Origin of the sequence: Paraburkholderia sp. UCT70, from assembly GCF_050434085.1 — a bacterium.
Taxonomy (GTDB): Bacteria; Pseudomonadota; Gammaproteobacteria; order Burkholderiales; family Burkholderiaceae; genus Paraburkholderia; species Paraburkholderia tuberum.
The window spans coordinates 1,032,693-1,090,363 of the sequence record NZ_JBNPVZ010000003.1 but is presented as its reverse complement, the minus strand read 5'-3'; the positions used below and the strand labels follow the sequence as shown (position 1 = coordinate 1,090,363).

48 protein-coding genes, 10 pseudogenes and 1 other annotated feature (2 of these 59 cut by a window edge) are annotated in these 57,671 nt (G+C 59.5%); of the genes and pseudogenes, 29 read left to right on the top strand and 29 right to left on the bottom strand.

Annotation, left to right across the window (positions count from 1 at the left end; translation table 11 throughout):
- From OKW41_RS22980 to OKW41_RS22970, 3 pseudogenes are all read right to left on the bottom strand, one after another.
- Positions 1-69, bottom strand: a pseudogene (locus OKW41_RS22980) (IS6 family transposase) (its annotated part extends 160 nt beyond the left edge of the window); the annotation flags it as partial.
- Between the two features lie 446 nt (positions 70-515).
- Positions 516-1,665, bottom strand: a pseudogene (locus tag OKW41_RS22975) (IS110 family transposase).
- Between the two features lie 79 nt (positions 1,666-1,744).
- A pseudogene (locus OKW41_RS22970) lies at positions 1,745-2,067 on the bottom strand (DDE-type integrase/transposase/recombinase); the annotation flags it as partial.
- A gap of 173 nt (positions 2,068-2,240) precedes the next feature.
- Between OKW41_RS22970 and OKW41_RS22965 the strand changes: the two are divergent.
- A pseudogene (locus OKW41_RS22965) lies at positions 2,241-2,519 on the top strand (DDE-type integrase/transposase/recombinase); the annotation flags it as partial.
- A 71-nt stretch (positions 2,520-2,590) separates the two neighbouring features.
- Here OKW41_RS22965 and OKW41_RS22960 read toward each other — a convergent pair.
- A complete protein-coding gene (locus tag OKW41_RS22960; RefSeq protein ID WP_429574059.1) occupies positions 2,591-2,737 on the bottom strand; it encodes an H-NS family nucleoid-associated regulatory protein in 147 nt (48 codons plus the stop codon).
- A 289-nt stretch (positions 2,738-3,026) separates the two neighbouring features.
- Between OKW41_RS22960 and OKW41_RS22955 the strand changes: the two genes are divergently transcribed.
- On the top strand, positions 3,027-3,506 hold the full coding sequence (locus OKW41_RS22955; protein ID WP_429574058.1) for an SET domain-containing protein: 480 nt from the start codon (positions 3,027-3,029) through the stop codon (positions 3,504-3,506).
- Here OKW41_RS22955 and OKW41_RS22950 read toward each other — a convergent pair.
- A complete protein-coding gene (locus OKW41_RS22950) occupies positions 3,480-3,821 on the bottom strand; it encodes a hypothetical protein (protein ID WP_429574057.1) in 342 nt (113 codons plus the stop codon). The genes OKW41_RS22955 and OKW41_RS22950 overlap by 27 nt on opposite strands.
- 94 nt (positions 3,822-3,915) lie before the next feature.
- Here OKW41_RS22950 and OKW41_RS22945 point away from each other — a divergent pair, with 94 nt between their 5' ends.
- On the top strand, positions 3,916-4,533 hold the full coding sequence (locus OKW41_RS22945) for an intradiol ring-cleavage dioxygenase (protein WP_429574056.1): 618 nt from the start codon (positions 3,916-3,918) through the stop codon (positions 4,531-4,533).
- A 415-nt stretch (positions 4,534-4,948) separates the two neighbouring features.
- Here OKW41_RS22945 and OKW41_RS22940 read toward each other — a convergent pair whose 3' ends face one another.
- Together OKW41_RS22940 and OKW41_RS22935 are read right to left on the bottom strand one after the other, a co-directional pair.
- Positions 4,949-6,937, bottom strand: coding sequence for a thioredoxin domain-containing protein (locus OKW41_RS22940; RefSeq protein WP_429574055.1), 1,989 nt, complete (start codon positions 6,935-6,937; stop codon positions 4,949-4,951).
- A 794-nt stretch (positions 6,938-7,731) separates the two neighbouring features.
- Positions 7,732-8,745, bottom strand: a complete 1,014-nt coding sequence (locus OKW41_RS22935; RefSeq protein WP_429574054.1) for an IS110 family transposase — start codon at positions 8,743-8,745, stop codon at positions 7,732-7,734.
- 231 nt (positions 8,746-8,976) lie between these two features.
- Here OKW41_RS22935 and OKW41_RS22930 point away from each other — a divergent pair.
- From OKW41_RS22930 to OKW41_RS22920, 3 genes and pseudogenes are all read left to right on the top strand, one after another.
- Positions 8,977-9,465, top strand: a pseudogene (locus OKW41_RS22930) (NUDIX domain-containing protein).
- 105 nt (positions 9,466-9,570) lie between these two features.
- Entirely contained in the window at positions 9,571-10,755 is a 1,185-nt protein-coding gene (locus OKW41_RS22925) for an FIST signal transduction protein (RefSeq protein WP_429574053.1), read from the top strand.
- Between the two features lie 320 nt (positions 10,756-11,075).
- Positions 11,076-12,113 (top strand): ribonuclease Z, encoded by a 1,038-nt coding sequence (locus OKW41_RS22920; RefSeq protein ID WP_429574052.1) that lies wholly within the window; start codon positions 11,076-11,078, stop codon positions 12,111-12,113.
- Between the two features lie 169 nt (positions 12,114-12,282).
- On the opposite strand, the gene istB (OKW41_RS22915) is transcribed toward OKW41_RS22920, so the two are convergent.
- Positions 12,283-13,041 (bottom strand): IS21-like element helper ATPase IstB, encoded by a 759-nt coding sequence (istB, locus tag OKW41_RS22915; RefSeq protein WP_342960893.1) that lies wholly within the window; start codon positions 13,039-13,041, stop codon positions 12,283-12,285.
- Between the two features lie 12 nt (positions 13,042-13,053).
- Positions 13,054-14,601, bottom strand: a complete 1,548-nt coding sequence (istA, locus tag OKW41_RS22910; RefSeq protein WP_429574051.1) for an IS21 family transposase — start codon at positions 14,599-14,601, stop codon at positions 13,054-13,056.
- Positions 14,602-14,749: 148 nt separating this feature from the next.
- Here istA (OKW41_RS22910) and OKW41_RS22905 point away from each other — a divergent pair, with 148 nt between their 5' ends.
- Positions 14,750-14,962 carry a hypothetical protein gene (locus OKW41_RS22905; RefSeq protein WP_429574394.1) on the top strand — a complete coding sequence of 71 codons (213 nt, stop codon included), beginning with the start codon at positions 14,750-14,752 and terminating at the stop codon, positions 14,960-14,962.
- On the opposite strand, the pseudogene OKW41_RS22900 reads toward OKW41_RS22905, so the two are convergent.
- Positions 14,940-15,077 (bottom strand): annotated as a pseudogene (locus OKW41_RS22900) (alpha/beta hydrolase); the annotation flags it as partial. The gene OKW41_RS22905 and the pseudogene OKW41_RS22900 sit on opposite strands and share 23 nt — an antisense overlap.
- A 134-nt stretch (positions 15,078-15,211) precedes the next feature.
- Between OKW41_RS22900 and OKW41_RS22895 the strand changes: the two are divergent.
- A complete protein-coding gene (locus OKW41_RS22895) occupies positions 15,212-15,559 on the top strand; it encodes an MTH938/NDUFAF3 family protein (protein WP_035470809.1) in 348 nt (115 codons plus the stop codon).
- Between the two features lie 332 nt (positions 15,560-15,891).
- Here the strand turns inward: OKW41_RS22895 and OKW41_RS22890 are convergent, their stop codons facing one another.
- Both OKW41_RS22890 and OKW41_RS22885 read right to left on the bottom strand, forming a co-directional pair.
- Positions 15,892-16,179 carry a GYD domain-containing protein gene (locus tag OKW41_RS22890; RefSeq protein WP_187639666.1) on the bottom strand — a complete coding sequence of 96 codons (288 nt, stop codon included), beginning with the start codon at positions 16,177-16,179 and terminating at the stop codon, positions 15,892-15,894.
- Positions 16,180-16,561: 382 nt separating this feature from the next.
- A complete protein-coding gene (locus OKW41_RS22885; protein ID WP_429363490.1) occupies positions 16,562-16,945 on the bottom strand; it encodes a YybH family protein in 384 nt (127 codons plus the stop codon).
- A gap of 776 nt (positions 16,946-17,721) precedes the next feature.
- Here OKW41_RS22885 and ltrA point away from each other — a divergent pair.
- The gene (gene ltrA, locus OKW41_RS22880; protein WP_429574050.1) at positions 17,722-19,200 is read left to right on the top strand and encodes a group II intron reverse transcriptase/maturase; all 1,479 of its coding nucleotides are present in this window, start codon (positions 17,722-17,724) and stop codon (positions 19,198-19,200) included.
- 190 nt (positions 19,201-19,390) lie between these two features.
- Here ltrA and OKW41_RS22875 read toward each other — a convergent pair whose 3' ends face one another.
- Complete coding sequence (locus tag OKW41_RS22875; RefSeq protein WP_429443705.1) at positions 19,391-20,770, bottom strand: IS4 family transposase; 1,380 nt, start codon at positions 20,768-20,770, stop codon at positions 19,391-19,393.
- A 139-nt stretch (positions 20,771-20,909) separates the two neighbouring features.
- Positions 20,910-22,147, bottom strand: a protein-coding gene (locus OKW41_RS22870) for an IS3 family transposase (protein WP_429574049.1) whose coding sequence is annotated in 2 segments (ribosomal slippage) — positions 20,910-21,844 and positions 21,844-22,147 — 1,239 coding nt in all. Because the reading frame shifts where the segments join, the coding sequence is not laid out codon by codon here.
- Positions 21,741-21,857 (bottom strand) — a sequence feature (AL1L pseudoknot). (Overlaps the previous gene by 117 nt.)
- A gap of 74 nt (positions 22,148-22,221) precedes the next feature.
- Here OKW41_RS22870 and OKW41_RS22865 point away from each other — a divergent pair.
- Positions 22,222-23,409, top strand: coding sequence for an IS4 family transposase (locus tag OKW41_RS22865; protein ID WP_429574048.1), 1,188 nt, complete (start codon positions 22,222-22,224; stop codon positions 23,407-23,409).
- 54 nt (positions 23,410-23,463) lie between these two features.
- Here OKW41_RS22865 and OKW41_RS22860 read toward each other — a convergent pair.
- The 4 genes and pseudogenes from OKW41_RS22860 to OKW41_RS22845 all read right to left on the bottom strand — a co-directional run.
- Positions 23,464-24,123, bottom strand: a pseudogene (locus OKW41_RS22860) (IS5 family transposase); the annotation flags it as partial.
- Positions 24,124-24,594: 471 nt separating this feature from the next.
- Positions 24,595-26,136, bottom strand: coding sequence for a DHA2 family efflux MFS transporter permease subunit (locus tag OKW41_RS22855; RefSeq protein WP_429574047.1), 1,542 nt, complete (start codon positions 26,134-26,136; stop codon positions 24,595-24,597).
- A 13-nt stretch (positions 26,137-26,149) separates the two neighbouring features.
- Positions 26,150-27,358, bottom strand: coding sequence for an HlyD family efflux transporter periplasmic adaptor subunit (locus OKW41_RS22850; protein ID WP_429574046.1), 1,209 nt, complete (start codon positions 27,356-27,358; stop codon positions 26,150-26,152).
- A gap of 15 nt (positions 27,359-27,373) precedes the next feature.
- A complete protein-coding gene (locus tag OKW41_RS22845) occupies positions 27,374-27,769 on the bottom strand; it encodes a TolC family protein (RefSeq protein ID WP_429574045.1) in 396 nt (131 codons plus the stop codon).
- A 67-nt stretch (positions 27,770-27,836) separates the two neighbouring features.
- On the opposite strand from OKW41_RS22845, the gene OKW41_RS22840 reads away from it, so the two are divergent.
- The gene (locus OKW41_RS22840) at positions 27,837-28,535 is read left to right on the top strand and encodes an IS6 family transposase (RefSeq protein ID WP_429574044.1); all 699 of its coding nucleotides are present in this window, start codon (positions 27,837-27,839) and stop codon (positions 28,533-28,535) included.
- Between the two features lie 45 nt (positions 28,536-28,580).
- Here the strand turns inward: OKW41_RS22840 and OKW41_RS22835 are convergent.
- From OKW41_RS22835 to OKW41_RS22815, 5 genes and pseudogenes are all read right to left on the bottom strand, one after another.
- Positions 28,581-28,940: pseudogene (locus OKW41_RS22835) on the bottom strand (aldo/keto reductase); the annotation flags it as partial.
- Between the two features lie 240 nt (positions 28,941-29,180).
- A complete protein-coding gene (locus tag OKW41_RS22830) occupies positions 29,181-30,506 on the bottom strand; it encodes an MFS transporter (RefSeq protein ID WP_018420619.1) in 1,326 nt (441 codons plus the stop codon).
- 27 nt (positions 30,507-30,533) lie between these two features.
- A complete protein-coding gene (locus OKW41_RS22825) occupies positions 30,534-31,286 on the bottom strand; it encodes a cytochrome b561 domain-containing protein (protein ID WP_429574043.1) in 753 nt (250 codons plus the stop codon).
- Between the two features lie 307 nt (positions 31,287-31,593).
- On the bottom strand, positions 31,594-32,541 hold the full coding sequence (locus OKW41_RS22820) for a 2-hydroxyacid dehydrogenase (protein WP_429574042.1): 948 nt from the start codon (positions 32,539-32,541) through the stop codon (positions 31,594-31,596).
- 11 nt (positions 32,542-32,552) lie between these two features.
- On the bottom strand, positions 32,553-33,320 hold the full coding sequence (locus tag OKW41_RS22815) for a glucose 1-dehydrogenase (RefSeq protein ID WP_429574041.1): 768 nt from the start codon (positions 33,318-33,320) through the stop codon (positions 32,553-32,555).
- Positions 33,321-33,595: 275 nt separating this feature from the next.
- On the opposite strand from OKW41_RS22815, the gene OKW41_RS22810 reads away from it, so the two are divergent.
- From OKW41_RS22810 to OKW41_RS22735, 16 genes and pseudogenes are all read left to right on the top strand, one after another.
- Positions 33,596-34,519, top strand: a complete 924-nt coding sequence (locus OKW41_RS22810) for a cyclase family protein (RefSeq protein WP_429574040.1) — start codon at positions 33,596-33,598, stop codon at positions 34,517-34,519.
- Between the two features lie 58 nt (positions 34,520-34,577).
- On the top strand, positions 34,578-35,621 hold the full coding sequence (locus OKW41_RS22805) for an L-idonate 5-dehydrogenase (protein ID WP_429574039.1): 1,044 nt from the start codon (positions 34,578-34,580) through the stop codon (positions 35,619-35,621).
- An 11-nt stretch (positions 35,622-35,632) separates the two neighbouring features.
- On the top strand, positions 35,633-35,974 hold the full coding sequence (locus OKW41_RS22800) for a hypothetical protein (protein ID WP_429574038.1): 342 nt from the start codon (positions 35,633-35,635) through the stop codon (positions 35,972-35,974).
- Positions 35,975-35,976: 2 nt separating this feature from the next.
- Positions 35,977-36,882: an SMP-30/gluconolactonase/LRE family protein gene (locus OKW41_RS22795; RefSeq protein ID WP_429574037.1), complete on the top strand. Its 906-nt coding sequence runs from the start codon at positions 35,977-35,979 to the stop codon at positions 36,880-36,882.
- Positions 36,879-37,976: a LacI family DNA-binding transcriptional regulator gene (locus OKW41_RS22790; RefSeq protein ID WP_113061921.1), complete on the top strand. Its 1,098-nt coding sequence runs from the start codon at positions 36,879-36,881 to the stop codon at positions 37,974-37,976. Before OKW41_RS22795 ends, OKW41_RS22790 begins: the two co-directional genes overlap by 4 nt.
- Positions 37,973-38,851: an NAD(P)-dependent oxidoreductase gene (locus OKW41_RS22785; RefSeq protein ID WP_018420628.1), complete on the top strand. Its 879-nt coding sequence runs from the start codon at positions 37,973-37,975 to the stop codon at positions 38,849-38,851. The genes OKW41_RS22790 and OKW41_RS22785 overlap by 4 nt, the downstream gene beginning before the upstream one ends.
- Positions 38,848-39,405, top strand: coding sequence for a gluconokinase (locus OKW41_RS22780; protein WP_429574036.1), 558 nt, complete (start codon positions 38,848-38,850; stop codon positions 39,403-39,405). Before OKW41_RS22785 ends, OKW41_RS22780 begins: the two co-directional genes overlap by 4 nt.
- A 297-nt stretch (positions 39,406-39,702) precedes the next feature.
- Entirely contained in the window at positions 39,703-40,473 is a 771-nt protein-coding gene (locus OKW41_RS22775) for an SDR family NAD(P)-dependent oxidoreductase (protein WP_429574035.1), read from the top strand.
- A gap of 102 nt (positions 40,474-40,575) precedes the next feature.
- Positions 40,576-41,262, top strand: coding sequence for a nuclear transport factor 2 family protein (locus tag OKW41_RS22770; RefSeq protein ID WP_429574034.1), 687 nt, complete (start codon positions 40,576-40,578; stop codon positions 41,260-41,262).
- A 310-nt stretch (positions 41,263-41,572) separates the two neighbouring features.
- Positions 41,573-42,400, top strand: a complete 828-nt coding sequence (locus OKW41_RS22765) for a p-hydroxycinnamoyl CoA hydratase/lyase (RefSeq protein ID WP_026225831.1) — start codon at positions 41,573-41,575, stop codon at positions 42,398-42,400.
- A gap of 35 nt (positions 42,401-42,435) precedes the next feature.
- Positions 42,436-43,887 carry an aldehyde dehydrogenase gene (locus OKW41_RS22760; RefSeq protein WP_429574033.1) on the top strand — a complete coding sequence of 484 codons (1,452 nt, stop codon included), beginning with the start codon at positions 42,436-42,438 and terminating at the stop codon, positions 43,885-43,887.
- 117 nt (positions 43,888-44,004) lie between these two features.
- The gene (locus OKW41_RS22755) at positions 44,005-45,882 is read left to right on the top strand and encodes a feruloyl-CoA synthase (protein ID WP_429574032.1); all 1,878 of its coding nucleotides are present in this window, start codon (positions 44,005-44,007) and stop codon (positions 45,880-45,882) included.
- Positions 45,883-46,054: 172 nt separating this feature from the next.
- Positions 46,055-47,074, top strand: coding sequence for a LacI family DNA-binding transcriptional regulator (locus tag OKW41_RS22750; protein ID WP_429574031.1), 1,020 nt, complete (start codon positions 46,055-46,057; stop codon positions 47,072-47,074).
- A 426-nt stretch (positions 47,075-47,500) separates the two neighbouring features.
- Positions 47,501-48,574 carry a porin gene (locus tag OKW41_RS22745; RefSeq protein ID WP_429574030.1) on the top strand — a complete coding sequence of 358 codons (1,074 nt, stop codon included), beginning with the start codon at positions 47,501-47,503 and terminating at the stop codon, positions 48,572-48,574.
- Positions 48,575-49,260: 686 nt separating this feature from the next.
- Positions 49,261-49,530: pseudogene (locus tag OKW41_RS22740) on the top strand (FAD-dependent monooxygenase); the annotation flags it as partial.
- Between the two features lie 208 nt (positions 49,531-49,738).
- A complete protein-coding gene (locus OKW41_RS22735; RefSeq protein ID WP_429574029.1) occupies positions 49,739-50,092 on the top strand; it encodes a BON domain-containing protein in 354 nt (117 codons plus the stop codon).
- A 238-nt stretch (positions 50,093-50,330) separates the two neighbouring features.
- Here OKW41_RS22735 and istB (OKW41_RS22730) read toward each other — a convergent pair whose 3' ends face one another.
- The 3 genes from istB (OKW41_RS22730) to OKW41_RS22720 all read right to left on the bottom strand — a co-directional run bounded on the left by istB (OKW41_RS22730) (position 50,331) and on the right by OKW41_RS22720 (position 53,605).
- Positions 50,331-51,119: an IS21-like element helper ATPase IstB gene (gene istB, locus OKW41_RS22730; RefSeq protein ID WP_429571136.1), complete on the bottom strand. Its 789-nt coding sequence runs from the start codon at positions 51,117-51,119 to the stop codon at positions 50,331-50,333.
- Between the two features lie 5 nt (positions 51,120-51,124).
- Positions 51,125-52,648 carry an IS21 family transposase gene (istA, locus tag OKW41_RS22725; protein ID WP_429571429.1) on the bottom strand — a complete coding sequence of 508 codons (1,524 nt, stop codon included), beginning with the start codon at positions 52,646-52,648 and terminating at the stop codon, positions 51,125-51,127.
- Between the two features lie 720 nt (positions 52,649-53,368).
- On the bottom strand, positions 53,369-53,605 hold the full coding sequence (locus OKW41_RS22720; protein ID WP_429574028.1) for an NUDIX domain-containing protein: 237 nt from the start codon (positions 53,603-53,605) through the stop codon (positions 53,369-53,371).
- Between the two features lie 75 nt (positions 53,606-53,680).
- Between OKW41_RS22720 and OKW41_RS22715 the strand changes: the two are divergent.
- Positions 53,681-53,953: pseudogene (locus OKW41_RS22715) on the top strand (IS6 family transposase); the annotation flags it as partial.
- 836 nt (positions 53,954-54,789) lie between these two features.
- On the opposite strand, the gene OKW41_RS22710 reads toward OKW41_RS22715, so the two are convergent.
- The gene (locus OKW41_RS22710; RefSeq protein WP_429574027.1) at positions 54,790-55,764 is read right to left on the bottom strand and encodes an NAD(P)H-dependent flavin oxidoreductase; all 975 of its coding nucleotides are present in this window, start codon (positions 55,762-55,764) and stop codon (positions 54,790-54,792) included.
- Between the two features lie 300 nt (positions 55,765-56,064).
- Positions 56,065-56,247, bottom strand: a complete 183-nt coding sequence (locus OKW41_RS22705; protein WP_429574026.1) for a BON domain-containing protein — start codon at positions 56,245-56,247, stop codon at positions 56,065-56,067.
- Here OKW41_RS22705 and OKW41_RS22700 point away from each other — a divergent pair.
- On the top strand, positions 56,237-56,554 hold the full coding sequence (locus tag OKW41_RS22700; RefSeq protein ID WP_429574025.1) for a hypothetical protein: 318 nt from the start codon (positions 56,237-56,239) through the stop codon (positions 56,552-56,554). The genes OKW41_RS22705 and OKW41_RS22700 overlap by 11 nt on opposite strands.
- Before the next feature lie 9 nt (positions 56,555-56,563).
- Here OKW41_RS22700 and OKW41_RS22695 read toward each other — a convergent pair whose 3' ends face one another.
- A protein-coding gene (locus tag OKW41_RS22695; protein ID WP_429574024.1) for a porin crosses the window boundary here: on the bottom strand, positions 56,564-57,671 show its 3' portion. Its footprint extends 17 nt past the window's final position; only the last 1,108 of its 1,125 coding nucleotides appear in the window; the start codon falls outside the window, past its right edge; it ends in the stop codon at positions 56,564-56,566.

Sequence of the window (57,671 nt, the reverse complement as noted above, 5' to 3'; positions counted from 1 at the left end):
GCGTTCGGGCAAGCGAAACCCTCGCATCCGGCGCTCGCGTTCACGCGTGGGTTGATGGCTTCTATGAGCAGAAAGTTGTCAAGGCCATTTGCGAACTGGCTTACAAAGGATAGGTCAAGTCTCCTTCTCCTCGCTGCAAAGTGGTGACATGCTGGCGTATGGCGGCAAGCGCGAGTGATGGCGCTCGCCGCCATACAAGCCGCATTTTCGCGGCATAGTCCGGCGGATTCCCACCGCCCTCAACTTCAACCATGGCTGCAGTCCGGTCAACGTCGTTAGCCTGAAGCCGCTTATCGCGCGCGTAAGACAGCAACGTCTCACCAACTTCTATCCGCTGGCGTATGGCCAGCCTCATCCTTTATGCGCGTTACGCCGGAACCTGTTCCGGGAGCATGCCCCATCTGTTTAATCGGTCGCGTTAGCAACCCGCCATCAACACGGGCATGTTCACTGCAAACTCTCTATCGACAGGTATCGTACCTCCCTTGATTGCGTTGTCGCGATATCTTTCGGGCTCAGACTGACTTCAGTTGTGCGCCTTCGGGTATCACGCCGTCCTGCAAGTAGCGCCACAGCGCGATCGCGAGGCGTCGTGCTACTGCGACGATCGCAATGCGCCGCACGCGGCGATTCGGTCCCGTGCCTTGCGTGCGCTGGTTGAACCACTGCGTCAGTGCACTGCCAGGCTGGTAACGGATCCAGCACCACGCCATCTCAATCAGCAGTGCGCGCACGCGACGGTTGCCCTGCCTGCTGATCCCCTGGTCCACCTGGCTCTCGCCACTGTCGTAGGGTTGTGGAACCAGCCCTACGCAGGCCCCAACTTCGCGCCGGTTATGGAAGTCCCGCCAGAACAGCTCGAGCGCCAGACGCGAGCCACCCACCGGGCCAATGCCATTTAGCTGCGTCAGAAGATCGATCCTTTCGCGTGCGGGTGCGGGCAGGCCAGCGTGTTGCGTTTTCTCGAGTGCCGCGAGTTGCTGCACGGCCAGCGCCAGCCGTTCGCACTCGCGCAGCAGCCGCTCCCGCAGCTCGCGCGGCAGTGGCGCACCGTCGTGACACCGCACCTGGTCACGGGCGAGGCGGGCGGCGAAGGCCTTGTGGTCAACCTCATCCCAGCAGCCGAGCGTGACAAGCAGTTTGCGCATCCGGTCACGATGCTGTAGCACCTCCTTCTGCAGTTCCCCTCGGTCGCGCATCAGATGGCGGGACGCTTCGTCCTGCGGTGACGGCACGTGCACCACGTGCATGCGGTCGCGCTCGCCGCAGCCACGCGCGCAGGCTGATCACCAGCCTGATTGCATCAAGCCGGTCAGTCTTGGCACGCCGCTTGTGGCGCTCGACCGGAATGCTCGCTGGATCGACCACATGACACTCGATACCGCGTGCCCGTAGCGCCCGATAGATCCAGAACGCGTCCTGGCCGGCTTCATAACTCACGACAAGGTGCACGCCCGCGGGCAGCGACCACTTCAGCTTCTGTCGTTCGATCACTTCCAGCACGGCCTGTAGGCGCGCGGGGGCTTGCGGTTGCGCTACGGTATACACCGCCGGCTGCTCCCGCTGCCCGTCGTGCAACGCTACCTTCCACTTCGCCGCGGCGAGTTCGAGTGACACCGCTAGCGCCGGTTCCTCAGTACGCGTGTATCCCTGATCTGTACGCATGATGCTCTCCCGTGAGCAAACCTCGGTACGCCGATTTTAGGCGTTAGCCAGTCGACGACTTGGACGCTTCATAGGATCTGTTTTCAGCGCGGTTGTTCACGCGCGCGCAGGCCTTCACGAACACGTGCTTCACATTCGCCAGCTCAGGGATCTCTGTTTTCGCGGCCGGGTAGCTGCGCAACTGGTCGGTGACGATTTTCTTCGGCGCCGCAGGACAGGCCGCCAACACCCGTTTGAAGAAGCGTTTGGCAGCGCCTTGTCGCGGCGCTTCTGAAGCAGGATGTCGAGTTCAATGCCGTGCTCATCGACTGCGCGCCACAGCAGCCAGGGCTCGTCGCGCAGCGTCACGAACATCTCGTCGAGGTGCCATGTGCTGCCCGGCTTGCGCCGGACAGTCCTGACCTGATGTGCGTATTTCGGCGAAGCCGAACAGAGATTTCGGTTGATGTCGAACAGGGTTTTCGCTGGAAGATGAACACGCGTTTCGGTTGAAGTCGAACAAAGACGCTGGTGTTCCGAAACGGTTGTTCGATTTGCCGAAACACCTGTTTGGATTCCAGGAATGAGTGTTCGGCAAAAGCGGCTCTAATCTGGCTGCGTTGCACGCGGTGAACGCCGAGCGAGAGAGGCCCATCACGATTCGTCAAGTCAAGTACCTGAATAACGTGGTCGAGCAGGACCATCGGGCCATCAAACGCATCACCCGACCGATGCTGGGCTTCAAGGATTTCCACTGCGCGCGCGTCATTCTGAGTGGCGTCGAATTAATGCACATGATCAAGAAAGGGCAGATGAAATGTCGGGGCGAGACTCCGCTGTCTCCCGCACAGCAGTTCTACTCGCTCGTTTCATAAGCAATCCTCCGCATATCACCGCTGCTTGACCCGTTGACCTTACTGCGACAGAGCCCCGTCATCTGCCACAGTCATTCGGTGATGCGGAAGCGTTCGACGTTCTGATCCTTGAGCCATCGTGGCGCGCGCCCGCGCCCGCTCCACGTTTCACCAGTCTCGGGGTTGCGGAACTTCGCGGCCACCGCGCGGCCCACGTTCTTGCGGCGCTTGCCAAACACGTCCTCAGGCGTAAATCCGAATCCCCGACAGTCTCACGCACCTTCTCAAGCGCGGAAGCCGCCTCCTGCTGCCGCGCCTCCGCGATCAGCCTTTCAAGCTTCTCATTTTCCGCAAGCAGTTCTTTATATCGTGCCATCGTCTTGAATTTCCGTTGTGGATGATGGACGATTCTACCAGGCGCGAATCCCTGTCAAGTGCCTAACCGGGGCTGGCAGGCGCGAGGCGCTATGTTCGTTCCAGTCCTCGCCAGCGGTAGCTCAACTTCGACATTCGCAGTATCAGTCATCGATGAAAAGAATTTCTGTCCGCCGCTCCAGCGTTCACGGTCGCGGCGTCTTTGCGCTGCGCCCGCTGTTCGCCGGCGAGTTCATCCTCGAGTACACCGGTACGGTTATGAGCTGGAAGCGCGCGATAAGTCGCCATCGCCGGTTCGGGGAGGAGGGCCATACGTTCCTCTTTGGGCTTTCTGATGGGCGCGTCCTTGACGGTTCGCTCGGCGGCAACAGCGCGCGCTGGCTTAACCATGCCTGCGTCGCCAACTGTGAGGCCGTCGAGGATAATGGAAGGGTCTACATTCAGGCGGTGTCGGATATTCAGCCCGGCGAGGAGCTGTTCATTGCATACGGTCTCACGACAGAGGGGCACGCCTCGGCAGCAGTGCGAGCGCAGTATGCGTGCCGCTGCGGCCACCGGCGATGTCGCGGAACGATGCTCGCTGGTAGTTCATTGCGCTTTTCCGACTCATTCAAGGTTGAGCAGGCCAATTAACGAATCGACGCCAGAAAACCATGCGTCAACCGTTGTATGGTCCATCGAATCCACGATGAACAACTTGCCATCGCGTGCCCGCATCAAAATATGGCTGACATCATCGGAAGCACCAATGATGCACACGCCCTTGCTGGCCAAATCGCGTTCATCGGTTTCGCCTTGAATTGCTTCAGTGTTCCAGAGCCTCGGACCATATCCGTTTTCGACGCCTTTCGGATGCGCAGCCAGATAGGCTTCAAACTCAGCCGGAACGCCTACGCCGAAGGTCTTGGTGAACCCTGCGCGAAGCTCTCGCCGGTCGTTTGCGCACACGCCGTCTCACCGGAGATTTCTGGCTTACACTGATCGAGTGAAGGGTCCGTCATCTACACGGCGGCGGATCTGACGTGTGGATACGAGGGGACGTATGATGCGGATCGCACGTTCGAGAAAAGGGCGTCGAGACTTTCTTCGCAAGTCGGGCGTGGTGGCGTCTTCAGTTCTGCTGGCGGTTTGGCGTGAGCCCGAGCACGCACTGGCCGACGAGCTTTCGCCGACGCCCGCATGCAAAGACCATCCGGAACAGACACCGCCGCAAACGGAAGGGCCGTTCTTTTTGCCGCGCTCGCCGCAGCGCGCCTCGCTGCTCGAGCCGGGGATGCATGGCACGAAGATTGTTCTGACTGGCCGCGTGCTGTCCACGCAATGCACGCCGGCAGTGAGCGCGCTGCTTGATTTCTGGCACGCGGACGACAGCGGCGAATACGATGTCGACGGCTTCCGGCTGCGCGGCCATCAGTTCACTGACAGCCAAGGACGCTACCGCCTCGAGACCATTGTCCCCGGCCTGTATCCGGGGCGCACGCGACACTTCCATGTGAAGGTGCAGGCGCCGAACCGGCAGGTCCTGACGACACAACTCTATTTCCCCGGCGAGCAGCGCAATTCGCGCGATTTCCTGTTCGATCGAAGGCTGCTGATGACGATCGACGACCGCAGTGATCGCAAGGCAGCCCAGTTCGATTTCGTGCTGAAGCTCGGGTAGCTCCAGTTGACGGCTCTGATGTGATGGACGACTCCCCCAGCGAGGCCGGAAGGCCTATGCCAAAGTAGAGATGTCGTTACTCGCCTTTAGGGGAAAGGAGCGTCCCTCACATCAGAGCCTTCCGGTCCAGCCCCAGGGGTTCACTCCAAACTACGGCCTGAAGTGGGTCAATTCTCGGTGAACGTCAGAAGCTGGTGCAACTCGCCATGACGCCGACCCAGCCCCGTCGTCTAGTGTCGCATTTGGACCGTCATTCACACGCGCTCAACCCCGAGAGTCAGGATTTAGGTGCCAGCGTGGAGCGGCAGCGGGATAGTACGTACCTGCTGCGTCGGGGCGCTTAGGGTCTTGGAAACAATTCCAATCGAACGGCACCTCGTCGATGCCTGTCAGGTGGTGATAGCGCAGGGTTGCATCACGGTGCACAACACTCAAGGAGCGCCTTGACGTCGGTCACCGGTGCGGCGCACGTGCGATTTCGGCACACGTAGGCGGCAGGCCGGCCCTTGACCGGGTGGCGCCCCCGGCCGATTGGTACGTCTTCGGCAAAGGCCAGCACGCGCGCGGGGAGGTATGCGCGGTGAACGCTTGTTACGAGCGCGGCGGCGCCCGATTTGTCGCCCGCAAAGACGATCTCGAGCGGGCCGCGTTGCGCGAAGTCCCGGGCGGCAAGGAGGTGCGCGAAGCCGGCTGGCGCCCTGGCGGCTGCGACCTCGTATCTCCGGAATTCGTGTTCGGCGCGGTCACGGTAGAGATCGTGGCCGGTGAGTTCATGCAGGCGCAAGAAGGCAAACACGCTCGTAGAGATGCCCGACGGCCAGGCGTTGTCGTAAGGCGCGCGCGGCCTGTGCACCAATGGCTCGCCGTCGCACGGGGTGAAATACAGCCCGTCCTGCCAGAACTTATCGAGAATGAGTGCCGCGAGTTCGATCGCACGATCGAGATAGCGCTTGTCGAAGCAGGACTCGTAGAGGTCGAGCAGCGCGTTGCAGAGGAAGGCGTAGTCCTCGAGAAACCCCGGCACCTTGGCTGTCCCGTCGTTCCAGGCCCGATATACGCCACCGTCGGGCAGGGTCAGCTTGCCCTGGATGAAATTCGCGGCGCGCTTTGCCGCGCTGAGATACTCGGGGATGCCCGTCGCCTGGAAAGCGGCACAGAGCCCCTCGATCATCAGGCCGTTCCAGCCGGTGAGAATGTTGTCGTCCCGAGCCGGGCGCACGCGCCGGCCGCGCGCCGCCAGCAACCGCTCGCGCCAGCCTGCCAGATGCGCTGCTTGCAGCCCATCCATCTCGACCGCGAAGTGGAGCACCGTAGCACCGTGTTCGAAGTTGCCGTGTTCTGTCACACCGTAGGCCCGGCATGCCAGTGCACCGTCGGACTCGCCGAGGACTGCCTTAACCTCGGCGGGTGTCCAGACATAGAATTTGCCTTCCATTCCTTCGCTGTCGGCATCTTCGCCGGCATGAAAGCCGCCGTCGGGGTGCGTCATATCGCGCAGAACGTAGGCGATGGTTTCCTCGAAGATGCGGCGCCACGCCTGCTTGCCGGTCAGGCGGTAGGCGTCCGCGTACAGCTTAACGAGCTGGCCGTTGTCATAGAGCATTTTCTCGAAGTGCGGCACGGCCCAACGTGCGTCGACACTATAGCGGGCAAACCCGCCGCCGAGTTGGTCATAGATACCGCCCGCTGCCATCTGGTCAAGCGTGCGTCCCAGTGCGTCAAGAAGCGTGGCCTCGCCAGTTCGATGATAGACGCGCAGCATGAGATCGAAGCAGCCTGGGTTGGGGAACTTGGGCGCGCCGCCCAGCCCGCCATGGACCGGGTCAGTGTCCCGTGCCAAGGCGCGGCCTGTCTCTGCCGGCAGATCCGCGACTCCGGTGGCTTCACCGCCCAGGTTCGCTTGATCGAGCTGTCGGAAACCCTGCCGAAACTGCGCAATGGTGTCGCGCAGCTCTTCTCGCTGATGCCGCCAGGCTTCGCTCAGACTCGTCAGCACGCGCACGAGCCCGGGGCGGCCATAACGGTCGTCTGGCGGGAAGTAGGTGCCGCCGAAGAACGGCTCTCCTTGCGGCGTGAGGAACACGGTGAGCGGCCAACCGCCTCCCTGTCCCATCATCTGGCTGACTTGTTGGTAGATGTCATCGATGTCGGGACGCTCCTGCCGATCGACCTTGATGCTGATGTAGCGCTCGTTCATCAGGCTGGCAATACGCGGATTCTCGAAGGATTCGTGCGCCATGACGTGGCACCAGTGGCACGCGGAATAGCCCACGGAGAGCAGCACCGGCTTGTTTTCCTCGCGGGCGCGGCGAAATGCATCTTCGCTCCACGGATACCAGTCCACCGGGTTCTCCGCGTGTTGGCGGAGGTAAGGGGAGGTTTCGGTGGCGAGTCGGTTCGTCATGGCAGTCTCCAGCCGGACTTACGCGCCGGTCGTGATGACAAATGTCGCGCAGACTCGTGCGCCCTGCAAGCGCGGCTGGCGGACTTGATACGAGCGTCATCAAACTGAATTGGACGGCTTTTGCGCTTCTTCTCAGATGTCCGAAGGGTCCTTGGGAGGAGGGTGTCTGCTATTTCTGACGCAGGTTATCGTAGAAGATGCCCTTGAGATGGCGGAGCAGACCGACGTTTGAAGCGGGCGACGCGTCATGTGGCGACCCGGTGCCGGCCGCCGCGTGCTAATGGCCGTTTCCGGAAGCTGGTCAATCGGCGCGTTTGAACACCATGAGACGGACGCGTCCGCCAGCAGGCGGCCATGAACGGCCGGTCGACATACATCCCTGGATTGTTGACACCCATTAGCGGGCCGGTGTCAAGTGAGCAATCCACATCCCCGGCTGCACCAGCAGCCGTTTCCCAGTTCTCCGAATGCAGCAGCCGACCGCGCCCGTTTCTTCATTTGCTGGCTGCGACGGAACGCGCCAGACACCCATCTGGATCAAGCGAAGGGCCATACTGCTGGTGCCTTTCGCCCTGGCGGCCATGCCGCCCCGGAAGAACTTTGGTGCCGTAATGCGTCCATGGGGTTCGCACAATTGCGTGGGCTGCCGGGTTGTCGGCGCCAATCCACAGCTGGCTCGCATTCCGGGCGATCCGCTTTTACTGCATATCGGGGACGGCGGCACGGCATCCCATTCAATCTCGGTGGCTGTTCGCCAGTCAACAATCAGGGCTTGCCGGTCGCCGTCGAAACTCTTATGCGAAGCAGCGCGTCATATCGAATGGTTTGTGCTCCTTCAGCATATGGAAGCATGCGCGGGCGAGCTTGTGCGCCAAGGCCTTGCGCGCCAGGATGGTATTGGTCTTGCCTTTCTTTCGCTCGTAGAAACGCTTGGCCTCGGCGCAATAGCGCAGTGCAAAATTGGCCGCCTCGATGAACGCCCAGGACAGATACGGGTTGCCATTCTTTGTGTTGCCTTCGCCTTTCTTTTTGCCGTTGCTTATACGCTGGCTGTCCACGCACCGCGCATAGGAAGCGAAGTTACCGGCGCTGGCGAAGCGCTCGATGGTGCCCACCTCCAGCAGAATGACAGTTGCAAGGGTTTGGCCGATGCCCGGCACCGTGGTCAGCAGGGTGTAGTCCGCGTCTGGCGCGACCTTTTGTTGAAGACGCTTTTCCACGATAGCGATCTGCGCGGAAAGCGTCGTGATGACCGCGACGTTGGCCCGAAGCGCGAGTGCGACGTCCTCTGGCAGGCGCATTTGTTTGATGGTTTCTTCGTCGAGTCGGATGACCTGATTGCTCGTGATTCGCTTGCCAAACTGGCGTGCCGTTATGTTCACCACCGCTAGAATGTGGCTCGTGCGGCTTCGCACGAGCTGCATGCGTTTCCTCGCAAGATCACGGACGGCACGCTGTTGTGGTGGCAGGATGGTGCCTGTCGGGAGTATCCCCAGGCGCAACAGGTGAGCCAGGTAGCGCGCGTCGGTCTCATCGCCACTGTGCTTGAGCCCATCGTATTTCCTGATCGCGGTGGTGTTGGCCAGATGCACCACAAAGCCGGCGGCCTGCAGGCCGTCGACAAGCCAGTACCAGTTATACGTCGATTCGATTACGACGCCAGCCAGCTCGGCTTGCCACGGGGCAAGGAACGTCAGGATCCTGGCCAGCTCGTTCGGCAGCCGCTTCTCGGCGACCACGCGGTCCGTTTCGTCGATCACGCTCACCACGCTGTTGTTCGAATGCAGGTCAATGCCGCTATAGTTCATGACGGGCCTCCTTCCGGTTAAAGCGCTGTTGGCAAACTCACTTTAACCCGGCCACCCGTCAGGGCGGCCGCGGAGGCCCGCTAGATGATTTTCAATCGCTATCTCGAGCGGGAGCAGCCACCGGGTAGACTAAGGCCTCCAAAACAGTGGTGTGACAGACGCTGAAGGACTTAAGCCGCACGAACGCGGCGACCCGGAAGATCCTCTGACCATGGAAGGAAAGGAGACCTCATGCCAAGCCTCGAGCGAGCGCGACCGGCCATGCTGATCGACTCTGTCTGGCGTATGGTGCTTCGCCTCGGCTTTCGGCTCGCCCGCACCTGGTGGTACCTTCGACGGCCTCACCATGAGGGCGCGCTTGTAGCAATCTACGTCGGGCGGGCGCTGTTGCTGGTGAAGTCATCGTACCGGGCCGAGTAGAATTTTCCGGGCGGTAGTGTCCGGCCCGGGGAGACGCCTGAGGCAGCAGCGCAGCGCGAAATGGAGGAGGAGATCGGTCTCCCGTCGTACCCGTTACTCCCTGCGGGCAGTGCCTGCGGCATCTGGGACGGGCGAAGAGATCGGGTGCATTTCTTTGAACTGCACCTCGATTCACTACCCGAGCTGCGGCTTGATAATCGTGAGATTATCGCCGCGCAGCTGGCATCGCGGGACGAATTGCGCGGCATGGCGCTGACGGAAGCGGTCGCTGCTTATCTTGGCGGAAATCTCCGCTGGTAGTAGCCAGCCTCGGCGGCCGGCTTGACCGCGGGTTTCTCATCGGCAGGGTGAACATGCCCTGCCAGCGGAGGTCCAATTTATTGTTGTCTTCGACAGGTTTCCGCCATGTTTCCCGCTTCGTTTGTCCACGCTCACGCTGCCCACGCCGATTGGCGGGTGGCCTTGGCCGAGTGCCAGCGGCAGGTTCAAACCCAGATTGCGGCCCGTGCGGCACAGCAAGACGAATCCGCACCGTTCACGCTCGGTTGGTGTTACCTGAGCGACTATTACGCACCCGCGTCCGAGGCGATCCTCGATGAACTGCAACGGGGTCAGCCCGGCGTCGCCTGGGTCGGTACGGTAGGCGTCGGCGTGGCCGCCAGCGGCATCGAATATATCGACGAACCGGCCTTGGTGCTGATGGTCGCGCCGCTGCCACGGGAATCGTTCCGGCTGTTTTCCGGTCTGCAACCACTGCCTCCGACATCCTCCGGGTTTGTGGCACATACCGCGCTGGTGCATGCCGAGGGCAGCACGCCGGACGTGCAGGAATTGCTGCACGAACTGAGCGCCCGCACGACCACGGGTTATCTCTTCGGCGGGCTATCCTCGGCGCGAAACCGTCCGTTACACATGGCGGATCGCGTGTTCACCGGGGGTTTGTCCGGCGTGCTCTTCGGCCCTGAGGTCGGTCTGATCTCGCGCGTAACGCAGGGCTGTCAGCCCATCGGGCCGGTGCGCAACATCACTCAGGCCGAACGCAATCTGGTGGTCACGCTGGACGGCATGCCCGCACTCGATTGCGTGCTGCAAGATCTTGGACTCGACCGGGATCTGCCAATCGATGCGTTGTCGCAGGCGCTGTCCACCACCCTGGCGGGTTTGAGCATCGGCGCCGAAGACGTGCCTAAAGGGCCTGGAAAGTTCGGCGCGGATACGCTCGTGCGACACCTGGTGGGCGTGGATCTCCAGCACCGGGTCGTGGCGATTGCCGATCTGGTCGAGCCCGGCATGCATCTGGCCTTTTGCACGCGTAACCCCGAAGCTGCCAAGGTCGATCTGGTGCGCATTACAACGGAAATCCGCGCGGAACTGGAAGGCGGCAGGGCGGGGCACATGTCGGGCGCCCTGTATGTCAGTTGCTCGGGACGGGGCGGCCCGCACTTCGGAGCGCGGCATGCGGAGTTGCAGACGGTGCGAAAGGCGCTAGGTGACGTGCCGCTGGTGGGATTCTTCGCCGGCGGCGAGATCGCAAGGGATCACCTTTACGGCTACACCGGGGTATTGACGGTCTTTACGAGCCGGGACTGAGACCCGAGCTGTGTTGATTTTTGCTCCGTAGCAGGAAGGAGACCCGTACCAGCTTTGTCCACCTGAGGGATGGGCCCATATGAGAGGACCGGTCGTTTGAGTGACGCGTCACTGGCCCCATATCGGAGCAGCTACTTAAACGACGCGGCGCTACTCCTCGAAGTCTACTGAACACTTGCCTGAACATGCATATAGACTCGGAATTCTTCCGATAACCGCTGACGCACATCTGCAAATCGAGGCGGATGTCCGCGCCTCGATCGTCCCGGCGGTTCGGCCCGGTACGCCAACAACCATTCGTCCGTCGCGCTGACAGATCCATGCACGCCCTCTTCGAACCATGGCTTGTCAATGACGCGTTTGGCGACCCAGGTGTATACGTGGACTTTCGCGACGAGCGGCGGGGCCTCCTTTTCGATCTCGGCGATATTGCCAGGCTGCTGCCGCGCCAACTGATGCGCATATCACATGTGTTTGTCACCCATACGCACATGGACCATTTTTCGGGCTTCGATCATCTCTTGCGTGTGACGCTCGGGCGCAAGGCTGGCATCGTGATGTTTGGCGGACCCAACTTTCTTGCACAAATCGAACACAAGCTGAGCGCCTATACCTGGAACGTTGTGCATCGTTACGAGGTCGAGCTGGTGATCGACGCGCGCGAAATTGGAGTGGACGGAGGCGGGCAGCGCGCACTCTTTTCAAGTCGGCGACGGTTCGCCCCCGAAACCGTTCCATCCTTTGACCGATCAGGTGACGTGGTGTACGACGAAGCAACCTTTCGCGAACGTGGCCGCTTTGTCGATCATGGCATCCCGTGCGTTGCGTACGTGCTCGAGGAGAAGGCCCGCGTCAACGTCGCGAAGGACCGGCTCGCGACGCTGGGGGTGTCGACGGGTGGGTGGCTGCGCGAACTGAAGCACGCGGTGCTGACCGGCGCCCCTGACGAGGCAATAATTGACATGCGGTGGCGCGACCGGCGTGGCGAGCACGCCATGACCCGGCAGGTTGGCGAACCGCGTCACCTGATTCTCGACATCGTTCCTGGACAGCGCATTGGCTACGTAACGGACTTGCGCTACACGGAACCGAACATAGAGACGCTGTCGCAGTTGATGCACGACGTGGACCTGCTTTTAATCGAAAGCGTATTTCTTGACGAGGACAAGGCGCATGGCCTGCGCAAGAATCACCTGACGGCCCGCCAGGCCGGTCTGATCGCGCGCCGGATCGGAGCCCGGGCGGTTGTGCCGTTCCACTTCTCGCCACGATACGAAGGACGCTCGGCAGCACTGATTGCAGAAGTGCAGGCGGCATGGTCCGCTACGTCGGCGCTGGTTGGCGAAAGGCCTGGTTAGACCCGGGATGCTTCACTACCGATCGCTCGCTCATCGTCCAGGGTGCGTATTCCACGCAAAGAGAACAGCCATTCCACTGCAAAGTGAATCGTGATTCCACGGCAAAGAGAACAAGGATTCCACACCATCGCGAACAAGCTGAGCGCAGCGACGCGGGACCTTTGCCTTTTTACTCGGACTGCTGCTTCGCGGTCAATCGGCTACGCGTCTTGCGCAGTGATTCGCCCGCGAGCGTGATGCGATGTGCGTTGTGCACGAGCCGGTCGAGGATCGCGTCGGCGACGGTCGGTTCGCCGATCGCTTCATGCCAGTGATCCACTGGAATCTGGCTGGTGGCGAGCGTGGATCGATGTCCGTGCCGGTCATCGAGCACCTCCAGCAGGTCGCGCCGCGCGGAATCGGTCAGCGGCGCCATGGCCAGATCGTCGAGAATCACGAGATCCGTCTTGGCCAGTTGCGCAAGCCACCGCGCGTAGCGCCCGCTGCCGTGTGCGATCGCCAGTTCCTCGTTCAGTTTCGGCACGCGCAGATAGCAGGCGGAGAACCCCTGACGGCACGCCTGGATAGCGAAGGCGCAACCCAACCAGCTCTTGCCGAGCCCGGTCGGGCCAACCACGATCAGGTTCTGCCTCTCCCGAAGCCACTCACCGGTCAGCAGTCGGGCGGTGAGTGCCCGGTCCAGGCCGCGGGCGGTGCGATAGTCGATGTCCTCGGGCGAAGCGTCGGGGACCTTAAGTCTGGCCCGGCGCAGCCGGGCCGCCGTTTGTCGCGAGTCACGTTCACTGGATTCACGCTCGACCAGCAGCCCCAGACGTTCTTCAAAGCCCAGCCGGTCAATGCCGTCCTGGGACTGTTGCTCGGCAAGCGCCGCCGCCATGCCGGGCAGGCGCAGCGCGTGCAGTTTGTCGACAGTGGGATGTTGCAGCATAACGACTCCCTTTCAATGATAGTAAGACGGCCCGCGCACGTTGGCGTGCATGAGCGGCAGGTCAGCCTGGGCGGGAGCCGCTTCGGGCTCCCGGTCCAGGCCGTTCTTCAGCGTCGAGGCAATGAACCTGTAGTTCGGCGCTTTCAGATCGATGGCGCGGCGGCAGGCGGCTTCGAGCCGGTCGCGCCCGTAGTCCTTGCCCATGCGCAGCACGCCCAGGCAGGTTCGATAGGATTGTTGCGGGTGCTTGCGGGCGCCCAGCAGGTGCTGGATGACGGCCGCCGTATGCGGACCGACGTCGGCGGCCCAGTTGCGCAGCCGCTGCGGATCCCAGCCTTTCGCGACCGCCAGGTGCTCGGGTGGCATGTGTGCGTCGATCGTGGTGTGGTGGCGAGCTCGGGCGCTTTTGCCGTGGGCGGCAATGCGCTGGCCACGATGGAAGATTTCGACGGTGTTGGCCGTGTGACGCATGTCGACCTGCTCGCGCGCGTAGCGGTACGGCACCGAGTAGTAGTGCTGATCGAGCTCAACGTGGTAGTCCGGGCCGACGCGTGCAACCTTCCATTCCGCGTACTGATACGGCCGCTCGGGCAACGGCCTGAGCGCCGGGCGATCGATCTCGTCGAAGACGCTACGGCGGGATCCGGGCAATTTCTTGAAGGGCCGGTTGTTCAGATCGGTCAACAATGCGGCGACCGCCCGGTTTGCCCCGTCCAGACTGAAGAAGCGCTGATTCCGCAGGCGGGCGAGGACCCATCTCTGCACCAGGAGAACCGATAACTCTGCTTTCGGCTTGTCTCGCGGTTTTTTACTGCGAGCCGGAATCACAGCCACGGAGTAATGCCTGGCCATTTCCTGGTAGGTTGGATTGATGTCCGGATCGTAGAACCCGGGCTTGTGGACGCCCGATTTCAGGTTGTCAGGGACCAGGATTTCGACCAAGCCGTCATAGAACGCGAAGGCGCGCACGTGCGAGCCGATCCAGTCTGGCAACTGCTGGGTCCAGGTGAGTTCCGCGAAGGTGAAGCCGGACACGCCGAGCGCAGCGACGAACAACTCGGCCTCGCGGATTTCACCGGTGTCCGGGTTGATGATGCCCAGCTTCTTGCCCGAGTAGTCGACGAACAGCTTCTGGCCCGGCACGTGCGTTTGCCGCATCGTGACCGGCAGCCGCTGCGCCCATTCCTGGTAAGCCTTGCAAAACCAGCTGTAGCCGCAGCCGTCCGGATGCTGCGCCTTGTATTCCTGCCACAGCAGATCAAGCGTGACGCCTTTCCTGCCGATCTCGCGATGCACCGTCGGCCAGTCCGGCATGCCGCGCGTTGGCTCGCGCCGCGCCGGCGGCGGATACAGCCTCGCCTCGAGCGCCGCGTCGTCCGTCAGCAGTTCCGCTGGCAGCGGCCAGCCCAGCCCTGCCAGCCGCGTGCGGCGCAGGTAATGCCACACCGTTGTTGTCGAGGCGCCGACCGCGTCGGCGATCTCCCTCTGGTTGCGGTCGCACTCGAAATGCAGCCGCAGCACTTCCCTGATTTTGCGCATGGTCAACCTGACATTTGCCATTCGGCACTCCCGACAAAACCGTCGATCGTGCCACCGTTGACCCACGTCGCCGCCACCCCGAAATCCTGTTCGCGATGGCGTGGAAACCCTGTTCTTTCTGCCGTGGAATCGGCATTAACTTTGCCGTGGAATTCGTGTTCTTTTTGCCGTGGAATCCCTGTTCACTTTGGCGTGGAATATTCAGTCCAGGGACCACTTTGGCCACCCGGCCACAATTGGTAAAGGGGAGGTTGCCCGCGACGTTGCGATCGCACAAGGTTGCAAGGTCGAATGGAGCGCGTATCGGATGCCGCATACGGTGTGCGAGGAGGAGATCGAGGCGCTGCGCATGTGGCTCGGCGCGGGCCTCGCGCCGGGTTAAACGCTGTGGCGCAAAACTTGCGGTGCCCGGCATGCCCCGCATTGCCATGAAAGACGATGGCTGTACCGCGCGCGGCTTCGGCCGGCTCGGCCACGAGACCCCGGGAGTTTTGTGGTGTCGCTTTCCCCTGCTTGGCCACCGGCAGAACGCATTCTGCGCAACGCTGCCTCCAACCTATAATCATTGTGTTGGACGAGCTCTCTGTTGACGCAATGAGTGGCTGCCAGGACAAAATTCGCGGAGATGGGTATGCACTTCGAAGCGTTTTCCTTTGGTTCCATCCGTATCGATGGCGTTACCTACCAGCATGACGTGGTGATCGACCATGGGCAGGTTCGCAAACGCAAGAAGAAGCCATCCAAGGCGTTCCGCGAGGCCTTTGGGCATACACCGCTATCAATGGCAGAGGCGATCCCATGGAAATGCCGGAGGTTGGTGATTGGCACCGGTACTGGAGCATTACCGGTGATGGACGAGGTCAAGCACGAGGCCGAGCGTCAACAGGTCGAACTGGTGATCCTGCCGACGGCGGAAGCCATTGCCAGACTGAAGGAGCAACCCGACGAGACCAACGCGATTCTGCATGTCACGTGCTAGGCGCAAGGGGCGCGGTGCGAGTCTGCATTGAACATGAGCAGCATTTGGTATGTCAGGTGAGCCCGTCCATCATGGGTCACGCGGTCAGTCTGCCGTTTCGAAATCCGATCCATGGACGTCGGGCCAGTCCTCAACAGCTCGAGGCGCCGAACGCTGCTCGCATTTCATGACGTAGCGACGCAGCCGGGCACGCTGCCAAGGCACGCGTCGAGGGGAAAGTGGGAGCGCTTCAGAGCGCCCCGTGGTAGTTCGCATCGTCTGGCCGACAAGCCGATTGAAACGCCACAGTTCGCCAGAACGCCTTGTCGCGAAGCGCGTGGCGGGCAGCCCCGTTACAGTGTCGCTATAAACTCGTCCCACCCCGTCGCTAGCAAGGTCTCGGTGGTGGCGTGTCCGGAGGCGCGGATGATCAACGCCACTCGCTCGACCTGTTTCAGGTCGTCAGACTCGACGATGTCCACCACATCGAAGCGGCCGAGTGTCAGATAGCTGTCTTTCCAGGTTACGGCAGGGCATTCAGCCTTGATTTTCCCGGCCACCGTGGCGGCGAGCTGTTTCATGTCCTTGGGATCTTTGAACGCGTCAGGAGACAAACGGCTGAGGATGACGTACGTGGCCATGGAATACCTCCGTGCAAAAAATTGACCCGCAATTGGGCACGGCAGTCACACCGGAACAAACGGCCTCCCGTCAAGCGGAAGGGCGCCGGTGCTTCTTGATTATAGTGACCCACGTCCATGGCGACTGAGGCGCGGGACGCATCCTGTCAGGGCAGGGGACGTCCCGGCATCTGACCGTGCGTGGGGTTGTCGCCAACGGCAGTTGAGGGCCGTCGGCGTCGGCTGCGACGGGCAGGGTGCGGCCAATACCGGTCCTTCGTAATCGATTGGCGAACGTCTGCTGATCGGTGACGAGCCGCCATTTGGCTGCGATTCGTCGTACGTGCCAGTTTCAATTCAAGCGCCGCGTGCGGCGCTCAGATTTCGTATCGAATGCAACGTGTCAAGGCGTCGCGATATTCACGTTCCACGTGTGCGCTTTGATGCGCAACATGGAGCCTTCCCTCTGTGCAACGAGTAAAAAGTTTCCGCTAACGTCCATGGTCCGATCATCCGGTACGTTGATATTCCCAGTCCAGGTTCCCGATTCCCAAGCCACGTTACCATCAGATGTGCAAAACGCTTGCTGCATTTCCAAATGGTTCCAGACTTTGGTTGCCACTTCGGCCCATTCTTCGAGTCCCTTTCGGCCGGAAACGGCTTCCTGCCCCGCTGGGATGAGAATGGCGTCTTCGGCAAACAGAGCCAGCCAGCCGGGCGTATCGTGAGAATTGACTGTATCAATGAACCTACCGTTTAACGCAGCAAACGCTTGCGAGATGTCCATGGTTCCACCTCCTTAATGCATTGAGGCGTGAGAGGATGTTCAGTTCTTCGCGTTTAACGCCCAACAATCGCGATATGCACGCCGTGAACCTTCCGGTTGGTTAAATATAATCAACTGAAAAGGTTAATGCCAGCGGGGCTGGCTTGATGGATCGGACAAAGGACAGCACGGCTCGTCCGATCTGAATCGTCCTTCGCGAGAGGTAGGCGAGGTTGCGGCGGAACGGCCGCTTTGGAGCGCGGTGGTGACGTTGGCAGAAGCCAACGGAGGGGCAGAAACGGGTCGAGGCCGTGTGAAAACGAATGCGTAATGCGGTGCTCGAAAAAATTGACCCTCCAGATCGCTCTGTGTTGGCCTGGTGGCAACTCGGGAAGGGTAAAGCGACACCCAAAAACCGAGTACTTTTGCGTTTTCACACGGGTGCGCCGGGAGACCGGCAAGGAGTAAGTGGTGCAAGTCCACTGCGATGAAGGAATAGCGAACCACATCGGCCCCGAGCCGTGCGCAGGCATCCGTGAGGATGTCGACGAAGCGTCGGCAGGGGTACGTGCAGGCCAGCCATTGAGCCACGATAGAAAACTGATTCCGGGTGCCGACGCTGTCTGTGTAGCGGAAGGCAAAACGTCCGAGCGCGCAATCGCGAGCGCCCGGATGACCCGGCGTGGTCGTAGAACCTGGCATGTGCGCACGCTCCTTGTTCGGGAACCGGGAGATCTCCAGTCTGGCCTGTTGCAGGATGGACAGGTCCGCATCGGGAAGGCGAGGAGCCGTAGCCGATGATGAACGGACGGGAGAAGTCAGACTCCGCCGTAGTAGCGATGAAGCCTGCGAACAAGGCTGGGGAACCAGCTGCGGAGTGGGCGGAGCCAAGGGCGGGGACCGAGGGGAGCACGGGTCAGCCACACACGCACCGGGCGCAGAACCGGGCAAGCGTGCCACAGGGGCTGGAACGTGTACGGCAAGCTGCAAAACAGCGGAAGAAGGAACGGTTCACCGCGCTTCTGCATCACGTTACGGCCGACCGGCTCCGAGGGGCATTCTTTGCGCTTAAACGCAATGCGGCTCCCGGAGTGGATGGCCTGACGTGGCGGTACTACGAGGCGGGACTGGAAGAGAATCTCCAGCGCCTGTACGCGCAGGTACAGAGCGGAGCGTACCGGGCACTGCCTGTTCGGCGACAGTACATACCGAAGCCGGACGGCAAACAGCGCCCGTTGGGGATTGCCGCGCTGGAAGACAAGATCGTCCAGCGTGCGGTGGTGGAAGTGCTGAACGCGATATACGAGGAAGACTTTCTGGGTTTCTCGTACGGGTTCCGGCCCGGGCGTAGTCAACATGATGCGCTGGATGCGTTGGCGACGGCCATCACCCACACCCCGGTGAACTGGATTCTGGACGCGGATCTTCGGAGCTTCTTCGACTCGGTTAGCCAGGAATGGCTAGTCCGTTTCATGGAGCACCGGATCGGCGACCAGCGCATCATCCGTCTTGTGCGCAAGTGGCTCAAGGCGGGTGTTCTGGAAGACGGAGAGCTTAGCGTCAGTGAGACAGGGACACCACAGGGATCAGTGGCTTCACCGCTGTTCGCGAACGTGTACCTGCACTACGTCTTCGATCTCTGGGCCAACCGGTGGCGACGGCGGGAAGCCAAAGGCAACGTCATCATTCTGCGATACGCAGATGACATCGTTGTCGGTTTCGAGCACGAAGCTGACGCGCGGCGATTCTGGGACGCGATGCGTTTGAGGCTGGAGGAGTTCTCGCTTGTGCTTCACCCGGACAAGACGAGGCTGCTGGAGTTCGGCCGCTATGCAGCGGTCAACCGCCAGAGCCGGGGTCCTGGCCGACCGGAGACCTTCACCTTCCTGGGTTTCATCTTTATCTGCGGCAGGTCTCGTCGCGGGGCTTTCCAGTTGCAGCGGAAGACCCGAGGGGATCGCATGCGGGCGAGACTCAGGCAGATCAAGGAGGCGCTACGGACGCGCATGCACGAACCGATTCCAGTGCAAGGGCAATGGCTCAGGCAGGTAGTTCGCGGATACTTTGCGTATCACGCGGTGCCTACCAACTCGCGGGCACTCGGCGCATTTCGACATCACGTCACCGCTCTATGGCGGCGCACGCTCCGGCGGCGCAGTCAGAAGGACGCCATGACGTGGGAGCGAATGAGACGAATCGCCAATGCCTGGCTTCCGCCCCCTCGAATCCTTCATCCGTGGCCTGACCGGCGCTTCGCCGTCAAACACCCGAGGTAGGAGCCCGGTGCCCGAATTGGGCACGCCGGGATCTGTGCGGGGGGTGCTCAGTAATGGGCATCCCTACCGCAATCCTCGGTCGCATGCTGCCGCTTGCGGCCTTGCGAGGTTCGCGAGCGGCAGCGCCTGATGGTCGGGTTGAACCGCCCCGGGTTTCCCCTCAGGATTACCCACAAGTAATGTGATGGTGCTATTCGTTTTGCCTGAATATTCGGTACATCATCGTGATTTCGTGCAGGACAAGAAATCCACGCCAGATGACGGTAGGACCAGGTGGACGATCATGCTTTCGAGCGAGATATCCGCCGAGTCTGGCGATCCACAAGATGACCTGCGCGAGTGACGGCGGTTTATCAGGTATTTCGGTACTGCCATGCGTACGACAGTAGAGGGCTCGCCACTCGATTGGCTGCAGCAATACTTCGCATGGCAGGTTGCCATCAAGCCTGGCAAGCAACATGGAGTACAGGATCCTCCAGCTTACGACGGCGAACAATGCGGTGGCGCGGACGAATCGATCGAGATTGCCAAATTGGCGGGCTTCAATGCGACAGCCACTTTTAAGCACACGATGCCACGATTCAATCGTCCATCGGCGCGCATACCATGCAAGACGCTCGAGGGCCTCTGCGTGTGTTTGCGTAGGCACCGAAGTCAGTAGAAGCCATTCCAATGGCTCTGCTCCTTCGTCCAAGTTCGTTTCCTGTGCATGAATTGCAAACACTTCAATTTCGGGAAGCTTCTCGCGACGACGATTTTGCGGCGGACGAAGGCGTACGGGCATGCAGCGCACAACCAGCCGTGCGGTGCGTGCCTGGCGGTTTTCGCGTGCAGGCACCTGCAGTTGCGCCTCTCCAAGCACTGGCGAGGCCAGCACGGTTTCCCACAAATATCGATCGGGGTGAGCAACGCGTCGGTTCCACGACGCGCGCACCAACCAGTCGACACCGGCAGGCCGCTGCGCCAGGAACACGTCATAGACATCGCCTTCACGGTCGCTCACGCCGATGACATGCGTGCACGGACAGTGCGTCTTGAGTACGCCCAGTTGCTCGATGCCTTCGAGCCATTTCGCGCTCTCTTTCTGTTGTACGGTTCGTTGCCCACGCAGATGTTTCTTGCCCAACTCCTCGTGCCTGCGTATCCAGGTCTTCATCCCGATCACCCCGAGTGGCAGCCCCTCTGGCGTGAGCGCAAGCAGACTGTGTATCAGGAAACCACGCACATGTGGATCGGAGCCATATCCCAGACCTTCGGTTGCCCGCAGATGAGACAAATTGAACTCGGTGGTGTCCTGAACAGCAAGGACGACTGGCACCTGTTGCATACGACACAGCGTTTGACCGATGTGCCCACCCAGCACGCCATCGACATCCACGTGCGGGTTGTCGAAAAAACGATATGCCGCCTTCAGCTCCGAACCATTGAACGACTGCGGAAAAGAGCAATGTGGGCCCAACGAAAGCTTGCGTGCCAGCGTCACGAGCCGTCTGGTCAGGCGAGCGTCGCCGAGCTCGGCGGCGCCAAACTCTTCATTTGCCCAATCATCAAGGTCAGATGTGTCCGACAATGCCCGACATCACAGATCACGAACCGGATCAAAGTTAACATCGGTCGTCACCGTTTACAAGCCATCGCCCTTCAATCGCACAGTCGCGAGCGACTTATGGGTAATCCTGAGGGGTTTCCCGGAGGCTGTTTTGCTTGAGTCACGCCGCGATGGCGGACCCAGCGAGTTTTGAATAATAAGCGGCTTCTGCCTCAGCAGGTGGAATGTTGCCGATGGGGCCGAAGAGCCGACGATTGTTGAACCAGTCGACCCATTCGAGCGTCGCAATTTCAACGGCCTGCGGATTGCGCCATGGTCCGAGGCGATGGATCACCTCTGCCTTGTACAAGCCGTTGATCGTTTCCGCCAGTGCGTTATCGTAGGAGTCGCCCACGCTGCCCACTGACGGCTCAATGCCAGCCTCGACCAGCCGATCCGTATAGCGGATCGATACGTATTGCACGCCGCGGTCGCTGTGATGTATCAACCCGTCCTGCTGCGCCGGCTGTCGCTCGTACAAGGCCTGCTCCAGTGCGTCCAGAACGAAGTCCGTGCGCGCCGAGCTCGACACACGCCAGCCGACAATGCGTCGGGCGAACACGTCAATGATGAACGCGACATAGACGAAGCCCTGCCAGCTCGATACATAGGTAAAATCTGACACCCACAGCGCATTGGGCCGTTCGGCGGTGAATTGCCGGTTCACGAGATCCTTCGGGCACGGCGTCGAACCATCGCTCACTGTCGTGCGTACCGTCTTGCCCCGCACCACACCGCGCAGGCCCATCTGCTTCATCAGCCGCTCGACCGTGCAGCGCGCCGCGACAATGCCTTCCCGCTTCAATTGCGTCCAGACCTTGTCTGCGCCATACACCTGGAAATTTTCTTCCCACACGCGCCGGATCTCATCCTTGAGCATCCTGTCGCGCTGGGCCCGCGGCGGCACCATGCCTGGATTGACGCGGCGGGCCACATGCGTGTAGTACGTCGACGGGGCAATTGGCAGCACCCTGCAGATCGGCTCGACCCCGTAGACGTGCCGGTGATCATCGATGAACGTGATCATCACTTCGGTCGGCGGTCGAGCTCCGCCTGTGCGAAATATGCTGACGCCTTGCGCAGGATTTCATTAACCTGGCGCAGCTCACGGTTCTCCCGCTCCAGTTCCTTGAGCCGATCCTGCTCCTGCGTGCTTGTGCCCGGGCGCAAACCCCGATCCCGCTCTTCCTTGCGCACCCAGCTACGCAGCGTTTCACCCGAGCAGCCAAATTTCGCTGCGATCGACGCGATCACTTTCCATTGCGATTCGCGGTCGCCCTGGTGTTCCAGCACCATTCGCACAGCCCGCTCACGAACTTCCGGCGAGTACCTTGGGGACTTCTTCTTGGTGTTTTCCATAGCTCCATTTTCTCAAGAAGTGGAGCCTCCGGAAATCCCGGGCCGGTTCATATCGTTTTTTCGACAACCCGCACGTGGATGTCGATGGCGTGCTGGGTGGGCACATCGGTCAAACGCTGTGTCGTATGCAACAGGTGCCAGTCGTCCTTGCTGTTCAGGACACCACCGAGTTCAATTTGTCTCATCTGCGGGCAACCGAAGGTCTGGGATATGGCTCCGATCCACATGTGCGTGGTTTCCTGATACACAGTCTGCTTGCGCTCACGCCAGAGGGGCTGCCACTCGGGGTGATCGGGATGAAGACCTGGATACGCAGGCACGAGGAGTTGGGCAAGAAACATCTGCGTGGGCAACGAACCGTACAACAGAAAGAGAGCGCGAAATGGCTCGAAGGCATCGAGCAACTGGGCGTACTCAAGACGCACTGTCCGTGCACGCATGTCATCGGCGTGAGCGACCGTGAAGGCGATGTCTATGACGTGTTCCTGGCGCAGCGGCCTGCCGGTGTCGACTGGTTGGTGCGCGCGTCGTGGAACCGACGCGTTGCTCACCCCGATCGATATTTGTGGGAAACCGTGCTGGCCTCGCCAGTGCTTGGAGAGGCGCAACTGCAGGTGCCTGCACGCGAAAACCGCCAGGCACGCACCGCACGGCTGGTTGTGCGCTGCATGCCCGTACGCCTTCGTCCGCCGCAAAATCGTCGTCGCGAGAAGCTTCCCGAAATTGAAGTGTTTGCAATTCATGCACAGGAAACGAACTTAGACGAAGGAGCAGAGCCATTGGAATGGCTTCTACTGACTTCGGTGCCTACGCAAACACACGCAGAGGCCCTCGAGCGTCTTGCATGGTATGCGCGCCGATGGACGATTGAATCGTGGCATCGTGTGCTTAAAAGTGGCTGTCGCATTGAAGCCCGCCAATTTGGCAATCTCGATCGATTCGTCCGCGCCACCGCATTGTTCGCCGTCGTAAGCTGGAGGATCCTGTACTCCATGTTGCTTGCCAGGCTTGATGGCAACCTGCCATGCGAAGTATTGCTGCAGCCAATCGAGTGGCGAGCCCTCTACTGTCGTACGCATGGCAGTACCGAAATACCTGATAAACCGCCGTCACTCGCGCAGGTCATCTTGTGGATCGCCAGACTCGGCGGATATCTCGCTCGAAAGCATGATCGTCCACCTGGTCCTACCGTCATCTGGCGTGGATTTCTTGTCCTGCACGAAATCACGATGATGTACCGAATATTCAGGCAAAACGAATAGCACCATCACATTACTTGTGGGTAATCCTGAGGGGAAACCCGGGGCGGTTCAGATCGCGCCGCGCGCGGCGATCTGCGCGTGGCACAGCTTGGTGTCGTAGGCGCCATCGCCACCGATGGTATCGATCACCACGTCAGCCGGAATCTGGTCGAGCAGATCAGGCAACACTTCGCCATCGCCTTCGTCCTGATGAGTCATCAACGCGGCGCATATCTGGCCGGTGTTCGCGTCCATCGCAAGATGTACCTTGCGCCATGTCCGGCGCTTCGAATAGCCGTGCTTGCGCACCTTCCACTCACCTTCGCCGTACACCTTCAGTCCAGTGCTATCGATCACCAGATGCAAGGGGGCATTGGGGCGCTGCGTTGGCAGTACAACCTTCAGGGTCTGTGCGCGACGGCTCAAGGTCGTGTAGTTCGGCACCGGCAAGCCCGGGTAGGCGAGTTTGCCCAGACTGAACGCGAAGCCCTGCAGAGCGCGCAGCGGCAGATGAAAAACCTGCTTGAGGCCGAGCAGCATCTGGATCGCCGCATCACTGTAGACACGCGGTCGGCCGCGCCTGGTCGGGCCAGCCTCGGATACCTGCGTCAGTACGCTTTCATCAATCCACATGGTCACGTCACCTCTCGCAATCAAGCCCGTGTTGTATTCCCGCCAGTTCCTGACGCGGTACACCCCTTTGGGCTCGCTTGCCTTGCGTTCGTCCTTGCGCATCTTCTCGGGGAAAAAATCGAGAATCTACGCAGTTCGACGCGAAGTTAACATCCTGGTCAACCCGAGCGTTGTACGTAAGCGTCAATCCACCGCGAAGCGCTCCGATTTTTGCAACAACGCCGTGCTGTACTGAAGATGGGAGTAGGCCTCCCGAAGTCGGCTTGCAGGAGCAGGCGTCAAAACCTTATAAGTGGGACCCACGAAGGGGGAAAGTACCGATGCACATGAAAGGGGGCGGATTATCCCGTAGTAGTGTTGCTTACGGCTACCCGCGATGCCGACAAACTTAAGGGGGGATGTCAAGGAGAACTCTTGAAAAAGGGTGGCCACCATGGCCGACTGGCCGACACGGAAACGGACAGGAGCTATGTCCGGGCCCACGTTAATAGCAGGCGGGAGCATGACCTCCTGCAGTCCCCACTTCGAATTCCATAAAGGCTGTCCGAACGGGCGGGGCGACCTCGCAAGAGATCAATGCGCGTGCGACGTATCGGCAACCCGGGAGGGTTTGGGTGCGAGCCAGACCGCCAGCGCCGCGAACACGAAGCAGCACCCAATAATCATGAAGAGCTGGTTGGTCGCGAGCATCACGGCTTGCGTCTGGACGATGTCGCTGATCCGATCTTGCGCTTGATGTGCGCTCCATCCGGAATTCGTCAGCGTGGTCGCATAGTGGCCGCCCTGATCGACGAGGCCCGCCAGTTCCGCGCGGTTGTACTTAGTCTTGTTCTCCCACGCCGTATTGACCAATGACGTGGCAATCGCCGCGCCGAAGGTCCGGCAAAAGCTCATCAGCCCCGCAGCCGAAGCCGTTTCGGGTTCGTCGACACTGCTCAACGCGAGCCCCGTCAGCGGCACGAAGAATAACGGCAAGCCGATCCCTTGCAGCAACAGCGGCAACGCCACCTGCCAGAATGTCATGTCGGTGTCCGCATGCGTGCGGGCCAGCGTAATCGCACCGAGCCACATCACCCCGGCGAACACCAGCCAGCGTCCGTCGAACTTCGACGACAGATTTGCCGCAAGCGGCGCCACAAGAACCGCAAGGACGCCCGTCGTCGCCGTCGCCCAGCCGGCCCAGGTCGCCGTGTAACCCATATAGTTCTGCAACCACAGTGGCGTGAGCACGGTCGCGCCGAAAAACGCGCCAAACGCCAGCGTAATCGTGATCACACTCGCACTAAAGCCACGATGGCGGAACACCCGCAGATCGACGACGGGGTTGCGCTCCGTCAATTCCCAGATCATGAAAGCGGCGAAGCCAATCACCGCGATGATCGCCAGGATGCAGATTTCGGGAGAGCCGAACCAGTCGCGGTCCTTGCCTTCATCAAGCAGGATCTGCAGCGCCGCGACCCAGACGACCAGCAGCGCGAGACCCACAGCGTCGATCCGCACCCGCGTCAACGTGGTTTCGTAACGCTTGAGCAGACGCCAGCCGAGAAACCCGCAGATCAACGTGACAGGAACGTTGATATAGAAGATGTAGGCCCAATGCAGCTGGTCACAGATCACGCCGCCCAGGATGGGACCCAGCACCGGTGCGATCAGCGTCGTCATACTCCACAGGCCGAGCGCGGTGGCTGCCTTTTCCTTCGGGAAGATGCGCAACAGCAGGGTTTGCGACAGCGGCATTAGCGGACCGCCTGCCATCCCCTGAAACACGCGGAACATCACAAGCATGCCGAGCGAACTCGCCATCCCGCACAGCGCCGAACACAGTCCGAACATAACCAGCGCAGTGATGAACACACGCACCGTTCCGAAGCGGCTGGCGAGCCAGCCGGTCAGCGGCACGGTGATCGCTTCGGCGACCGAGTAGGACGTGATCACGTACGTACCTTGGCTGGACGATGCGCCCAGCGCGCCGGCAATGGTCGGCACCGACACGTTGGCGATGGTCGTGTCCAGCACCGCGACGAAGTTGGCCGCAGCCAGCAACAACGCCGCGGCGATCAGCATGCCACCGGAGAGCGGCGGCAGTGGGATATCCCGTGTTTGACTGGAAGACATGGTGAGCTCCGCGTCAGCTTGCAGGCGTGGCGTCGCTGCCGAGCGTGTCGACCGTAGCTTCCATCGACAGGCCGATGCCTAGCGGATGCGCGCGCAGGTCGGCCGGATCGATCGCGATGCGCACCGGCAAACGCTGGACCACCTTGATCCAGTTGCCGGTTGCGTTCTGCGCGGGAATCATCGCGAACGCCGATCCGGCGCCGCCTGCGAGGCCTGCGACCTTGCCGTGATACACGACCTTGCTGCCGTACAGATCGGAGGTCAGTTCGACCGGTTGACCGATCCGCACATTGTCGAGCTGAATCTCCTTGTAATTCGCGTCGACGTGAACGGCATCCAACGGCACGACCGCCATCAGGGACGCGCCGGGCTGAACACGCTGGCCCACCTGAACCTGGCGGCTCGCGACGACGCCGTCAAACGGCGCACGCAGGACCGTGCGTTCGAGGTCGACGCGGGCCTGATCGCGTTTGGCGCGGGCCAGCAGCACCTCCGGGTTGGTGTCGACCGTTGTGTCGGCAACCAGCGCCTTGTTCGCGTCGAGCGAACCGATTGCGGCTGCGTGGCTCGCTTTGGCCTGCAATTCCGAAGCGCGGGCCGCGGCCAGCGCCGCCTGGGCGCTGGCAAACGCGCTCTGCGCGTTAGTGAGTTCTTCACCGGAAACCGAGCCCGAATGCGCGAGCGCGTCGCGACGCTTCAGATCGATCGTCGCGCGATCAAAGTCGGCCTGCGCCGACGCAAGCTGCGCAGCCATGCGGGCTTCGTCGGCGATGCGCGCGTCGACCTGCGCATTCAGTTCGGCGTCGACGGCGAGGTAGCCGCGCACCTTGCGTTCGGCGAGCCCGACTTGCGCTTCCGCCTGCGCGAGCGCAAGTTTCGTATCCGTGTCGTCGATCACGACCAGCACATCGCCCTTGTGAACGTGCTGCGTATCGACCACTTCGACGCTCGTCACGATGCCGCTCACGTCCGGCGTGATCGACGCGTCTTCGGCTGCGGTGTAGGCGTTATCGGTCGACACATAACGCGAGCCGATGAAATGCCAGTAACCTGCATAGGCAAGACCGGCCACGACGATGACGCCACCGAGCAGCGCGAACAACTTCTTGCGGCGAGCGCCAGGCGAGCCGGCCGTGTCGGCGGCATCAACGGGAGAGCCGGGATGGGCGGGCTGAGCAGGCGCGAGCGACCGATCGACCGTGACAGATTGGCTTTGAGACATGATCAGATCCTTGAATCAGCTTTGCTTGTTCGGGTTCGCTGCGGTCCTTGCGTCCGTCGCAGTCGGCGTGTCGGCCTGATAGCCGCCGCCAAGTGCGCGCACGAGCGAGACGTCGAGCGAGAACGTCCGTGACCGGATGTCGGCGAGCTGACGCTGCGCGGCCGTCAGGGTGTCGGCGGCGCTCAGTACGTCGAGATAGGTGGACAGGCCGCCCTGATATCGTTCAAGCGCGAGCTGATGCGCCTGGGCGGCCGCATCGTATGACGCCTGTGTCGCTTGCAGCCGCCCGGTCAGCGCGCGTTCGCTCACTGCAACGTCGGCAACGTCGTGCAGCGCCTTCGTCAGCGTTTCGTCGTAGTTCGCGACCGCCTCTTCGTAAGTCGCCCGTGCGCCGCGCAACTGTCCGCGCAAACGTCGGTTCCGTCGCAATAGCAGCGGCTGGTATGCTGGGGGACCTTACAGAATGATGTGAACGACAATGAAAGCGCTCAGTCCGGCGGTAGCCAAGGTGCTGAAGCGGTTGCACTATCCGCTTGAGATCATGTTGGTGTGCGTGCGTTGGTACGTGGCCTACCCGCTGAGCTTGCGCAATCTCGAGGAGATGATGGCTGAACGGGGGATCGCGGTCGATCATTCGACCGTTCACCGGTGGGCCATCAAGCTTCTGCCGGTGCTTGAAAAGGCGTTCCGCCGCTGCAAGCGCCCGGTCGGCAAGAGCTGGCGTGTCGACGAGACCTACATCAAAGTCAAGGGGCAATGGACCTATCTGTACCGCGCCGTCGACAAGGCCGGCAACACGGTTGACTTTCTGCTGCGAGCCAGGCGGGACAAGGAAGCGGCCCGACGGTACTTCGAGAAGGCCATCGATCAGAATGGCGTGCCCGAAACCGTAACCATCGATAAAAGCGGTGCCAATCTGGCCGGGCTGCACGCCGTGAACGCCGAGCGTGAGACGCCCATCACGATCCGCCAGGTCAAGTATCTCAACAACATCGTGGAACAAGACCATCGGGCGATAAAGCGCCGTACCCGACCCATGTTGGGATTCAAGATATTTCGTTGTGCGCGCATCTTGTTAAGCGGCATTGAACTTATGCATATGATCGCCAAAGGGCAGATGAAAGACTGCGGCATCGGACAGACTCCCGCGGAGCAGTTCTACTCGTTAGCGGTATAAGTGGTCCTAATCATGCGGGCCATTGTTCAACGCACTTTTTCTTATTGCGACAGAACCCACGAGAGCGATCATATAGTCCTCAAGTGGCACTCCACAATTTGGGGCAGGACAATGAATTAGTGTTAGGTCGAGGTAGTTTGTACGTAGTCGCAGAAGACTCTCTTCGAGGCTGTCAGCAAGTCTATCTTTCGAGTAGTTTTCGACCCAGACCTTGGTGGTCAGAAAGATGTCCTCGCGTGGGACGCCTGATTCCGCGATTGCCGTTCCTATTTCTGCCTCGTTACCATAACGCTGTGCAGTGTCGATCGAACGATATCCCAGTTCGAGTCCGTCGAGGACTGAATTAATAACGATCTGATCTTGCAGGCGAAACGTACCAAGACCGAAGGAAGGAATGCTGGTCATTTGTGCTCCTACATGTGGACAATATGGTCCTTACAGACCTTTATCGAGTGGGAACGCTTGATTATGCGGCCGGTTGTCGTTGCAGACATGGCCCACTATGGTCGGGGTTGTTGCACGGCGTTGTGGCTGAGTTCGATGGAACGACAGGTTCGTGACAGGGCAGTCGGACTGTGTCGGGCCGATTGCTCGTCGTCACGGTGGTTCGACGGAGGTCTGAGACCTCCGCCGAGCCAATTTTCCTCAAAGCTCACGCATCGTCGGGGTAGCGGGGGCCTGAGCTCCTTTCGTATTTTCGCCAACGCGCTTGTGCAATCCGTGATGACGGCCATAAAGATAAAGGAGAACGCCGGCGGCCGTTGCTGTCAGGACGACGCAGACAAGACCGGATTCGTAATGGCCTGTCATGTCCTTCAGCCAACCCATCAAAGTCGGAGCGGTGATGCCGGCCACTCCGCCCATACCATTGATCACCGCAATGCCCATCGCAGCGATAGCGCCATTGAGCATCCGATTCGGTAGCGTCCAGAAGATTGGCAGAAAGGCAAAAATCCCTCCAAGCGTCAGACAGAGACCGATCAAGCCTGACACAGCGTTGCTGGTGACCAGATAAAGGACGCTGCCGAGCAACGCGACACCGAGGGCGGCGAGTGCATGATAAAGGCGCTCGCCGGTTCGATCGGAACTTCTGCCCCAAAGAAGCATCAGCACACCTCCAGTTGCGAAGGGAGCACTCGCGAGCATCGAGGCGACGGGCCCGCTAACACCAAAAGTCTGAATGATTTTCGGCAGAAAGAAGATCAGGCCGAACGGCAGGCAGGAGGCACCGAAGAAGATGAGCGCAAACACAATGACTCGGGGATCGACTAGTGCTGCCATCGAAAACGTCACCTCCGACTGTGCGCCGTGTTCTGATTCCAATTTTGCTGCGAGCCAGTCGCGTTCGTCGTTCGTGAGCCATGGCGCTTCTTCGATACGAGCCGGGAGTACCCAAATCACGAACAGGGCGAGAACCGAGGCGGGTAGTCCCTCAACGATGAAAACCCACTGCCAACCTGCAAGGCCGAGTACCCCATTCATTTCGAGCAACCAGCCCGAAATCTGTCCGCCGAGAGTCGCGGAAATGGGGTTGCAGACGAGGAGGAGGCTCAGTACTCTCCCCCGATACTGCTCGGGGAACCAGTTCCCGGCGATGTAGAGGATACCGGGGATGAAGCCCGCTTCGGCCGCTCCGAGCAGTAGGCGCAGGACATAGAAGCTGGTAGGTCCCCTGGTGAGTGCAAGGGAGGCACACAGAAGTCCCCATGCAAACATCGCAAGCGCAATCCACCGTTTTGCTCCGACCTTCAGGAGCATTATGTTGGCCGGTACTCCCAACAGCAGATAGGACAGGAAGAAGATCCCGGAACCAAATCCAAACTGTGTGTTCGTGAGTCCGAGGTCCCGCGTCATTTCAACGCCCGCGAAAGCGACGTTTAACTGGCTAAACGCCTGAAATACGGCGCCAATTCCCAGGACTGGAACTACGCGGCGCATAAGCTTGCGCATTGTGCTGTCTTCGATCGTCATTGCTTATCTCCTCCAAGAGCTGTCGCTCTAGTGATGTGGGTTATCTTTCGCACCTACGCGGCGCACGCCGATGCCAATTACCTTGATCTTGTTTCCAGGATGCAGCGGATCGGGACCCCAGATAGCTTGATACGTATCGATGCAGCGCCCACTCATCTGCAAGGCACCTGCGGCGACGCCCAATAAGCACCACCACAGGAGAATGATGATCAGCATCCAGCGCGGCGCATCAGCTACGAAGAGCCCTATGACGATTGCTGACCCGGCGATAAGTAGCGCAAGGACGCCACCGAACTTGTGCACATACTCAAAAACGATCCGCCGACGGGTCATGTCATAGTGATCTCCGCGGTAGCTGCCTTCCGCCGCGAGTTCACCGGTCGGTCCGCCCTTGGTGCCTCGCAGGACGCCGGACGCAATTTGCGTCGCTGCTAGCAACATCGTGGCCCAGCCGAGCAATCCGTGAATATGAGCGATAGCGGTCGCTTGCCGGGCGTATTGGATGACAATCACGAGCGCGCAAACGGCAATAAACGTCCCGACGTATTGGAGCCGGCGATGCCAGCGCCACCAAAATTTGTTGTCGAGCTCCTCGGGCCAGACCTGTCGTGGGGTGATCTTGAAGTACCGGGCGATGAGTACTCCCAACGGTATCAAGATTCCCCATGCCAGCACCATTCCTCGTCCGTGCCAGGCAGCCCACATTGGCAGATGATGCTCACCGGCCCCGCTTAGCGGGGCCATCAGCCAAGTGACTAGGGAAAATTCTTCAGCGCTCACGTTGCTTCCGATTTAAGAGGCGTTTCCGGTCGGGTTCCAGGGGTCGAATGGCACTCAGTCCACTTGAGAAATCATCGTTCCATTTCTCGATGTGAACGGTCACATCGTAGTTTGCACATCCCCGGCATACAACCCGTGAAAACCTCTAGTCCGTTGTCTTGAGCCGTTTTTGCCTATTGCTGGATGGAATCGAAAATTTGGTCAGCGATGTGCGCGTGCATATCGCCGCTCAACGCAGTGGCGCAGGCACACCGAAACGCGGCCGGCTCCGGAATCCGAAGCGACGGTGCGCTGTGCTAATGGCAGGCTACACGAGGGCAGTGAGTAGCGGTCTTTGCCCGACATAGGCCTCAAGGTTTCCGAGGACGATGTCTGCCATTCGCGTTCTGGTCTCTACGGTCGCGCTTGCAACGTGTGGGGTGAGAACAACCCCAGGATGCTTAAGCAGCGCTTCCGGAATGTTCGGCTCGTGCTCAAACACGTCGAGCGCCGCGCCAGCAATGGTCCCTGCATTGAGCGCCTCAATCAGCGCCTGCTCGTCGACCAGAGAACCGCGCGCAACGTTTACGAGATAACCACTGTTACCTAGCGCCGAATACGTATCGGCTTTGATCAGATGGCGCGTCGACGCATTTGCGGAGCTCGCCAGGAGCAGAACGTCACTTGCCCGGGCGAGCGAATTGAGGTCGGCATGGAACTCGTATGGCACGTCTTTCCGCTCAATGTCCGTATAGCAAATCGGGCCAAAGGCCTTCAGACGAGAAGCGATGGCTGTTCCGATTCTGCCGAGGCCGACGATTCCGAAGCGACGCCCGGTGACCTTCCGCGCGAGCCGAACGTCTCCGTTTGGCCATTCTCCAGCGCATACGTGAGCGTGAGCTGCCGGGATTTCGCGAAGGAGGGAGATGATCAGCCCGACGGCGAGATCCGCGACATCGTCCGTTAATACATCAGGAGTATTTGTAACATGAACACCGCGTGCTTTTGCCAGGTTCAGGTCCACTTTGTCGAAGCCGACCCCATTGATAGCTACGATGCCCAACGATGGGAGTCTGAGCATCAGGTCACTGGGGCAGCCGATGTGCCCACCAGTCGCCACCGCGCGCACGCGCGCAGCATTCTCTTCCAGCCATTGGTTCTGTGCCTGATCGTCCAATTCGAACCAGCGCACGATTTGAAGATGCTTGTTCAGCCCGGCCTCGAGGTATTCAGAGAAAGGGCACAGCTGAAGCGTGAGAGTCTTGCTTTCGCTCATGTTATTTACCGTTAGATGACGGAGAGAATGCCGCCGTCGACATAGAGGGTTTGCCCGTTTACGAAGTTAGATGCGGGCGACGCAAGGAAGACGGCTGCACCGTGGAGGTCCTCAAGCTTTCCCCACCGGCGTGCAGGCGTGCGCTTCTTGAGCCATTCGTCGAAGACGGGATCTTCATACAGAGCCTTGTTCAGTGGCGTCGCGAAGTAACCAGGACCGATCGCGTTGATCTGCAGGCCGTACTGTGCCCAGTCAGCGCACATGCCTTTCGTCAGATTCTTTACCGCGCCCTTGGAGGCGGTGTATGGAGCAATGCCGGGCCGGGCAAGCTCACACTGGACGCTGCCGATGTTGATGATCTTCCCGTGCTTGCGGGCAATCATGTGCCTCGCGACCGCCTTGCTCACAAGATAGACGCTGTCGAGATTGGTGCTCATCAATTCGCGCCAATCGTTGTCGTCGAAGTCTTCAAGTGGCTTTCGGCGCTGAATACCTGCGTTGTTGACGAGAATGTCAATTGGCCCTTTTTCCTCGACTTTGTCGATGGCCTGCTTGATGCTTGCAGCGTCCGTGACGTCAAATGAAGCTGTATCGACCTGTCGTCCAAGCTCACGAAGCTGGTCGGCGGCTGTATTCAATGCTTCCACCGACCGACCATTCAAAACCACTTGGGCGCCCGCTGCCGAGAGTGCGTCTGCGATTGCAAAGCCAATACCTCTTGATGCGCCTGTTATCAGCGCGGTCTTCCCGCTCAGATCAAAAAGTTCTTGATGTGTCACTTATATCTCTCCATGGATGCTGAAACTTCACCTTGACTCCCATGAGTGTGTTTGTATCATGTGACCGATCACATAGCAAATAGGATTTCGCAAAATGGCCGCAAATCCTTGCTGGATAGGCTTAGGGGAAAACCCGCACAGTCCTATTGCGGACTCTGAGCTACTATTATGTGCACGGTCCCATGAAATGATGTTTTGGACTTGGGGGTGCCACGTACGCGACTTACCCCTGTGCGCGAGCCGCGCGCAGACTCTGACTGAAAGAGGTTTCGAATATGTGCAGCAATCATGGCCATGCTCCCTCGGCTGGGAGCGGCGAGGGGAAGGAAAACTGGGGGCGGTGGGGGCGCGATGACGAACGTGGCGCTGCGAACTTCGCGACGGCTGAGAAGTTGGCTGCTGCGGCTCAGTTGGTTCGCACTGGTCGCGCCTACAGCCTTGCGCTTCCGCTGCAGCCCGAGGGGCTCCCGGTTAATCCGGAGCGTGGCGTGCCAGTGCATCTGATGTCGATCGACGCTGGCGACTTCGCGGCTGGATTCGAAATCGAAGGTGGTTTTTGTACGGCTGACGACTATTTCGCCATGCATACGCAAACCGGGACGCACATTGACGGTCTTGGGCATGTTTGGTACGACGACGCGCTTTTCAACGGGTTTCCCGCCAGTAGCGTTCGCAGTAACGGCGCTGCCAGACTTGGGATTGAGAAACTCAAGCACCTCACGGGGCGTGGCGTGCTGCTGGATGTTGCAGGCTATTTGGGCGTCGAGCATCTTGCGCCGACCCATGTGATTACGCCCGAAGAACTTGAAATGTGTGCGAAAAGCCAAGGTACAGAAGTTGGAGAGGGCGACATTCTGCTTGTCCGTACCGGCTGGTTGGGAACGTATAAGGACGACAATCCGCGCGCCTTCTGGAGTTCCAATCCTGGTTTGGGCATCGCCGCCGGAGAATGGGTCGGTGCGAAGCGCGTAGCGGGTATCGGGATGGACAATTTCGCAGTTGAGGTTCATCCGAGTGAAACAGGCTTTATTGGCCCTGTTCACAAGCGTCTCATCCGCGACTTTGGCTGCTTTTTGATGGAACTCGTTGTGTTGGACGAGTTGGCTCACGACAAGGTCTATGAGTTCCTATTCATGGCCGCGCCTCTACCGATCACCGGCGGCACCGGTAGCCCAATCAATCCGCTTGCCCTGTGTTGATCCATTTGTGTTGCGACATTCTTGACGCATCGCTAACTGAACGTGAAAGGAATTAATTATGCTTGCTGCCGTGTGCCACGGAAAGAAAGATCTCCGGATTGAGGACGTGGAAGATCGTGTGCTTGCACCGAATGAGGTGCGCGCACGAGTTGCGTTCGGGGGGATTTGCGGGTCGGATATGCACTACTTCCATCGCGGTGCGGTGGGTGACTTCGCCGTTCGTGAACCATTGACTTTGGGGCACGAAATCTCCGGGGTTGTGGTTGAAGTCGGAGCGGACGTGAAGGGGCTCAAGCCGGGCACGAAGGCGGCTCTGGATCCTAGCCGCCCTTGCCTCGAATGCGAATATTGCCGCCAGGGTCGCATGAACCTTTGTTCGAATATGTATTTTCTGGGAAGTGCCGGGCGCTTTCCTCACGTGCAAGGTGGGTTTGCACAACACCTGGTGCTGCGCGAGGACCAAATTATTCCGGTGCCCGACAACACTGATCTTCTGGCGCTCTCTTGCGCCGAACCCTTGTCCGTCGGATTGCACGCGGTCGCTCGCGCTGGGAATCTGGTCGGGAAGCGAGTGATTGTCACTGGCTCTGGCCCGATCGGGCTCTTGACCATGCGCGCCGCAAAATACGCGGGAGCTGCAGAAATCGTAGCAACCGATGTCGAGGATCCTCCTCTTGAAGTCGCCCGCACGAAAATGGGTGCAGCGCGCGCAGTGAACATTGCACAAGACCCGGAAGGTCTTCAGCAATATGAGTCAGTCGGCGGGTATTTCGATGTTGCCTTCGAAGCGTCAGGTTCACCCGCCGCGCTGGCTTCACTGTTCAAGATGGTCCGTCGCGGCGGTCGAATTGTGCAATTGGGCATGCTTCCCCCGGGCGCCACGCCTATCCCCGTGAACATGCTGCAATCGCGCGAAATTGATCTGGTGGGTGCTTTCCGGGCCAACGGAGAGTTTCGCCTCGCGGTGGATCTGATTGTGTCCGGCGCAATTGACGTTTCGCCGATTCTGTCCGGAACGTACCCATTGGCTGACGCAACGACAGCTTTCGAACTCGCAGGCGACCGCACGAAGGTCGTCAAACTTCACCTGGAACTGAACTGAAAGGCAGTAGCATGATTACGAGAACGGCAATCTTCGAAGGCAAAATCAAGGATGGTTGCGAGGAGCGATTTTTTTCTGAAATCCAGACTCGCCTTGCACCGCTTTGGAAGCAGTTTCCGAATGCAAGTAACGTTCGGTTGCTTCGGATTGAAGAGGCTGACCAGGATGCAGCGCCAATCGTGATGATCCAGCAGATCGATTACCCGTCGATGGACGCGGTGAAAGCAGCACTGGAATCGCCAATTCGCACTCAGGCGCGCGCAGTGACCCTTGAGATCCTGGAAATGTTTGAGGGCCGGTTCTATCACCTGATGAGCGATGGAAATTTTGTCGCAACTGAGCCGGGAGCCTAACCGTGGAAGGCGAGTTCGAAATCATCGACCCAGTGTTTCAGCGTTATGTACTGCACAATGCGAAACTAGAGAAACTAGCAACCGGCTTTCGTTGGACGGAAGGCCCCGTATGGTTCGCCGATGCCGGTGCACTGTTGTTCAGCGACATTCCGAACAACGCGATCATGCGTTGGATTGAAGGCGTTGGAGTTTCGGTATATCGCTCGCCCTCCAACTATGCGAACGGCAACACCCGTGACCGGGAAGGTCGGCTGATCACATGTTCTCACGGGCAGCGCGCCGTAGTTCGGACCGAACACGATGGTTCGCTGACCGTCCTTTGCGACCGGTACAATGGGGAGAGACTCAACTCGCCGAACGACGTTGTGGTCAAATCGGACGGAACAGTCTGGTTCTCGGATCCGCACTACGGAATCAAGATGGACTACGAGGGCGGTCGTGCAGAGCAGGAGTTGCCCTGCAATGTCTACCGGTTTGACCCGCACACCGGACGGCTGGACGTGATGGCCGATGATTTTGGTGGACCGAATGGCCTCGCTTTCTCGCCCGATGAAAGCCGCCTTTACATTGCTGATACTGGAGCATTCCACGACGACAACGCAGAGCGCCACATCAGGGTATTTGATCTGGAGGCCGAGGGGCGACTGAAGGGCGGGAACGTATTTCATACAGTATCTCCAGGCGCGGCCGACGGTTTTCGCTGCGACGAAGATGGCAATGTCTGGACGAGTGCCGCCGATGGTGTTCACTGCGTTTCGCCTGAAGGGCGCTTGCTTGGCAAAGTACGCGTTCCCGAGGTGGTCGCCAACGTAACTTTCGGGGGGCGTGCGCGCAGTCGCCTGTTTATCTGCGCGTCGACATCACTGTATTCGATTTATTTAAACCGTAGGGGCGTACAAAAGCCATGAATTCCCGGATACCTTCCCGCGAACGCGATAAGGAAGACGACTTGCAGAGGAAGCGGTCAAAGCCGCCCCAGCGCGCAACCATACGTGACGTTGCACGCCTGTCCGGCGTCTCGCGGATGACGGTATCGCGCGTTTTGAGTGAGCCAGATGTGGTGCTGCCGGCAACTCGGGAGCGGGTCGCGAAAGCGATCGCCGACCTTGGGTATGTGCCTGACAGGGCGGCCGGGAGTTTGGCAAGTCGGCGCACGGGGTTCATCGCCCTAATTCTGCCGACTTTAACCAATTCGAACTTCTCAATGGTTGCACATGGCTTGACAGAGATCCTTCGCGAGCGTGATTACGATCTCCTGATCGCCTATACCGACTATGACCTCGCGGAAGAGGAGCGTCAGCTTACCAACCTGCTTGCGCGCCGCCCCGAGGCGATTGTCCTCACCGGTGCTACGCATCGGCGATCGGCAGTGCTCTCGCTGCTGCGGGCAGACGTACCGGTAGTTGAAATTGCGGACCTGCCGAATCAACCGATCGAGCACGCGGTGGGTTTTTCAAATTATGAGGTAGGACGCACCGCAGCGCGGCATCTGATTTCGAAGGGTTTCAAGCGGATCGGTGCGATCGCGAGCAAGAACGACGGCGACATCTGTGACCATCGCGGTGAAGAACGGGTTTGCGGCTTCGAAGACGAACTGCGTCTGTCCGGCCTATCAACTGACCTTGTCCTGAGGAACGGTCGGGCTCCGGTGTCGTACGAACATGGTTCGACGGCGATTGGACTATTACTTGACCGCGCTCCCGACATCGAAGCCGTGTTTGCGGTCTCGGACCTTTCCGCAGTAGGCGTCGTAATGGAATGTCAGCGACGTGGGGTTGATGTACCGGGGCAGCTCTCGGTGATGGGGTTCGGTAATTTCGACATAGGTCGCGAGATCAATCCGCCTCTCACAACGATACATGTCGATTTCCATGCGTTGGGCCAGCGCGCCGGACGCCTTCTTCTGGAGCTTGTGGCCGGGACGGGCGAAGACGCATCGGAAATTATCGACGTCGGTCTGTCGGTAGTTGAAAGAGGATCTGTTCGGGAGGCGAATGTATGAAGGTCGCAGTTATCGGTGTAGGCGTCATGGGTTCTGCCATTGCGACGCGTTTAATTCAGACAGGCGCGGAAGTGACGGTTTTCGACGCCTTTGCGGGCAAGCTTGGGCCGCTCGTTTCAATCGGTGCCACCGCAGCCGAATCTGCAGCGACAGCGACGCGTAACGCAGATTTTGTGATTACCAGTCTTAATAGCGCTGCAATCGTTGAAAAGGCTGTCTTCGGGCCCAATGGGATCGCTGCCGAGGGAAGCACCGACAAGCTTCTCATAGATATGTCGAGCATTGATGCCGGGCGTACATCTGAAATGGCCGCCCGATTGCGGGAACAGAGCGGGATGGGTTGGGTAGACGCACCCCTCTCCGGTGGTGCTCCAGCTGCTCTTCAGGGTACGCTGACACTGATGGTCGGCGGCACAGAGCAAGACGTAAAGCACGCCGAGCCCCTACTCGCTCAGTTGGCCGCGCGCTTTACGCGCTTCGGCGAGGCCGGGGCTGGTCAGACGGTCAAGTTGATCAATCAGGTACTTTGCGCGGCCGGGTTCATGGCAGTTGCAGAAGCGGTGCGGTTTGCCGAACAGCACGGAGTTGACGCTTCCAAGATTCCGGGTGCCTTAGCGGGCGGTCGCGCCGACTCGCGGATTCTTCAGGAGTTCATGGGGAAGATGGCCGTTCGGGACTTCACGCCGACGGGGCGAATTGACAACATGTTGAAGGACCTGGAGACAGTTCAGGCATCAGCCATGGCAAGGCGAATCCCGATGCCAGTGACCTCCGTGATCACCGACCTCCATCGCATGTTGGTTGCCGGAGGCTTTGGTGCTGCCGACAGCGCCGAATATATGCGTCTCTTCCGGCTAGGGAAGGACGAGGTATGAGCGGGGCACTCGTTGTCATGGGAGTGAGTGGATGCGGTAAGTCCACTCTCGCGAAAGCAATCGCTGTGGCGCTTGGATGGCATTTTATCGAGGGAGACGATTGTCATCCCGCATCGAATATCGCCAAGATGCGAGCGGGTATTCCGCTCTGCGACTCCGATCGGTGGCCATTCCTCGATTCTGTAGCCGCAACGCTGTGCCAATATGTCGATGTCGGGGCCGTGGCGTCGTGTTCGGCGCTTAGGCTTTCATATCGAGATCGAATCCGTGCCGAGTGCTGTCAGGTCCGCTTCGTTCTCCCAGTGGTGTCCCCAGATAGCCTGAAGGCTAGGATGGCATCGCGTGAAGGCCACTTCATGCCTGCATCCCTGCTCGAGAGTCAGATTGCCTCACTTGAGCTTCCCACGGCTACAGAGCAGGCAATCTATGTGGATGGCACGGCGTCAACTGCCGAACAGGTGCGTCAGGCTCTGTCGGCTTTAGGTCCGAACGCTCGCGCAAAGGGTGGCACGAGCTCAGTTCCTCACCGGTCGGCAGGATCGGGCGCGGTCTAACGAATCTAGCTTCGAAACGTTAAAGGCCTCCGATGTGACCGTTCACATCTATCGCGAATGGGAGTAGTATTGATATCAGCGCTGATAATGTCGGCGTCGCAATGAGGAGACAAGGCATGTGCGACATGGTGGCAAGCGCTCAGCTCCTCACCGGCCGGCAGGGACCAGGCGTAGTCTGACGAATCTGGCGTGAAAAACGTCAAAAAAATTACGATGTGACCGTTCACATCGCCCTCAAATCCGAGTAGTATGGTCTTAGCGCTGACACGATGTCGGCGTCGCAATCAGGAGACAAGCATGAGCGAATCGGTAACGACTTCAGAAATTCATCTGGCCAAACCCCATCCGCAAGGTTCCGTCGTAGTCGTCACTGGTGCCGGAAGCGGCATCGGGCAGGCGACAGCAGTCCTCGCAGCGCGCCGAGGCTATCGAGTTGCCGCGTGGGATTTGAATCCGGACGGTATCCAGAAAACCATTGAGGCAGCAGGGGAGTTCGGTGCATCCATCACTGCAGTCAGCGGTGACGTGACGAACTCGAGTGCAATCGACGCGGCCATGAAGAAAAGCGCAGAGCTTGGGCCGCTCGTGGGGCTGGTGAATAACGCCGGACCTGTCGCAATCGGACGTGATCCGCAGTTCGCTGACACCGTGAAAGACGCCATCGGTAGCGTAGAGATGGTTACCGCGGCCTTTATGCAAAGCAATCCTGCAGAAGGCGCAGCGGTGGTCAACATCGCTTCGGTCGTTGGTCCAATCTTTGGTGGTGGGGCTGCATGGTATTGCGCGGCGAAGGCCGGCATTGTCGGCTATACAAAGTATATGGCTGCTACTCACGGCGGTCGCGTACGATTCAACTGCGTCGCCCCCGGCGGTCCAGTGCGCACCCCTCGCAATTCGAAGTTCATCGATGAAGGTGTCTTCAGCAAGCATCTTGAAAAGAATCCAATGCGCCGGCCCGGTCGGCCCGATGAGCTCGCAAGTGGGATCGTGTTTCTGCTAACGCCTGCAGCAAGCTACATCAACGGTGTTCTCCTGCCCATCGACGGTGGTCTCTCCATCGTGGAGTAAGTGTGCGCGGGGCTTGACTGCTTAAGCCCCTGCCGGCCCCATAGGGCTGTATCCGCCGCGCGTCCCAGCCGGCAAGAATTCAATCCTTGAGGATGTTATCGAATGAGCGCTAACACCGTTTCCCCGAGCGAGCTTCAGGCACTCCAACACGAAATTTTTCGGTTGAATGCGGTGCGAGAAATCCAGAATTTGATGGGTGCCTATACCGTCAACCATCTTCCGAAGAACATGCATGACCACATCGAGCTGTTTGCGATGAACATGCCCGATGTGTCTGTCGAGGTCGGCGACCGTGGTGTATACGTCGGTCCTGACGCACTGCGCACATTGTTCGGCAAGCAGTTCTCGATGGACCTGAAGGGCAATATGCTCATTCATTATCTTGCCACGCCGATGATTGAGGTGGCAGCCGATGGCAAGACGGCGAAAGGCGTCTGGCGATCGCCCGGTATTGAGGCCGTGAGGTATGAAGAGGGGAAAAACCCTGTTCCTCTCTGGTCGTTCGGTGCGTATGCATGTGATTTCATTTACGTGGATGGTAAATGGAAGATTTGGCACCTCCATTGGTTCCGTGTCGTGAAGTGCACGTTTAAGGATGGTTGGGTAGACGATCTTTCAATGACCTATACCGGGAAGATGGCCGAAAGCCCCGACCTCAAACCGACGACGTATCACAATCCATATACGCCTGAAACTGTTCAGGAGTCGGTTCCGCCATGCCCGTTGCCCTATGACAGCTGGGCCGATGACGGATGGGCTGTAAAGGAACAGATTCTGGGCGAGCGCTAATTTGGCGACAGGGGCAGCGTAGCGCCGTTGCCAACGGCAGATCGCCATGTATGTCTACGTGTCACCCGGGCCTTCAACAGATCGTGGAGAGGGGTCGGAAGAGGTGGCGATTCCCGATCTGGGCTCAGCGCCTTGTATCAGCACAGTGACCTAGGATTTCCGGCGGTTTTGCCTGAGATGCCTCACTGATAGAGTCTATGTGAGCGGTCACATTACTGCAAAAGCGACCGAGTGGCGCTCTCAGGTGCGCTACCTGGTGGATAGATGGGAAGGCATCGGCCCAGCTTGGCCGAATTCACGGAGAGAGATGATGAGTTACGAAGGACGCTGGAAAACAGTCAAAGTCACGGTGGAAGGCGGCATCGCATGGGTGGTCCTGAATCGCCCGGAGAAGCGCAATGCGATGAGTCCGACGCTCAATAAGGAAATGATCGACGTACTCGAGACAATCGAGCTCGATTCCGATGCGCAGGTGCTCGTGCTGACCGGCGAAGGCACGGCGTGGACCGCCGGCATGGACCTCAAGGAGTACTTTCGGGAGGTCGACGCGGGTCCCGACGTGCTGCAGGAGCGCATCCGTCGCGACGCGAGCCGTTGGCAATGGCAATTGCTACGCATGTATTCGAAGCCCACGATCGCGATGGTCAACGGCTGGTGCTTCGGTGGCGGCTTCTCGCCGCTGGTCGCGTGCGACCTCGCGATCGCTGCCGACGAAGCCGTGTTCGGCCTGTCGGAAATCAACTGGGGCATTCCTCCCGGTAACCTGGTGAGCAAGGCGATGGCTGACACGGTCGGTCATCGCGAGGCACTGCATTACATCATGACTGGCGACACGTTCACGGGCCAGCAGGCGGCGAAAATGGGCCTCGTGAACAAGAGCGTGCCTCTCGCACAGCTGCGCGAGGAGACCCTAGCACTGGCCGCGAAGCTGCTCGACAAGAACCCGGTGGTACTGCGCAATGCGAAGCACGGCTTCAAGCGCTCGCGTGAGCTTACGTGGGAGCAGAACGAAGACTACCTGTACGCGAAGCTCGACCAGGCCAACCATCGCGACCCCGAAGGCGGTCGCGAAAAAGGCCTCAAGCAGTTCCTCGATGACAAGGCCATCAAGCCGGGTCTGGAGGCGTACAAACGCTGAATGACGTCGCATCGAATCGAGTGAGGGAGGAAAACATGCAAGAAAGCGGACTTCTGATCGGCGGCGCGGCTCGTGCCGCATCGAACGGCAAGACTTTCGAGCGCATCAATCCGGCGACGGGTGAGGTCGCCACGCGCGCCGCTGCCGCCACGGTGGAAGACGCCGATGCGGCCGTGGCCGCTGCGGCGCACGCGTTTCCCGCGTGGGCCGCGCTCGCGCCCACGGAGCGCCGTAAGCGTCTCGTCGCTGCGGCCGACCGCATGGACGCACGCACGCCCGATTTCATCAGAATCGGCGCTGCTGAAACGGGCGCAATGGCGAACTGGTACGGCTTCAACGTCATGCTCGCGGCCAACATGCTGCGTGAAGCGGCCGCGATGACCACGCAGATCGACGGCGCCGTGATTCCGTCCGACGTCCCCGGTAGCCTCGCGATGGCCGTGCGTCAACCGTGCGGTGTCGTGCTTGGCATTGCGCCGTGGAACGCTCCGGTGATCCTCGCAACTCGTGCACTGGCGATGCCGCTCGCGTGCGGCAATACGGTGGTGCTCAAGGCATCGGAAGGCTGCCCCGGCGTGCATGCGCTGATCGGTGAAGTGCTGAACGAGGCGGGTCTTGGTGAGGGCGTCGTCAACGTCATCACTCACGCTCCCGAAGACGCACCGGCGATCGTTGAGCGCCTGATCGCGAACCCGGCCGTCAAGCGCACGAACTTCACGGGCTCGACGCGCGTCGGCCGCATCGTCGCGGAACTGTCGGCACGGCATTTGAAGCCCGCATTGCTGGAACTGGGCGGCAAGGCCCCGGTCTTGGTGCTTGACGACGCCGACCTCGACGCGGCAGTTGAGGGCATCGCGTTCGGGGCGTTCTTCAATCAAGGGCAAATCTGCATGTCGACTGAACGGGTGATCGTCGACCGCAAGATTGCCGATGCGTTTGTCGAAAAGCTCGTCGCTAAGGCGCGCACGCTCAAGGCCGGCGATCCGACCCAGCCGGGCTCGATCCTGGGAACGCTGGAAAGTGAAGGCGCGGCACGGCGTATCCGTGCGCTTGTGGAGGACGCGCGTGAGAAGGGCGCTAGTCTGCCCCTCGGCTGCGAGGTCAACGGCGCGATCATGCAGCCTGTGATCGTCGAAAACGTCACGCGTGAGATGAAGCTCTACGCAGACGAATCGTTCGGTCCGGTCGTGACGGTGCAGCGGGGGGATGGCGACGAAGAAGCGCTGGCAGTCGCGAACGATAGCGAATACGGGCTGTCGGCGGCAGTGTTCAGCCGTGACATCGCACGTGCGATGAACGTGGCGAAGCGCATCGAGTCGGGCATTTGCCACATCAACGGACCGACTGTACACGACGAAGCACAGATGCCCTTTGGCGGCGTGAAATCCAGTGGCTACGGCCGCTTCGGCAGCAAGGCCTCGATTGCCGAATTCACCGACCTTCGGTGGTTGACAGTGCAGACTGCCCCCCGGCATTACCCGATCTGACTGGTACGCCAATCGGCACTCGCTTGCGGTGCAAAACCGCACTCGAAGAACGTAAGTGCGCCATCGGTTCCCGGCAAATCAGTGCCGGGAACCGATGACCTCATCTAGGAGAAGGATTTGGAATCGCAACTACGCGAGAACGCTCGGGAGACACCATATCGCAGTGTCGCCGTTAGTTCGGTCTCGCCACGCATCGAGCAACGTGGCGATTGCTGGTACATCGAGGCGACGGATCCACTGGGTAGTTATCCCACGCGCTTGACCGAGCGTCTAGTTAGCGGTGCAGAGGCACATCCTGACCGCCTCCTTGTCGCCCGGCGCGATTCGAATGGTGTCTGGCGCGGCATTTCCTATGGGCAGATGGTACAGGACGCCCACGCTATTGGGCAGGCCCTGCGCGACCGCGGTCTCAGCGCAGAGCGTCCTCTTGTGATTCTTTCGGGGAATAGTCTAGAGCACTTGCAGCTTGCGCTGGGCGCAATGTGGGCGGGTATTCCTTACGCTCCGATTTCACCGGCGTATTCATTGATTTCAGGCGACTACGGGAAACTGCGTCACGTTCTGTCCACGTTGACACCGGGGCTGGTATTCGCTGACGAAATCGCCTCATACACGGCAGCGCTCGATGCGACGTTGGCCTCAGACGTCGAGCGAGTGAGCGTCACTTCGCTTGAAGGTGGCAGCCCAGTGACTAGCTTCGCCTCGTTGCTAAATACAAAGCCACGAGACGTTGACACGGCTCACGAAAGTATCGATGGTGACACGGTCGCCAAGTTTCTCTTTACGTCAGGGTCGACCCGTCTCCCTAAGGTTGTTCCTACCACGCATCGTATGCTCTGCTCAAATCAGCAGATGCTCCTTGAGACATTCCCGGAATTTGGCAAGGAGCCGCCGGTGTTGGTGGATTGGCTGCCTTGGAATCACACGTTCGGGGGCAGTCATAATCTCGGTATTGCACTATATAACGGCGGTACGATCTACATCGACGACGGAAAGCCCGTTCCCGGCAAATTCGAAGAAACGTTGCGGAACCTTAGAGAGATTGCACCGACGATCTATTTCAACGTTCCGAAAGGTTGGGAAGAACTAACCATTGCGTTGGAGTCCGACGCAACACTGCGCGAGCGATTTTTCTCAAGCGTCAAGATGTACTTCTTTGCCGGCGCAGGCCTCTCAAAGGCAGCATGGGAGCGGCTGGAGCGCGTGACCCTGAAGTATTGTGGCGAACGGATTCGCATCATGGCCGGACTCGGCATGACTGAGACGGCTCCGTCATGCCTATTTACAACTGGACCTTTCTCCGGTGCGGGCTATATCGGTCTGCCCGCGCCCGGATGTATGACGAAATTGGTACCTGTCGACGGAAAGCTCGAGGTGCGCTTTCGGGGGCCGAATGTGATGCGTGGATATTGGCGCGCTTCGCCGGAACAGACAAAGGATGTGTTTGACGATGAAGGATATTACCGAACTGGCGACGCGGTGCGCTTTGTCGATGCAGCGCGACCGGAAATCGGCCTCTCGTTTGATGGCCGCATCGCGGAAGACTTCAAGCTCGGATCGGGAACATTTGCAAGCGTGGGACCGATGCGCGCGCGAATCATCTCGGAAGGCGCTCCCTATGTTCAAGACGCTGTCATAACCGGAATGAATCGCGACGATGTTGGGGCTATGCTCTTTCCCCGCGTAGACGCTTGTCGGACCCTAGCTGGTCTTGGCGCGAATTCGACGGCAAAGGAGGTGTTGAATGCGCCATCTGTTCGCGCCTATTTTACAGAACTCGCCGCTCGTTTGAACTCTGGAGCAACAGGTAGCTCCACATATATCGCACGCCTGCGAATCTTGACTACGCCACCCTCACTCGACAAAGGCGAAATTACAGACAAAGGGTCAATCAACCAGCGGGCGGTTCTTCAGCACCGGGCACACTTGGTAGAAGCCATGTATGCGAATGACGGGGCGGATCCTGAGGTCATCTACGCGCGGCGGAAAAATTGACAATGCAGCGCTACGTGACCGACGAATCGCATCGACCTGTCGTGCGTCAATGAACAATGATGCCGTGCCCGATGACGATCGAGGTCACGCCGTCGCAGCGAATAGGTAGCATGGGAGGTACCACAGTCCCCGCATAGGGGCACCTATCAAAGCCGAATATGGGAGCGGCACTGTGTCCGAAGCAGAAGGGACTCCGCGATCAAGGCGAGCAAGGGGGCGTGTCACGCAAAGTGACCTCGCCGCGCTAATCGGCGTCACCAAAATGACAGTCTCACGGGCGCTGGCAAACCCCAATCTTGTATCGAAAAAGACTCTCGATCGGGTGAAAGAAGCGGTTTTGCAGACTGGCTACGCACCGGATCTTGTTGCCGGTGCCTTGGCCTCAAACCGTAGCCGCCTGATAGTCGCTTTAATCCCGTCGACGGCTAACGGAGTCCTTCGGCAAACGTTACCAATTTTGAGCGAACAATTGTTCGCTGCTGGATGTCAGCTGATGACGGCGCGATGGGATTCCGTTCAGGCAGAAGACAGTGCAGCAATTGACGCTATTTTAGGTCGTCGTCCGGCGGCGATCGTTCTGGCCGGGGTGGTTCGCACCGGCTTGACGAGAAAGAAGCTTCTCTCAGCGGGGATTCCCATTGTCGAAATGTGGGACACGACGAAGTCTCCTATCGACATGTTGGTGGGCTTCTCTCACGCTGCTGTTGGAAAAGCTGCGGCAAGGTACTTGCGGAGATTGGGTTGCGCTTATCCCGCAGTTGTGACGACGGGCGACAATTGGGCGCAAAAACGTACTCAGGCTTTCATCAAGTCGATTGTCGGCACTCGACCAGTACGTTTTGTAGTTGTGGATGCAACGGCGACTTTAGGTCAAGTTGGCAATTCCTTGTCGATACTTTTGGAAAACGAACCCAACATCGACTCGCTTTTTTGCGCCGACGATTTCGCTGCGATCGGTACGTTGCTGGCTGCTAAGACGTGGCATTCGAAAGGTAAGCCAACGCTTCGGCTGATTGCGTTCAGTGATCAAAACCTCGTCGACGGCTTGGATTTTCCAGTAACCACATTGCAGCTTGACGGTAGAAAAATTGGAGCCTTGGTTGCGCAGATTCTTATTGAGCAGTTGAATTTCGGCGACGTGACGCGAAGGCGGCTCAACGTGGACTTTACGACTGTGGAAGGGACCGCATAAAGCGGCCCTGTCGCCGATACACCGGGCGCGCGTCGTCATCACCGTGTATATCATCTCACTGCTCCCGAAATGGAAAGGGACGCAAGACGCGACGAGCGAACCATCGAGCTTTTCCGAGGCGCACTAGACGTTCCCCATTGCTGCAAAACCTTAAGACGTCGTTATTGCACCCTCTCTTCTAGGGTTTCCAATAATTTCGCGCGGTCACCGTTCTTGGTAAAGTCAATGTGACCGGTCACATTGATGCGCGGAAAGTGACGACTAGTAAAAGCGACAGCGCATCTAGTCCCAGTCGTTGGGTGCGCCGGATCAAGTGAAGTGTGAAGGGCACGGAAGAAAGCAGTCGCCCTGTACCCATATACGTTAGGCGTACCAAGCATAAATCAGAAAATATCGAAAAGACGTGATGATCCAAGGAGACGAAAGGTGAAAAAGATTACTGTTGCAGCGGTCGCCGCTTTTTGCGTAAGTGCAGTACATGCGCAAAGCAGCATCACGATGTATGGTCGACTTGATACCGGCATCGAGTATTTTACTGGCATACCCTCGACGACTGGAGGCTCCAAGTCCCGCTGGAGTGTTGAGAGCAACGACTGGGGAGTGAGCTATTGGGGCTTGATGGGATCGGAAGACCTCGGTGGTGGAACGCAAGCGACTTTCCATCTCGACACTGTGTTCAACGTCGCGAATGGAAATACTGTTGAGCCGGGCGCGATGTGGACTCGATTCGCAACTGTAGGTTTCACTAACCTGAAATACGGTTCGTTCTATTTTGGGAAGTCGCCCTTTATCTCGAATGAAGTATGGGAGTACGATCCACTTCAGCAAACCATTTGGTCGTCCGGCTCCCTCGTGCGTGCCCGAAGCTTGCCTGTGTCGATCAATAACATCGGGTATCGGTCGTCGAAGATCGGTGGGTTCGAATTCTATGGTCAGTATTCGCTGTCAAACGCGACTAACTGGAACGGCAATGGCACGACCGCGCAGGGGCGACAGGCAGGCGTGGCATTGTCTTATTCGTCGGCGCTCTTTCAGGTAAAGGGGATCTACGACGAGATTCGCGATCCGGCAAACGGAAAGTTTGACGACGTCTTCGCGCACTCGCGTGAATACTCCATCGCTACCAACGTATTCCTCGGCCCAGTCAAGCTATCGGCGGCGTATCAGACGTCCTCTGCGCCCGAGGCAGTCCCGGGCGCTCCAACTTTCACTCAGCATGGATGGGCTGGCGCAACGTGGCATATAACGCCAGCAGCAGCTCTCATCGCGGTCGCCTATCACATCAACGCCAACCAGGGCGCGGGCAACGCAACGATCTATACGGTCGGAGGATCTTATTCGTTGTCAAAGCGGACACTGCTGGACTTTCAAGCGGCAACAGTCCGCAATAGCAGCACGGGCAGGTTCAGTCTAGAGCCGCTCCCGGCTAACGACCCTGGCAACCCGCTCCCAGGTCACTCGCAGTCAGGGGTTTATGCCGGCATTCAACACCAGTTCTAAACAGCCGAACCGTTGCGTCCCGGCGTGGAAGAATCTGCTTACTTGCCTGACCAGACTGGACCAAGAGTAAGCTGTCCACTATCGACGTCTATCCCGCGGCACTCTGAAGGAGGAGCACAGGCGTCCACCTATTGGTGGACACCTATGGCTGACAATGACTCAGGGTTGAGAGCAGTTCGGTAAAGCAGGGAGAGCCCCGTCGCTGCCATGATGAAAATGGCAAGCGAGCATTGTTATAGGCGGCGGTACGCCCGGTCCAACCGCCACAAGTGGTGATATTCTCAAGTCGTACCCTCTGTTCTGGCGCTCTTTGTGGATTTGGTGGGCCGACTCATCAAGCGAGCTATGGACAGCTCGATGTTTATCACTCGCTTGGGACTATTGTTCCACCGACAAAGGTTCGGTCAACCATTGGAGCCGTCCTCAGCATCGAGTTGACCTTGTTGAATCGATGCATGGCAAGCCGGTATAGGGCTGTCGCGTACTTCCCCTAGAACAGGCAGTACAATTCGCGACGGCATTTCGCTTTTCGAACCAGCGGTTCTCATCGTCATTGGCCGCGGTGGCGTTGTATTGCAATTGCGTGGCTGCTTGGTCCGAAGTGCCGATACTGTATATGCACAGCATCACTACTGTCTTTCGGAGACAACATGCGTTCTCAAGTCGGCTTCGTCGACGGGGCCCCGTCGGCGAATCGCGCAGGCGTGCTCGAACAAAGCACGACAGAAGCGCTCAGTCAGGCCGGACTCGGCGCGCGCATGCAGGCCGAAGGCCTGCTGCATCATGGCTTCGAGCTCGAATTTGACGGTCAACGCCGTCGCATCGCGCCGACCGAATTGACTGGGCACTCGATCACGGGCTATGCGCAGCACGAAGTCGTCAAGGATCTCGTTGTGGCGAGACTCGCGGCAGTCGATGCACCGAAGTTCAAGCGGTCGAACGTGTCGCTGCACGACTTCCCGCACTAATTGCTGTATCGTGTCTCCCGGCTCGCGACGCGGCGTGATCAGCGCCCGCGCCCTCGCGCGAAGTCGTCGTTTCCGCTGAATGCTTGTGCCCGGCTTGCATCACCGTTCCATTCATCGGTTTTTCCGCATGAACTCACTGCTGTAACGGACGTCCCGTGCTGGGACTGCATACTTAAGACAATTGGAGAAAGTTGAAATGAAAACATTCTCGGCAATGAAGGTGATCGGCGGCGCGCTGATCGTTCTCACTTCCCTCAATGCTTACGCACAAGACAAGGAGTCGGCGGCGTCGCCTGCCGCTGCCGCGCCGACGGCGAAGCAGATCAAGCAGGCTAACCGTGCGTTGCAACGCAAGGTGCGCGCCACGCTGGCGAAGACGAAGGGCCTAAGCGTCGCGAACATCGTCGTGGGCGCGCGCGACGGCGACATCACGCTGGCCGGATCGGTGCCGGACGCGTCGCAAATCGACCGTGCGACGCAAGCCGCGCAAGGTGTGCCGGGCGTGAAGTCGGTAAAGAACGCGCTGACCATTCGTGCCGAAGGCGGTTAGTAGTCGGTCGTTTCGATGGAGCAAAGGCAGCGCCAGTGTCCGGTTCCGCGAAACTGGCGCTTGAACGGTGGAGGCATGTGGGTCGCCCGTAGGTAGCGTATGCGTTGTTTCCGGATCACGGATCAAATTTCTTGATCAACATCTTTCGGACAGTGTCACGGATCGGCGTAATCGAGCCGGTGATGATCGGCATAATGAGGCCACCAGAAGTGGCCCCGAAACGCGATTTCGAAGGGACTCAAGAATGCGGTTTTTTGCCAGATTTTGCAACGGCGTTTTCGCTGTTTTCAGGCATTGGTTTGGGCTTGCGGAAGCTGTCGCCTTCGATCACCACGCGATAGGCGCCGTGGCGTAGCCGGTCAAGCGTGGCGGCGCCGAGGATACGGTTGTCGGGGAACGCGTCGCCCCATTCGCTGAAGTCGAGATTTGAAGTCAAGACTGACGCCGCGCGCTCGTACCTGGCGGCAATCAGATCGTGGAAGTCTTCGTCGTGGGGCGGATGCAGGGGTTTGAGCGCGAAGTCATCGACGATCAGCAGCGGCACGCGCACGAACTGCTGGAACTTGCGTTCGTACAGGCCGGTAGCGCGCGCGGCGTGCAACTTCTTGAGCAGGTCAGTCTGCGTGATGAACAGCACGTCGCGCCCCTGGCGGGCCGCGCAGTGGCCCAGGGCCTGAGCCAGATGCGACTTGCCGACGCCCGTTTGGCCGACCATCAGAATGCAGACCTTCTCGTCGATGTAGCGGCCCGTGGCCAGATCGTGAATGTGCGCCCGATTGAGCTTGGGCAGCAGGTCAAAGTTGAAGCTCTCGAGCGTCTTGCCCAGCGCGAAGCCGGCGCGGGCGAGCCGCGCGCCGAGTTTCTTCTGGTCGCGCCGCGCAACCTCGTCGTGCAACAGCATGGCGAGGAATTCGGTGTAGGCAAGCTGCCCGTCGATGGCCTGCCGGTTGCGCTGTTCGAGCGAGTCGAGGATGCCCGAGAGGCGCAGTTGCTTGAGGATGGAATTCAGTTCTGGACTCGGATTCATGATGTTCAATGCAGCAGGATAGATTGGAGGTCGCGGCCGAAGCGGCCGCCGTTCAGATAGGTGTCGGCGGGTGCCGGCGTTTGCGCCGGGGCCGCCGCAGGCTGGCTGTCCAGCCCCTTGTCGAGAATGGTCTTGATGGTGCGGTACTTCGGGCTGGCGAACGTGAGCGCGCGTTCGCAGGCGGCATTCAGTCGTGCATCGCCGTACTTCTCGCGCATACGCACGATGCCCTGCGCGCCGCGCAGGTTCACGAGCACCGTATCGTTGAACAGCGCGAGAATCACCGCGTGGCAGGCTGGCCCGATCTCCTTTGCCCGGGCCAGACACCACTGCGGGTTGTGCTCAAGCCAGGCCTGTGCTTCAGGTGGCTGGTGGTCCCGTACCGTCGAGCGATCGCCGGGCTTGCGCTTGCGCACGTGTGTTGCGACGAGTTCATGCCGGTGGAACACCTGCACCACTGTGTCGGTCGCCTTCAGCCACAATTGCTTGCCCACCAGCGTGAACGGCACGGAATACAACACCTTCCTGTAGACGACGTGTCCATCCGTATGCACCTTGACCTCGCTCCACACGGCGAGCACCGGCGGCACATCGGGCAGCGGCGTGAGCAGCGGGCGCTCGATCGTAAATCGCGTCAATGGCTGTTCACGTGTCGTGCCGTGATCGCGCACACCGGCCTGCTGCATCACCCAGTCGCGCAACTGCCGGTTGGCATCGGCGAGATCGCGGAACTCGCGCAGCGGCACGAAGGATCGTTTGACGTATTTGACGCCCGATTCAACGATTCCCTTTTTTTGCGGGTCACGTGGCGGACATGCGTCGATCCGGAAACCGTATGCTTCGGCAGCCGAAGCATACGAGCGCTGCACCTCGGGATCGTACGTGCAGGCCTTGATGATCGCGCACTTCGCGTTGTCGATGATGACGCGGCCTGGACAACCACCGAACCATTCGAACGCACGCCGGTGGCAGGCCAGCCATGTCTCGACCGTCTGGTCCAGTACGATCTCGGCGTACTGATGCCGCGACCAGCACAGGGTCATGACGAAGAACCACGTCTTGAGCGGGATGCCGGACTCGTGCGTGAGCGCTGGCCCCGAGCCGAAGTCCACCTGCACGGCGTCAGCTGGCGCCCACTCAAGAATCGTCGTTGCGGTGACGCCGCGCTCGGCCTTCAAGTGCAGCAGGAAGCGGCGCACTGCCGAATAGCTGCCGGTGTAACCGTGGTTGCGTTGCAGCGCACTGAAGATCGTAGTGCCTTGTACGTCGGCGTCGAACCAGCCGCGCAACAGATCGCGAAACGGCTCGAGTGTGGAGATGCGGCTACGCGGCACCTTCGGGTCACGGCCGAAGATGCCCGCGAGCTCGGCATCGTCTGGCAAGGGCCTGCCCGGGTCGAGCCAGCCGTGGGTGAGCGCGACCTGCCGTACGGTCTTCAGCTTGCTGCGCCCCATCAGGCGCGCGCCGGCAATGTCGCGGTCGGAATCGCCCTGACGCATACGCGCCAGAACCTGTCGATACTCAAACACTTCGAACCTCCTGTTACTCATCGGCCCTCCGGGCAAAGAATCCGAAGGTACCGGGTTACGGAAATTCGAAATGCGTTTCGGGCTGCAGCCCGACATAACAACGAGCCGGTCAAGTGGCCCGATTACGCCGATCCTGAGGTGGCTCCTATACGCCGATCATCGAGTGGCTCCAATACGCCGATCCTGCACTGGCTCGATTACGGCGATCATCTGGTGGCTCGATTACGCCGATCCCGAAATGGCCTCATTACGCCGATCCGTGACAGACAGCTTGTGTTTGTTTTGATAGTCGTGTAGAAAGTGCCCGCGCCACCGGTCAATCACAGCTTGATCCTGTCGCGTGCGTCTTTCGCCATGATTTGCTCCTTAGGACTTCACCGCGTGCGGCCTAACTGCACGCACAGCGTTTATACCGCTGTTGTCGATCCGACCACCAGTCTAGAGCTGCAACGGATCTTGCTTAGCCCTGCGATGGGCGCAAGCTTTTGGCTGCCCGCAAAATGTATCCTCGGCGTTAGGCGGCGTTACACGGCGTTGCCCGTTCAATCGAAAAGGGTGGGCCCTGGGGCACGAATGGAATTGAATGCCCGCTCGATATGATTTCGAACGGTACGATCCGCACACAAGTCAGGCAACTGGTTGATCGAAAAAAAAGCGTCCCCGACTTCTGGTCCTGGTCGAGGGTTCGCGAAATCCGCCCGGTTACAGAGAAAATAGAGCTTATAAAAAATCCCGAGGATCTGGATTAAAAGGTCCTTTTGCCCGATGTCGCATGCTGTAGAGATTCGTTGCCACCACCTTAACGCAGGCTTCTTCAAGAAACTCTTTCTGCACGTTTTCTGCGGCCGATAGTCCTATCTCCGCAAACCCTCCAGGCGAAGCCCACCGGCCGGTGGATCTCTCTCTCACCAGAAGGACACGATCGTCCTCGATTAACGCGCCTCGAACGTCGATCACGGGGTATCCGTCCTGGCTCTGTTGCAGTAAGGCGTTCCGCTATGATGTGCGGAAAGACACTAAACTGAAAGCTCGATGAAGACGTTAAATCCGGCGGTGGCCCGAGTGCTCAAACGCCTGCATTATCCACTCGACTTGATTCTGACTTGCGTGCGCTGGTACGTGGCCTATCCGCTGAGCCTGCGGAACCTCGAAGACATGATGGCTGAGCGCGGTGTTTCGGTCGATCATTCGACTGTGCACCGCTGGGCCATCAAGCTGTTGCCGGTGCTGGAGAAAGCGTTTCGCCTCCGCAAGCGGCCGGTCGGCAAGAGCTGGCGCATGGACGAGAGTGTGTCACGAACACAAGCGAAAGCTTGTGGTGCTGTACTGAAGATGGGAGTAGGCCTCCCGAAGCCGGCTTGCAGGAGCAGGCTTCAAACCGCCCGGTGCTGCTGCGTTCAAAAGGCGTGGTGGTGAGCGACCGTGGAAAAGTCATCCATAAGGATGGCAGGTATGTGTTGAGAAGATGAGCGAAAGCAAACCGTTCGATGATGCGTCGTTAATTCGTTAAGGTGCTGTCAAAACTGGGGTCATTTCGTCGCTCCAGGATCAGTCAGGACGAGACCTGCTTACGGACCTGGCGGCAGCCGGCGTAGAGGCGGCATGAGCTCAATACAGGCTTCGGTATGGAACGTGAGAACCTTGTTGCGGATGGAAAGGGAAATGACATCGCGCCAGGAAAAGCCTGGGAAAGGGGAAAGTGAAAACGGAAACCTTTCATTGGAATCCAGAGGGTTCGACTCCCTCCCGGCAAAGGCTAGCCACCAGCCCGGAAGCAAGTCTTGCATGGGGTACGGTAACGTACTTCGTGAAGCGTAGATAGCAGATGCTGAAGCCGCGTGATTGAGTCTCGAAATACCTTTGTTGCTGGTGTCTTCGTCTTTGTTATAGCGAGGGCATTACTGTGCTGACCGTTACGGGTCGTCTCAAGATTCGGAAATTTGCGCACGTTAAGCTTTTTCGGACTGTGGCGGTTCGAATGGCGTTGGTCAACCCATTTGAGACGCTCAGAAAAGGTCTCCGAACGTCCGAACCAGGAGGCGGGCAACAAGTGACGTTCGCGGATGACACCGCCCGAGCTCAGGCAGCAGATTGTAGAAGCCCCCTGCCTATCCAGGTCCACAGAGGCCGGGTTGAATGTTTCATGCGCCTCCTTCCGTGAGCGGTTCAGCGAATTGAGATAGTCTTGCCGGCAATCCGGACCACGCCGCATGCAGCTCACGCGCCAACCGCCCGACCAATTCCGGCGTCGGCAATACGTCCCTGATAGCGCCCGCCCCCTGGCCGGCCGACCAGATGTCCTTCCACGCCCGGGCCTCATGATTGAGTTCTCCTCCAATGTCGACCGCGAGCTTTTCCGGCAGGCTCTTTGGGTCGAGGCCGCAGGCGCTGAGGGACGCATTCAGGAAATTCGCAGGAATGCCGGAGATGGCGGGTGTATAGATGACATCGTCGGATTGGCTGGCGATGATCATCTGCCGGTATTCGGCGACGGCTCGACTCTCACTGGTATTGATAAATCGTGTACCCATGTAGGCAAAGTCCGCGCCCATCAGCAGCTCCGCCGCAACGTCGCGACCGGTGGAGAGGCAACCCGACAGGACGATAGTGCCGCCGAAGAACTGACACACTTCGTGCACGAAGGCAAAGGGATTTCGGGTTCCGGCATGGCCACCCGCGCCAGCGCAGACGAGGATCAGACCGTCCACGCCTCTTTCGGCAGCCTTCCTCGCGTGCGCGATGGTGGTGACATCGTGAAACACCAACCCTCCGTAGGCATGCACTGCATCGATTACTTCTCGCGCAGTGCCCAGCGAGGTGACCACCAGTGGTACCTGGTGTCGCACGGTAACGTCGAGATCCGCACTCAGCCGCGGGTTGGTCTTATGGACGATCAGATTGACGCCGAATGCCGCGTCATTGGGACCCAGTCCGGACTGGATCGTGTCCAGCCATTGTGCGTACCCCTCGGTGGTACGCTGGTTCAGCGCAGGAAAGGTGCCGATGGCTCCGGCCCTGCAGGTCGCCATGACGAGTTCCGGACCGGATACCAGAAACATCGGCGCGGCGATAACGGGCAACTTCAGGTTCTTTCCCAGCAAGGCAGGAATTGTCATTGCGGGACTCCGTGACTTCGTTCGATTGATAGAAATGGCTAGGGCGTTACCGACAGCAGCACTTTCCTGTCGGTTCGTCTGTTCGCTAAAGCTGAAGAACGGTGCGGCACACCCGGTCGAAGTTGGGTTTTTGTCTCTCGACGAATGCCGTCACCCCTTCGACGAAACTGGGCTCATCTGCGCAATCGATCCATTTGCGCTGTTCGTCACCGGGATGCGCCGTCGGACTGATGTCGTGGGCAGAGCGGTATCGCTTTGCTGCAAGCCTGGCAGCGGTCCGAACTGACTTATGAGGAGCACTTACTGGCCGAATACGCGTTTGAGTGTCAGGTTGTTTTTCACGGTTGTCACGCCCGGCACGGCTTGGGCAACCCCGGCCGCCCTGTCGATCTGCGCTGCATCGGACACCGTGCCAAACAACGTCACCGCGCCACCTTTCGCACGGACACTGATGTTTGAAGCACTGATCTCCTTGTCCTTCATGAGCGCAGCGCGTACCTTCCTGCTGAGCGCGCGATCACCCTGTCTGGAACTCGTCGAAGCGCCGCTGCCCGGCGTCGCGGTGGAGGATGCGGCTGGCGCGCTGCCCGGTTCGCCAGGCTGTGACCATGCGTTGATGGATGTCGTAACGATCAATGCGCCGACTGCCAGCTTGAGCATGCTGATTACCTTCATTGCTTTCTCCAGTCTTCTTGACTCTTGTGGGATCCCGGTCGGAATCGCTGTTCTGCTACCGCGTGGCGAGCCGGCACGCTTCACCGGCCAGAGGTCTTCATTGCGAGCCCAATAAGGAGGATCCCTAGAAGTAGTGGCGTATCCCGAGCATGACCGCCGTCGTCCCGAGGCCCGGCGCGACGGGCTGGCCGTACGTAATCGTCTGCGTCATATCTCCGTGGTTGTTCACCCAGCCCACCTGGCCATAGAGCAAAGTGGCCTTGGACAGACTGTATTCGGCGCCTCCGGCGACCTCGAGTGACTTGTTGGTCGAGTTGTTCCTGTCCTTCAGGTAGTACACGCCACTGGTGAGCTTGAATGCCGGTGAGAACTGATAGCCGAGGCCGGCCGAATAGAGGTCGAGGTTGACCAGATTCGCGTGGGCCGGGTTCTTGCCGTTGGTATATGACGCGGAAACGGAAAAGGCGTGATACGTGTAAAGCGCGCCGAGGTAGTAGAGGCGGTTATTGGCGAGTCCGGTGGGCACCGTCGTCGGTCCGGGATTGGTGTCGTGACCGTTGTAGTAGACGGCTCTCAGATTGAGGCCATAGTTCGAGTATTTGAGCACGGCGGACTCGCGCGTGCCGCCCTGGAAGCTACCTGCCACGCCGCCGGGCGCATATTCGAGCGCTGCGGATACGCCGGCGAATGTCGGCGACTCGTAGACGATCGCATTGCTGTCGTACAGCGCGCCGATCGGTCCGTTGGTGCTGGTGCCGGCCCAGCCTGCGGCCTGGTTCATGCCCAGCCATGCCGTCAGGATGCTGCCGAAATACTGGCCCGCCCGCACGTCGGTATCGGCCATCGCGTAGGCCATCGGCACGATCTGGCGACCGAAGTTCACCGTACCGAACGGTCCCGACACGCCGACCGTCGCGAACTGGTTGAACTGCGCCACCGCGCCCGGCGTATCCGCCAGGCCGAACTTGCCGGTGCCGCTGTCGAACGACCCCTGCAGCCTGAAGTTGACGTGATAGCCACCGCCGATATCCTCGGTCCCTTTCATGCCCCAGATGCTCGAGTAGATCCCGCCGTCCTTGTAGCGATAGATCTTCCCCAGATTCTTCGCCGTCGGGCTGAACGAGGCCGCCGAGGTACTTTGATATAGCAGACCGGAATCAACGACGCCGTACAGCGTCACCGACGACTGCGCATAGGCCGGACTTCCAAGAACGGCCATCGCGGCCGCAGCT

Excerpts from the sequence above, each read along its gene's own strand:
- OKW41_RS22890 (WP_187639666.1), bottom strand. The coding sequence starts at position 16,179 with ATGGCCACGTACGTCATCCTCAGCCGTTTGTCTCCTGACGCGTTCAAA.
- OKW41_RS22895 (WP_035470809.1), top strand. The coding sequence starts at position 15,212 with ATGCACTTCGAAGCGTTTTCCTTTGGTTCCATCCGTATCGATGGCGTT.
- OKW41_RS22770 (WP_429574034.1), top strand. The coding sequence starts at position 40,576 with ATGAGCGCTAACACCGTTTCCCCGAGCGAGCTTCAGGCACTCCAACAC.
- OKW41_RS22850 (WP_429574046.1), bottom strand. The coding sequence starts at position 27,358 with ATGTCTCAAAGCCAATCTGTCACGGTCGATCGGTCGCTCGCGCCTGCT.
- OKW41_RS22840 (WP_429574044.1), top strand. The coding sequence starts at position 27,837 with ATGAAAGCGCTCAGTCCGGCGGTAGCCAAGGTGCTGAAGCGGTTGCAC.
- OKW41_RS22945 (WP_429574056.1), top strand. The coding sequence starts at position 3,916 with ATGATGCGGATCGCACGTTCGAGAAAAGGGCGTCGAGACTTTCTTCGC.
- OKW41_RS22760 (WP_429574033.1), top strand. The coding sequence starts at position 42,436 with ATGCAAGAAAGCGGACTTCTGATCGGCGGCGCGGCTCGTGCCGCATCG.
- OKW41_RS22885 (WP_429363490.1), bottom strand. The coding sequence starts at position 16,945 with ATGGACATCTCGCAAGCGTTTGCTGCGTTAAACGGTAGGTTCATTGAT.
- OKW41_RS22810 (WP_429574040.1), top strand. The coding sequence starts at position 33,596 with ATGTGCAGCAATCATGGCCATGCTCCCTCGGCTGGGAGCGGCGAGGGG.
- OKW41_RS22955 (WP_429574058.1), top strand. The coding sequence starts at position 3,027 with ATGAAAAGAATTTCTGTCCGCCGCTCCAGCGTTCACGGTCGCGGCGTC.
- OKW41_RS22820 (WP_429574042.1), bottom strand. The coding sequence starts at position 32,541 with ATGAGCGAAAGCAAGACTCTCACGCTTCAGCTGTGCCCTTTCTCTGAA.
- OKW41_RS22925 (WP_429574053.1), top strand. The coding sequence starts at position 9,571 with ATGTTTCCCGCTTCGTTTGTCCACGCTCACGCTGCCCACGCCGATTGG.
- OKW41_RS22710 (WP_429574027.1), bottom strand. The coding sequence starts at position 55,764 with ATGACAATTCCTGCCTTGCTGGGAAAGAACCTGAAGTTGCCCGTTATC.
- OKW41_RS22705 (WP_429574026.1), bottom strand. The coding sequence starts at position 56,247 with ATGAAGGACAAGGAGATCAGTGCTTCAAACATCAGTGTCCGTGCGAAA.
- OKW41_RS22735 (WP_429574029.1), top strand. The coding sequence starts at position 49,739 with ATGAAAACATTCTCGGCAATGAAGGTGATCGGCGGCGCGCTGATCGTT.
- OKW41_RS22805 (WP_429574039.1), top strand. The coding sequence starts at position 34,578 with ATGCTTGCTGCCGTGTGCCACGGAAAGAAAGATCTCCGGATTGAGGAC.
- OKW41_RS22775 (WP_429574035.1), top strand. The coding sequence starts at position 39,703 with ATGAGCGAATCGGTAACGACTTCAGAAATTCATCTGGCCAAACCCCAT.
- OKW41_RS22780 (WP_429574036.1), top strand. The coding sequence starts at position 38,848 with ATGAGCGGGGCACTCGTTGTCATGGGAGTGAGTGGATGCGGTAAGTCC.
- istA (WP_429574051.1), bottom strand. The coding sequence starts at position 14,601 with ATGGCAAATGTCAGGTTGACCATGCGCAAAATCAGGGAAGTGCTGCGG.
- istB (WP_429571136.1), bottom strand. The coding sequence starts at position 51,119 with ATGAATCCGAGTCCAGAACTGAATTCCATCCTCAAGCAACTGCGCCTC.
- OKW41_RS22785 (WP_018420628.1), top strand. The coding sequence starts at position 37,973 with ATGAAGGTCGCAGTTATCGGTGTAGGCGTCATGGGTTCTGCCATTGCG.
- OKW41_RS22920 (WP_429574052.1), top strand. The coding sequence starts at position 11,076 with ATGCACGCCCTCTTCGAACCATGGCTTGTCAATGACGCGTTTGGCGAC.
- OKW41_RS22790 (WP_113061921.1), top strand. The coding sequence starts at position 36,879 with ATGAATTCCCGGATACCTTCCCGCGAACGCGATAAGGAAGACGACTTG.
- OKW41_RS22765 (WP_026225831.1), top strand. The coding sequence starts at position 41,573 with ATGAGTTACGAAGGACGCTGGAAAACAGTCAAAGTCACGGTGGAAGGC.
- OKW41_RS22940 (WP_429574055.1), bottom strand. The coding sequence starts at position 6,937 with ATGACGAACCGACTCGCCACCGAAACCTCCCCTTACCTCCGCCAACAC.
- OKW41_RS22800 (WP_429574038.1), top strand. The coding sequence starts at position 35,633 with ATGATTACGAGAACGGCAATCTTCGAAGGCAAAATCAAGGATGGTTGC.
- OKW41_RS22855 (WP_429574047.1), bottom strand. The coding sequence starts at position 26,136 with ATGTCTTCCAGTCAAACACGGGATATCCCACTGCCGCCGCTCTCCGGT.
- OKW41_RS22935 (WP_429574054.1), bottom strand. The coding sequence starts at position 8,745 with ATGAACTATAGCGGCATTGACCTGCATTCGAACAACAGCGTGGTGAGC.
- istB (WP_342960893.1), bottom strand. The coding sequence starts at position 13,041 with ATGCTGCAACATCCCACTGTCGACAAACTGCACGCGCTGCGCCTGCCC.
- ltrA (WP_429574050.1), top strand. The coding sequence starts at position 17,722 with ATGATGAACGGACGGGAGAAGTCAGACTCCGCCGTAGTAGCGATGAAG.
- OKW41_RS22830 (WP_018420619.1), bottom strand. The coding sequence starts at position 30,506 with ATGACGATCGAAGACAGCACAATGCGCAAGCTTATGCGCCGCGTAGTT.